This window comes from Streptomyces sp. NPDC058663 (genome assembly GCF_042716745.1).
Lineage (GTDB): Bacteria > Actinomycetota > Actinomycetes > Streptomycetales > Streptomycetaceae > Streptomyces.
The window spans coordinates 1-42,773 of the sequence record NZ_JBHXRV010000066.1 but is presented as its reverse complement, the minus strand read 5'-3'; the positions used below and the strand labels follow the sequence as shown (position 1 = coordinate 42,773).

General features: G+C 70.4%; 40 protein-coding genes and 1 riboswitch. Of the genes, 23 read left to right on the top strand and 17 right to left on the bottom strand.

Going from position 1 to position 42,773, the window contains the following annotated elements; genetic code table 11:
• Positions 1-58 precede the first annotated feature (58 nt).
• The gene (locus tag ACFWVV_RS34060) at positions 59-1,264 is read right to left on the bottom strand and encodes an NADP-dependent malic enzyme (RefSeq protein WP_384356954.1); all 1,206 of its coding nucleotides are present in this window, start codon (positions 1,262-1,264) and stop codon (positions 59-61) included.
• Between the two features lie 664 nt (positions 1,265-1,928).
• On the opposite strand from ACFWVV_RS34060, the gene ACFWVV_RS34055 reads away from it, so the two are divergent.
• The 3 genes from ACFWVV_RS34055 (at position 1,929) to ACFWVV_RS34045 (ending at position 4,841) form a co-directional block, all read left to right on the top strand.
• Positions 1,929-2,894 (top strand): ABC transporter substrate-binding protein, encoded by a 966-nt coding sequence (locus ACFWVV_RS34055; protein WP_384356956.1) that lies wholly within the window; start codon positions 1,929-1,931, stop codon positions 2,892-2,894.
• Positions 2,895-3,018: 124 nt separating this feature from the next.
• On the top strand, positions 3,019-4,083 hold the full coding sequence (locus ACFWVV_RS34050) for an amino acid ABC transporter permease (protein WP_384356958.1): 1,065 nt from the start codon (positions 3,019-3,021) through the stop codon (positions 4,081-4,083).
• Complete coding sequence (locus ACFWVV_RS34045) at positions 4,080-4,841, top strand: amino acid ABC transporter ATP-binding protein (protein ID WP_384356961.1); 762 nt, start codon at positions 4,080-4,082, stop codon at positions 4,839-4,841. The genes ACFWVV_RS34050 and ACFWVV_RS34045 overlap by 4 nt, the downstream gene beginning before the upstream one ends.
• Before the next feature lie 131 nt (positions 4,842-4,972).
• Here the strand turns inward: ACFWVV_RS34045 and ACFWVV_RS34040 are convergent, their stop codons facing one another.
• Entirely contained in the window at positions 4,973-5,749 is a 777-nt protein-coding gene (locus tag ACFWVV_RS34040; protein WP_384356964.1) for a class I SAM-dependent methyltransferase, read from the bottom strand.
• Positions 5,750-5,842: 93 nt separating this feature from the next.
• On the opposite strand from ACFWVV_RS34040, the gene ACFWVV_RS34035 reads away from it, so the two are divergent.
• The gene (locus ACFWVV_RS34035) at positions 5,843-6,472 is read left to right on the top strand and encodes a CGNR zinc finger domain-containing protein (protein ID WP_384356967.1); all 630 of its coding nucleotides are present in this window, start codon (positions 5,843-5,845) and stop codon (positions 6,470-6,472) included.
• Here ACFWVV_RS34035 and sodX read toward each other — a convergent pair.
• Positions 6,376-6,762: a nickel-type superoxide dismutase maturation protease gene (sodX, locus tag ACFWVV_RS34030; protein ID WP_384357048.1), complete on the bottom strand. Its 387-nt coding sequence runs from the start codon at positions 6,760-6,762 to the stop codon at positions 6,376-6,378. The two genes, ACFWVV_RS34035 and sodX, sit on opposite strands and share 97 nt — an antisense overlap.
• A gap of 298 nt (positions 6,763-7,060) precedes the next feature.
• Here sodX and sodN point away from each other — a divergent pair, with 298 nt between their 5' ends.
• The 3 genes from sodN (at position 7,061) to ACFWVV_RS34015 (ending at position 9,908) form a co-directional block, all read left to right on the top strand.
• Positions 7,061-7,456, top strand: coding sequence for a superoxide dismutase, Ni (gene sodN / locus ACFWVV_RS34025; RefSeq protein ID WP_384357051.1), 396 nt, complete (start codon positions 7,061-7,063; stop codon positions 7,454-7,456).
• Between the two features lie 318 nt (positions 7,457-7,774).
• Positions 7,775-9,334, top strand: a complete 1,560-nt coding sequence (locus tag ACFWVV_RS34020) for a DUF2079 domain-containing protein (protein ID WP_384356970.1) — start codon at positions 7,775-7,777, stop codon at positions 9,332-9,334.
• Between the two features lie 211 nt (positions 9,335-9,545).
• Positions 9,546-9,908, top strand: coding sequence for a hypothetical protein (locus ACFWVV_RS34015; protein WP_384356973.1), 363 nt, complete (start codon positions 9,546-9,548; stop codon positions 9,906-9,908).
• Positions 9,909-10,071: 163 nt separating this feature from the next.
• Here ACFWVV_RS34015 and ACFWVV_RS34010 read toward each other — a convergent pair whose 3' ends face one another.
• Positions 10,072-11,034 carry a LysR family transcriptional regulator gene (locus tag ACFWVV_RS34010; RefSeq protein WP_384356976.1) on the bottom strand — a complete coding sequence of 321 codons (963 nt, stop codon included), beginning with the start codon at positions 11,032-11,034 and terminating at the stop codon, positions 10,072-10,074.
• Positions 11,035-11,394: 360 nt separating this feature from the next.
• Between ACFWVV_RS34010 and snpA the strand changes: the two genes are divergently transcribed.
• Positions 11,395-12,048: a snapalysin gene (gene snpA, locus ACFWVV_RS34005; RefSeq protein ID WP_384356979.1), complete on the top strand. Its 654-nt coding sequence runs from the start codon at positions 11,395-11,397 to the stop codon at positions 12,046-12,048.
• Between the two features lie 179 nt (positions 12,049-12,227).
• On the opposite strand, the gene ACFWVV_RS34000 is transcribed toward snpA, so the two are convergent.
• From ACFWVV_RS34000 to ACFWVV_RS33990, 3 genes are all read right to left on the bottom strand, one after another.
• Positions 12,228-12,983 (bottom strand): DUF6304 family protein, encoded by a 756-nt coding sequence (locus tag ACFWVV_RS34000; RefSeq protein WP_384356982.1) that lies wholly within the window; start codon positions 12,981-12,983, stop codon positions 12,228-12,230.
• A gap of 87 nt (positions 12,984-13,070) precedes the next feature.
• On the bottom strand, positions 13,071-13,658 hold the full coding sequence (locus ACFWVV_RS33995; protein WP_384356985.1) for a dihydrofolate reductase family protein: 588 nt from the start codon (positions 13,656-13,658) through the stop codon (positions 13,071-13,073).
• Between the two features lie 5 nt (positions 13,659-13,663).
• Positions 13,664-14,257 (bottom strand): dihydrofolate reductase family protein, encoded by a 594-nt coding sequence (locus ACFWVV_RS33990; RefSeq protein WP_384356988.1) that lies wholly within the window; start codon positions 14,255-14,257, stop codon positions 13,664-13,666.
• Positions 14,258-14,411: 154 nt separating this feature from the next.
• Between ACFWVV_RS33990 and ACFWVV_RS33985 the strand changes: the two genes are divergently transcribed.
• Positions 14,412-14,993 carry a TetR/AcrR family transcriptional regulator gene (locus ACFWVV_RS33985; protein ID WP_384356991.1) on the top strand — a complete coding sequence of 194 codons (582 nt, stop codon included), beginning with the start codon at positions 14,412-14,414 and terminating at the stop codon, positions 14,991-14,993.
• 142 nt (positions 14,994-15,135) lie between these two features.
• Here ACFWVV_RS33985 and ACFWVV_RS33980 read toward each other — a convergent pair whose 3' ends face one another.
• The 3 genes from ACFWVV_RS33980 to ACFWVV_RS33970 form a co-directional block, all read right to left on the bottom strand.
• On the bottom strand, positions 15,136-15,729 hold the full coding sequence (locus tag ACFWVV_RS33980) for a GNAT family N-acetyltransferase (RefSeq protein ID WP_384356994.1): 594 nt from the start codon (positions 15,727-15,729) through the stop codon (positions 15,136-15,138).
• Positions 15,730-15,889: 160 nt separating this feature from the next.
• Positions 15,890-16,945, bottom strand: a complete 1,056-nt coding sequence (locus ACFWVV_RS33975; RefSeq protein ID WP_384356997.1) for a family 2 encapsulin nanocompartment cargo protein polyprenyl transferase — start codon at positions 16,943-16,945, stop codon at positions 15,890-15,892.
• A gap of 117 nt (positions 16,946-17,062) precedes the next feature.
• Positions 17,063-18,475: a family 2B encapsulin nanocompartment shell protein gene (locus tag ACFWVV_RS33970; RefSeq protein WP_384356999.1), complete on the bottom strand. Its 1,413-nt coding sequence runs from the start codon at positions 18,473-18,475 to the stop codon at positions 17,063-17,065.
• 471 nt (positions 18,476-18,946) lie between these two features.
• Here ACFWVV_RS33970 and ACFWVV_RS33965 point away from each other — a divergent pair, with 471 nt between their 5' ends.
• Together ACFWVV_RS33965 and ACFWVV_RS33960 are read left to right on the top strand one after the other, a co-directional pair.
• A complete protein-coding gene (locus ACFWVV_RS33965) occupies positions 18,947-19,537 on the top strand; it encodes an N-acetylmuramoyl-L-alanine amidase (protein WP_384357002.1) in 591 nt (196 codons plus the stop codon).
• A gap of 57 nt (positions 19,538-19,594) precedes the next feature.
• Positions 19,595-20,479 carry a 1-aminocyclopropane-1-carboxylate deaminase/D-cysteine desulfhydrase gene (locus tag ACFWVV_RS33960; RefSeq protein ID WP_384357005.1) on the top strand — a complete coding sequence of 295 codons (885 nt, stop codon included), beginning with the start codon at positions 19,595-19,597 and terminating at the stop codon, positions 20,477-20,479.
• Positions 20,480-20,510: 31 nt separating this feature from the next.
• On the opposite strand, the gene ACFWVV_RS33955 is transcribed toward ACFWVV_RS33960, so the two are convergent.
• Positions 20,511-22,103, bottom strand: coding sequence for a Na+/H+ antiporter (locus ACFWVV_RS33955; protein ID WP_384357008.1), 1,593 nt, complete (start codon positions 22,101-22,103; stop codon positions 20,511-20,513).
• A 102-nt stretch (positions 22,104-22,205) separates the two neighbouring features.
• Here ACFWVV_RS33955 and ACFWVV_RS33950 point away from each other — a divergent pair, with 102 nt between their 5' ends.
• The 3 genes from ACFWVV_RS33950 to ACFWVV_RS33940 all read left to right on the top strand — a co-directional run bounded on the left by ACFWVV_RS33950 (position 22,206) and on the right by ACFWVV_RS33940 (position 24,176).
• Positions 22,206-22,466: a UBP-type zinc finger domain-containing protein gene (locus tag ACFWVV_RS33950; RefSeq protein ID WP_384357011.1), complete on the top strand. Its 261-nt coding sequence runs from the start codon at positions 22,206-22,208 to the stop codon at positions 22,464-22,466.
• Between the two features lie 271 nt (positions 22,467-22,737).
• Positions 22,738-23,151 carry an anti-sigma regulatory factor gene (locus ACFWVV_RS33945; RefSeq protein WP_185032869.1) on the top strand — a complete coding sequence of 138 codons (414 nt, stop codon included), beginning with the start codon at positions 22,738-22,740 and terminating at the stop codon, positions 23,149-23,151.
• Between the two features lie 14 nt (positions 23,152-23,165).
• Positions 23,166-24,176, top strand: a complete 1,011-nt coding sequence (locus ACFWVV_RS33940; protein WP_384357054.1) for an RNA polymerase sigma factor SigF — start codon at positions 23,166-23,168, stop codon at positions 24,174-24,176.
• A gap of 32 nt (positions 24,177-24,208) precedes the next feature.
• Here ACFWVV_RS33940 and ACFWVV_RS33935 read toward each other — a convergent pair whose 3' ends face one another.
• Positions 24,209-24,652: a hypothetical protein gene (locus tag ACFWVV_RS33935; RefSeq protein WP_384357014.1), complete on the bottom strand. Its 444-nt coding sequence runs from the start codon at positions 24,650-24,652 to the stop codon at positions 24,209-24,211.
• A 101-nt stretch (positions 24,653-24,753) separates the two neighbouring features.
• On the opposite strand from ACFWVV_RS33935, the gene ACFWVV_RS33930 reads away from it, so the two are divergent.
• The gene (locus ACFWVV_RS33930; RefSeq protein WP_384357016.1) at positions 24,754-25,722 is read left to right on the top strand and encodes a diacylglycerol/lipid kinase family protein; all 969 of its coding nucleotides are present in this window, start codon (positions 24,754-24,756) and stop codon (positions 25,720-25,722) included.
• Positions 25,723-26,040: 318 nt separating this feature from the next.
• Positions 26,041-26,298 (top strand): WhiB family transcriptional regulator, encoded by a 258-nt coding sequence (locus ACFWVV_RS33925; RefSeq protein ID WP_004937597.1) that lies wholly within the window; start codon positions 26,041-26,043, stop codon positions 26,296-26,298.
• A 237-nt stretch (positions 26,299-26,535) separates the two neighbouring features.
• On the opposite strand, the gene ACFWVV_RS33920 is transcribed toward ACFWVV_RS33925, so the two are convergent.
• Entirely contained in the window at positions 26,536-28,002 is a 1,467-nt protein-coding gene (locus ACFWVV_RS33920; protein WP_384357019.1) for a sensor histidine kinase, read from the bottom strand.
• A 719-nt stretch (positions 28,003-28,721) separates the two neighbouring features.
• On the opposite strand from ACFWVV_RS33920, the gene nagB reads away from it, so the two are divergent.
• Complete coding sequence (gene nagB, locus ACFWVV_RS33915) at positions 28,722-29,507, top strand: glucosamine-6-phosphate deaminase (RefSeq protein ID WP_384357021.1); 786 nt, start codon at positions 28,722-28,724, stop codon at positions 29,505-29,507.
• A 177-nt stretch (positions 29,508-29,684) separates the two neighbouring features.
• On the opposite strand, the gene ACFWVV_RS33910 is transcribed toward nagB, so the two are convergent.
• From ACFWVV_RS33910 to ACFWVV_RS33895, 4 genes are all read right to left on the bottom strand, one after another.
• A complete protein-coding gene (locus tag ACFWVV_RS33910) occupies positions 29,685-31,220 on the bottom strand; it encodes a glycoside hydrolase family 3 protein (protein ID WP_384357024.1) in 1,536 nt (511 codons plus the stop codon).
• Positions 31,221-31,227: 7 nt separating this feature from the next.
• Positions 31,228-32,058 (bottom strand): carbohydrate ABC transporter permease, encoded by an 831-nt coding sequence (locus ACFWVV_RS33905; protein ID WP_384357027.1) that lies wholly within the window; start codon positions 32,056-32,058, stop codon positions 31,228-31,230.
• Entirely contained in the window at positions 32,055-33,035 is a 981-nt protein-coding gene (locus ACFWVV_RS33900) for a carbohydrate ABC transporter permease (RefSeq protein WP_384357030.1), read from the bottom strand. Before ACFWVV_RS33900 ends, ACFWVV_RS33905 begins: the two co-directional genes overlap by 4 nt.
• Positions 33,036-33,179: 144 nt before the next feature.
• On the bottom strand, positions 33,180-34,460 hold the full coding sequence (locus tag ACFWVV_RS33895) for an extracellular solute-binding protein (RefSeq protein ID WP_384357033.1): 1,281 nt from the start codon (positions 34,458-34,460) through the stop codon (positions 33,180-33,182).
• A 370-nt stretch (positions 34,461-34,830) separates the two neighbouring features.
• On the opposite strand from ACFWVV_RS33895, the gene ACFWVV_RS33890 reads away from it, so the two are divergent.
• The 6 genes from ACFWVV_RS33890 (at position 34,831) to ACFWVV_RS33865 (ending at position 42,682) form a co-directional block, all read left to right on the top strand.
• On the top strand, positions 34,831-35,625 hold the full coding sequence (locus tag ACFWVV_RS33890) for a GntR family transcriptional regulator (protein WP_384357057.1): 795 nt from the start codon (positions 34,831-34,833) through the stop codon (positions 35,623-35,625).
• A gap of 302 nt (positions 35,626-35,927) precedes the next feature.
• Positions 35,928-38,087, top strand: a complete 2,160-nt coding sequence (locus tag ACFWVV_RS33885; RefSeq protein WP_384357060.1) for a carbon starvation CstA family protein — start codon at positions 35,928-35,930, stop codon at positions 38,085-38,087.
• On the top strand, positions 38,084-38,287 hold the full coding sequence (locus ACFWVV_RS33880; RefSeq protein ID WP_384357036.1) for a YbdD/YjiX family protein: 204 nt from the start codon (positions 38,084-38,086) through the stop codon (positions 38,285-38,287). The genes ACFWVV_RS33885 and ACFWVV_RS33880 overlap by 4 nt, the downstream gene beginning before the upstream one ends.
• Positions 38,288-38,374: 87 nt before the next feature.
• Positions 38,375-38,944, top strand: coding sequence for a GNAT family N-acetyltransferase (locus ACFWVV_RS33875; RefSeq protein ID WP_384357039.1), 570 nt, complete (start codon positions 38,375-38,377; stop codon positions 38,942-38,944).
• A gap of 19 nt (positions 38,945-38,963) precedes the next feature.
• A riboswitch (cobalamin riboswitch) is annotated at positions 38,964-39,105 on the top strand.
• Between the two features lie 140 nt (positions 39,106-39,245).
• Positions 39,246-41,666 carry a ribonucleoside-diphosphate reductase subunit alpha gene (locus ACFWVV_RS33870; protein ID WP_384357042.1) on the top strand — a complete coding sequence of 807 codons (2,421 nt, stop codon included), beginning with the start codon at positions 39,246-39,248 and terminating at the stop codon, positions 41,664-41,666.
• Positions 41,666-42,682, top strand: a complete 1,017-nt coding sequence (locus ACFWVV_RS33865) for a ribonucleotide-diphosphate reductase subunit beta (RefSeq protein WP_384357045.1) — start codon at positions 41,666-41,668, stop codon at positions 42,680-42,682. Before ACFWVV_RS33870 ends, ACFWVV_RS33865 begins: the two co-directional genes overlap by 1 nt.
• The last annotated feature ends 91 nt before the right edge of the window (positions 42,683-42,773 follow it).

Here is a 42,773-nt window from a genome sequence, read left to right as displayed (position 1 = left end):
CCCCCGCACCGGGGGCACGGGCGCGGCCCGTACACGTAGAACAGCGGCAGCGCGGCGACTAGCGCCGCGCCACGCCCTCCGCCCGCGCGGCGGTGGCCACCGCGGCGGTGACCGCCGGGGCGACGCGCTCGTCGAACGGGGAGGGGATGACGTAGTCGGGGGCGAGCTCGTTGCCCACGACGTCCGCCAGCGCGTTCGCGGCGGCGATCTTCATGCCCTCGGTGATCCGGGTGGCGCGCACCTGGAGGGCGCCCGCGAAGATGCCGGGGAAGGCGAGGACGTTGTTGATCTGGTTCGGGTAGTCCGAGCGGCCCGTGGCGACGACCGCCGCGTACTTGTGGGCGACGTCCGGGTGCACCTCGGGGTTCGGGTTGGCCATGGCGAACACGAACGCGTTCGGGGCCATCGAGGCGACCGCGGACTCCGGGACGGTACCGCCGGAGACTCCGATGAAGACGTCGGCGCCGGCCAGGGCCGACTCCAGGGAGCCGGAGAGGCCCGCCTTGTTCGTCAGCTCGGCCAGCTCGCGCTTGACCGGCGTCAGGTCGTCGCGGTCCGTGCTCACGATGCCCTTGCGGTCGGCCACGGCGACGTCGCCGAGTCCGGCCTCCAGGAGGAACTTGGCGATGGCGACGCCCGCGGCGCCCGCGCCGGAGATGACGCCGCGCAGGTCGCCCAGGTCGCGCTTGGTCAGCCGGGCGGCGTTGCGCAGGGCGGCCAGGGTGACCACGGCCGTGCCGTGCTGGTCGTCGTGGAAGACCGGAATGTCCAGGGCATCCTGGAGGCGGCGCTCGATCTCGAAGCAGCGCGGCGCCGAGATGTCCTCCAGGTTGATCCCGCCGAAGGAGGGGGCCAGCCGGACGACGGTCTCCACGATCTCGTCGGTGTTGGTGGTCGCGAGAGCGATCGGCACGGCATCCACGCCGCCGAACTGCTTGAAGAGGATCGCCTTCCCCTCCATGACCGGGAGGGAGGCCTCCGGGCCGATGTCACCGAGACCGAGGACCGCCGTACCGTCCGTGACGACGGCGACGACGTTCGACTTCCAGGTGTAGTCGTTGACCAGCTCGGGCTGCTCGGCGATGGCGGTGCACACTTTGGCGACACCGGGTGTGTAAGCGAGGGACAGGTCGTCCTTGTCGCGCACGGGGACGGTGGCCTGGATGGCCATCTTGCCGCCCCGGTGGAGCGCGAAGGCCGGGTCGAAGGGCTCATCCAGCCCAGCGCCCGTACCGGTTTCGGGATTGACGATCTCCGCTGCCATGTTCTTTTACCCCTTAATTCTTCATCAGTTGAGGGTGGCCACTCCTGGTTGAGGAGGGGTGGGCGGGTCCGCGTCCGCGCCCTGCCCTGGACGGGTTGGCCCGCCCTGGCAGGGGGAGGTACGAACGCGCGGGCGCGCCGCACACGCGCCCTGGGCCCCGGATGAGGGGTGTAAGGGTCCTTCTTACCGGACCAGGCACTTCGACGACGAGTCCGTATCGGTGCCGTGACCGATTACGGGCAGCTCGCCGAGGCGATGTGGGATGACTCATGGCCCGATGTCGGAAAACGTACCCACAAGTCGTGGCCTTGTCCCCTTTCGCGGCTTGTGAGGTATCCACATCGCGAGATGGGCCGCAGATTCTCCGGTCCCTGAGCCAACTTCCCGCAGAAGGTCCGGCCTTGATGTACCGGCCCGAAGAGGCACGGGGATCACCCGTTATCTGATTTTGACATGAGTGACGCCCTTATTGACCGGGTCCGAATGGCAAGATGCCGTCATCACACCTGGTCGCACCCCGGTCGTCCCACCCAGAGCCGCGTGCTCGACCACCGCGCCCTGCCCGGAACCACCGGGCGAAATGCCTGGAGCAACCGGGCGAAATGCTCGGAAACAGTGCCCCGGGCACCCCGTACGTCACACCCTCATCTGCCGGAGGACCCCCATGACCGCACGCACCCCCCGCCGCAAGGCCGCTCGTTCCCGCATAGCAGCGGTCGGCGCGCTCGCGGTCGCCGGAGCCCTGGTGCTCACCGGCTGCGGCGACCAGACCGGCGCCGGCGACGGCGAGAAGAGCGGCGGCGGCGACAAGGCCGCCAATGGCAACGCGCTGTTCGCCAAGCTCCCCGAGGCAATCCAGAAGAAGGGCACGCTGGAGATCGGCACCAACGCCGAGTACGCCCCGATGGAGTCCAAGGAGGGCGGCCAGATCGTCGGCGTCGACCCCGACATCGCCACCGAGATCGGCAAGAAGCTGGGCGTCAAGGTCAAGTTCACCGACGCCAAGTTCGACACCCTGGTCACCGGCGTGAACGCGGGCCGCTACGACGCCGCGATGTCCTCCATCACGGACACCAAGGCCCGCCAGGAGGGCCTGGACGACAAGGGCAAGAAGCTGGGCGCGGGCGTCGACTTCGTCGACTACTTCGTCGCCGGCACCGCCGTGTACGTCAAGAAGGGCAACGCCGCGGGCATCAAGTCCTTCGACGACCTGTGCGGCAAGCCGGTCGGCGTGCAGATGGGCACCACGTACGAGACGGCCCTGAAGACGCTGTCGAAGAAGTGCACGGACGGCGGCAACAAGGCCGTCGAAATCAAGTCCTTCGAGAACGACACCGAGGCCCAGACCCGGGTGCGGGCGGGCGGCGTGGTGGCCGGCGTCAACGACTACCCGGTGGCGGTCGACCTGGCCCGCAAGGCCGGCGGCGGCAACACCTTCGAGGTCGTCGGCGAGCAGTTCGAGGCGGGCCCGTTCGGCATCGCCGTGGACAAGAAGAACACCAAGCTGCGCGACGTGCTCAAGGAAGCGGTCGACGCGATCATCAAGGACGGCACGTACAAGAAGGTGCTGGAGAAGTGGGGCGCCCAGACCGGCGCGATCGAGGCCGCGGCCATCAACAGCGGCAAGTAGTCCCGACTCGTCCCGGCCGGCGCACACCGCCGGCGCGCACCCCGCACTCCGCGGGCGTGCCCCGCGCGTGCGGTGCCCGCGCCGGCCGCGCCGTACCTCTGAGCACCACTGAAGGGCAGTCGTCATGACTGAGAAGTTCAGCAAGGAGCCCGCCGACGCACCCCCCGGCGGGTCCGCCGCCCCGGCGTCCACGGACAGCGGATCCTCGGCCCCGGCGGCCAAGGACAGCGGATCTTCCGCCCCGGCGGCCAAGGACGGCGGGTCATCCGCCCCGGCGGCCACGGCGGTCATCGCGTCCTCGCCCCCGGGCGAGATCATCAAGGCCATCCCCGTGCGCCACTACGGGCGCTGGGTCAGCGGCGTGATCGTCATCGCGCTGCTGCTCCTGATCGGGTACTCGTTCTCCCAGGGCGACATCCAGTGGAGCGCGGTCGGCGACAAGCTCTTCGACGACACCGTCGTCGCGGGCGCCGGACGCACGCTGCTGATCAGCGTGCTCGCCATGGTGATGGGCGTGGTGCTCGGCATCGTGCTGGCCGTGATGCGGCTCTCCAAGAACCCGGTGACCAGCGGTGTCGCCTGGCTCTACATCTGGTTCTTCCGCGGCACGCCGGTCTACCTCCAGCTGCTGCTGTGGTTCAACCTGGCGCTGATCTTCCCCGTCCTCAATCTCGGTCCGCTGTACAAGGACGAGATGACGGACGTGATGACCCCGTTCCTGTGCGCGCTGCTGGGCCTCGGCCTGAACGAGGCGGCGTACATGGCGGAGATCTGCCGGGCCGGCCTGCTGGCCGTCGACGAGGGCCAGACCGAGGCCTCGCAGGCGCTCGGCATGAGCCAGGCCAAGACGCTGCGCCGGATCGTGATCCCGCAGGCGATGCGGGTGATCGTGCCGCCGACCGGCAACGAGTTCATCAACATGCTGAAGACCTCGGCGCTGGTGTACGCGGTGACGTACAACGAGTTGCTGCGCTCGACGTCGGCGATCGGCTCGACGTCGTACGCCGTGATGGAGATGTTCTTCGTCGCGGCCATCTGGTACCTGGTGATGACGAGCGTCTTCAGCGTCTTCCAGTTCTACCTCGAGCGGCGTTACGCCCGGGGCTCGCTGCGCTCGCTGCCGGCCACCCCGCTCCAGAAGATCAAGGCAAACATGCTGAGCCTCAGCGGCAGGGGTGGAGTCCGATGAGCACCATGGTGAAGGCCGAGAACGTCCACAAGTCGTACGGCCACGTCGAGGTCCTCAAGGGGATCGACCTGGAGGTCGCCACCGGTGAGGTGTTCTGCCTGGTGGGCCCCTCGGGCTCCGGCAAGTCCACCTTCCTGCGGTGCATCAACCACCTGGAGAAGGTCAACGCGGGCCGGCTCTCGGTCGACGGCCAGCTGGTCGGCTACCGGCAGAAGGGCGACAAGCTGTACGAGCTGAAGGACAGCGAGGTCGCCCGTCAGCGCCGGGACATCGGCATGGTCTTCCAGCGCTTCAACCTCTTCCCGCACATGACGGCGCTGGAGAACGTCATGGAGGCGCCGGTCCAGGTCAAGGGCGAGACCAAGTCCGTCGCCCGCGAGCGGGCCGTGCGGCTCCTGGACCGGGTCGGCCTCGGCGACAAGGCGGGCAACTACCCCGCCCAGCTCTCCGGCGGCCAGCAGCAGCGGGTGGCCATCGCGCGCGCACTGGCGATGGAGCCGAAGCTGATGCTCTTCGACGAGCCGACCTCGGCGCTCGACCCCGAGCTGGTGGGCGACGTCCTGGACGTGATGCGCTCGCTGGCGGAGGAGGGCATGACGATGATCGTCGTGACGCACGAGATGGGCTTCGCCCGGGAGGTCGGGGACTCCCTGGTCTTCATGGACGAGGGCGTCGTCGTCGAGGCGGGACACCCGCGCGAGGTGCTGACGAATCCGCAGCACGACCGGACGAAGTCGTTCCTGTCGAAGGTGCTGTAGGGCTCGGGCGAGCCCCGGGGTGGTGCTCCTGTGGGGGCGGTACGGATCTCCGTACCGCCCCCACAGCCGTGCCCGGCCAACACCCCGCCGCCGCGCCTGGCCCACGCCCCCACCGCGTCTCCCGGCAGTCCCTACTTCACCGCGAGCACCAGGGAGTCCGAGGGCGAGGCCCACACCGCGCGGGCCTCCGCGAACCCGGCGGCGCGCAGGGTCGCCGCGTGCCAGTCCAGTGAGGGGGTCTCACCGTCCGCGTGCTCCCCGAAGATCGCGAACCGCTCGGCGGTCGGGCCGGCCAGCAGCTGGTCGGCGGCGGCCAGTTGCCACCACTGGGCCCAGTCCTTGACGCCGTCCGCCTTCGTCCGTTCCATCGCCGCGTGCCGCAGCGCGCGCTCGGCGGCGTTGATGCGGGGTGTGGAGGTGTCCTTCATCCGGTCCGCGTTCATGAACACCCCGCCCTCGCGCACGAGTTCACCGAGCTGCGAGTAGAGGGTGGCGAGCGGCCCCAGCTTCAGCCAGTGCAGGGCGGTGGCGGTAAGTACCGCGTCGTACGTCTCGTACGGGAGCTTGGCGCGCCACTGGGGGTCCATCAGGTCGGCCGTCACGAACTGCACCCGTGCGTCCCCCTCGAAGGTGCCGCGCGCGATGGTCAGCAGTGCGGGATCGAGATCGACACCCGTGCTGGTCGCCTCGGGGAACCGCCGGAGCAGCCTGTCCGTGATACTTCCCGTACCGCACGCGAGGTCGAGCACCCGGGCCCTCGGCCCGACGCACGCCTCCACCATGTCGAGCATCACCCTGAACCGCTCCTCGCGGTCGGGCATGTACCACTCCTGCTGCCGGTCCCAGCCCGTCTGCCAGGCCTGCCAGTCAGCGCCACCGTCCGCCGCACCGCTCACGGCACCCGACATGGAAACCACCCACTCTCGTAATACCCTCGACCTCGAACCGCCTATTACTTAGACGCTCGCGCCGAGACTAGACCGCCCCAGTAAGGACTACAAGTGGAACTGGCCTATTACGCGGACTACGCCGTACGCCTGGTGAACAGCGAGGAGCCGGCCCGCAACAAGGACGCCCTGACCACCGTGGAGGCCGTACGCGACCTGTTCGGTGCCAACCAGCAGGCGGCGCGGCGCGCGACCGACGCGGACGTCACCCGCTTCCGGTCGGTACGGGCCCGGCTGCGCGCCGTCTTCGAGGCGGCCGACACCGACGACGAGACCCTCTCCGTCGACCTCCTGAACTCGCTCCTGCTCGAATTCCCGGTGAGCCCGCAGATCTCGGGGCACCAGACCCGCAAGGACGACGGCCGCCCCGACTGGCACATGCACCTCGCCGACCACCCCTCGAACGCGACCGCGGGCTACGCGGCGATCGCGACGATGGGCCTGGCCTTCCACCTCACCGAGCACGGCGCGGACCGGCTCGGCCTGTGCCGGGCACTGCCGTGCCGCAACGCCTACCTGGACACCTCGACCAACCGCTCCCGCCGCTACTGCTCCGACCGCTGCGCGACCCGCGCGAACGTCGCCGCCTACCGGGCCCGCAAGCGCCTGGAGACGGAACGGTCCGCCAGCACCGGCCGCACCGCCGACACCAGCCACGAGACCACCGTCCCCACCGACCGCTGACGCCCCGCCTGCACCGGCCGGTACCTGCCGCGCACCCGCCCCAGCACCAGCGAGGGCGGCACGGGCCCGAAGGCCCGTGAGTCGACCACCTCGGCGTCCGGGTTGTCCCCGAGCACCCACCACCCTCCCTCCCTGCGCTCGACGACCCGCTTCACGACCAGCAGGTCCTGCTGCAACGGGTGCCGCATGATCACCACGTCACCCGGCCGGACCTGCGTGCCGTAGTGCACCAGCGCCCGGTCCCGGTGCAACAGCGTGGGCACCATCGAGTGCCCCGTCACCTCGGCGATTCCGAACGGCGCCCCTGCCTCCTGCCCCGGGGGCGGCGGCTCCCGGAACTCCGTCCCCGAGGCCGGCGGCTCGCGCTGCTCCAGCCCCGAGGCCGGCGACTCGCACCGCTCCAGCCCGTCCCGCGCCCGCCCGCTCTCCGTCATCTGCGGCACCTCCCGGTTCCTGTTCCCACCGCCCCCTGGTCCCATAGTGACCCGGGACTTTTGACGTAAGCCCATGGGGGCACTCGCGAAAAGCCCTTCCTCACGGAGTAATCTCCCCCTTGAGAAGACGATCACGAGGAAGGATGCGATGCACATGCTCTCCCGCCTGTTCGCCCCCAAGATCAAGGTCAGCGCCCACTGCGACCTCCCCTGCGGTGTGTACGACCCCGCCCAGGCCCGTATCGAGGCGGAGTCGGTCAAGGCCGTCCAGGAAAAGATGGCCGCCAACGACGACGCGCACTTCCAGGCGCGCGCCGTCGTCATCAAGGAGCAGCGCGCGGAGCTCGCCAAGCACCACGTCTCGGTGCTGTGGAGCGACTACTTCAAGCCGCCGCACTTCGAGAAGTACCCGCAGCTGCACCAGCTGGTGAACGACACCCTGAAGGCCCTCTCGGCCGCCAAGGCGTCCACGGACCCGAAGACCGGCGAGAAGGCCCTTGAGCTCATCGCCGAGATCGACCGCATCTTCTGGGAGACCAAGAAGGCCTGACGCCTCCTCCGTCCCGGCCGGGCCCCACGCCCTGCCGCGCTCGGTGACCGCACCCGGTCTGACCGCACCCGGTCCGCAGTCCGCCCCTCGGGGCGTTCCTGGCGGGCCGGGTGCGGTCTTTGGCGGGCCGGGCGGGCTGCTCCGGGCGGGCCTCACGCGCCCTGGCGCCCGGGGGCACCCGCGGCCGGACTTGGAAACCTTTTGGTGCTCGCCGTACGTTGACGCCCGGGCGGGGGCGCGGTGGATCACGGCGCTCCGGGATGCCTGCGGCGCGAAGGGCGCACGGCACGGGACGGCGAGACGCAGATGGAGACCACGGTGGCAGCGACGGTGCGGGACAGCGGTGCGGCGGCCACGCGGACACCGTCGTGGGCGGCGGCCGGGCGAATACCGTACGACCGGGTGTCCGTACTGCGGCGCCGGCTGCCCGGGCCCAGGGCTGTCGCCTGGTCGGTGACCGGTCTGTTCTTCGTGCTGTACGCCACGGTCGCCGTTCTGCGCAACAACCGCATGCTCAACGCCGGTTTCGACCTCGGCATCTTCGAGCAGGCCATCGCCGCCTACGCGCGCGGGCAGGCTCCGATCGTCGAGCTGAAGGGGCCGGGGTTCAACCTCCTCGGCGACCACTTCCACCCGATCCTGGTGCTCGTCGCGCCCGTCTACCGGCTCTTCCCGAGCGGGGTCACCCTGCTCGTCGTGCAGTCGGCGCTGCTCGCGCTGGCCTGTTTTCCGCTGACCCGGTGGGCGCACCGCGCGGTCGGGCCCGTCGCCGCGCTGGTGGTGGGGTGCGGTGTCGGGGCGTCCTGGGGGGTCGTGTCGGCGGCGGCGAAGGACTTCCACGAGATCGCGTTCGCGGTGCCTCTGCTGGCGTTCAGCGCGGTCGCGCTGGGGCAGCGGAGGTGGTGGGCGGGGGCGCTGTGGGCGACGCCGCTGCTGCTGGTCAAGGAGGACCTCGGGCTCACCCTCGCCGCCGTCGGCGCGTACATCGGCTGGCAGGCGCTGCGGGAGCGGCGGGCCGCGCGGCCCGCGACACCGCCCGCCGGTACCCGTTCCCGTCTTCTGCTGGGAGCGGGGGTGGTGGTTCTCGGAGTGGCGGGCACCGCGGTGGAGATGCTGGTGCTGCTTCCCGCGATGAATCCCAGTGGCGCGTTCGCCTACTGGAACCAGATACCGGGCGACGGGGCCTCCCCGTCGGGGAACGTGCTCCAGCTCGCCCTGGGTGTCCTGTGGCCGCCGATGAAGTGGCTGCTGCTGCTCATGCTGGCGGCGCCGGTCGCCTTCGTCGGCGTGCGTTCGCCGTTGCTGCTGCTCTGCGTGCCGACGCTCGCGTGGCGGTTCGTGGCGGGCAACGAGCACTACTGGCAGCCCGGTTTCCACTACAGCGCGATCCTGATGCCGGTGCTCTTCGCGGGTTTCGTGGACGTACTGAGCCGTCGCAAGGACCTGCTCAGCGGTCCGCGGCGCCGCCGGGCACTCGCCTTCTCGGCCGCCTTCACCGCGGTGACCGCGGCTGTCTACCCGCTGCACGACCTGGTCCTCCCGTCCTCCTGGCAGACCCCCCGCCATGTCACCGTGGCCCGCGAAATCCTCGATCTCATCCCGGACGGCGACACGGTGGCGTCCTCCAACCGCCTTGCCCCGATGCTCACTTCACGCACCACGGTGAGCCTGGTCTGCTACGGGACGGGACCCGACCCCGCCCACCCGACAGCCCTTCCGGCCGATCCGCCGCGCTGGGTGGTCTCGGACCGCACGGACCCGACGGTCAAGGTGCCCTGCCCGACCGCCCGTACGGAACAGATGCTCCGGCTCTACCGCGAGCACGGCTACGTCGAGGTGACGGAGCGGGACGGCATCACCCTCCTGCGCAGGCCGTAGCCCGCAACGGCGTCCCGCACCCCGGCCGCACCGGCGTCCCGCACCCCGGCCGCACCGGCGTCCCGCGCCCCGGCAGCCGCACCGGCGTCCCGCGCCCCCGGCCGCAACGGCTACCCGCCCCCGCCACCCCTGCGTCACAGCCCCGCCACAGCCTCGTCATGGCTGGTCAACCGGGGTGTACAGGCCTCCGCCCCACGGCAGAATCGGAGCCATGCGCATGCCACGTACCGCCGCCGCGGCCCTCTTCCTGGCCGTCCTGGCCACCCTGACCACCGCCTGCTCGGCCGAGCCCCACGACGGCCCGCCGCCCAGCCGCCCCACCGGCGCCGCCACCCCGGTGGCCACTCCCACGCTCAAGGCCAAGAGCCCCGCGGCCCGCGCCTGCGCCAAAGCACTCGGCGACAAGCTGACCGACCGGGCCGACCCCAAGCGGGACATCGTCAAGCCGCCCGTCTGCGACGGGCTGTCGAAGGGCGAGTACGGCCAGGAGTACGCGGACGCCGTACGCAAGGCCAACTCGGTGGCCGACATCCTCCAGGACGGCAAGGTGCCAGGAGAGGGCGCGAAGCAGTAGCCCGGCGGCGGGTGACGACCGCCGCCGGAGAGAGAAGTTCCGGGTGCGCCACGCATGACCCCCTTACCCCGGGGCACGCGTCCGTACGAGGGCCCTGCCACGTTCCCCCGTCGTGGCGGGGCCCTCCTGTGTGTGCCTCAGCTCCGGCCCACGCGCCGGGGGGTTACGCCGGCGCCGCCTCCAGCAACGGGCTCCCCGCCCTGCGCAGCCACTCCCGGTATCCCTCCGCGCGCAGTGCCGCGTCGCGGTAGGCCGTTTCCAGGTCCTCGTACAGCAGGGGGAACTCCGGCAGGCCCGGCCTGGCGGCCAGGAGCAGGCGTACGCCCAGGGGGTCGTCGCGCAGGGGGCGGATGGCCATGTCGTCGCGGGGGCCCGAGGTGGGCTGGCAGGGGGCGACCGCCTCGCCGATCACGATGAGGGACGAAGCGGTCAGGTAGTCGCCGTGCAGTAACGGGGGGTTGAGACCGGCGGCGGCCAGGACGCGGCGCAGACCGTCGCGTTCACCGTCGACGCTGGGGTCGACCATCCAGCGGTCGGCGGCCAGATCGGCGAGGTCGACCACGGGAGCGGCGGCGGCCGGGTGGTCGACGGCGAGGGAGACGAACTGGGGCTCCCGGTCGAGGAGTACGCGGATCTCCAGGCCGGGCGGCAGCCGCAGCGGGCACCCCTCCACCTCGTGCACGAACGCCACGTCCAGCGAGCCCGCCGCCACCATCCGCAGCAGCGTGTTGGCGGAGACGTCGACGTGGAGGGTGGTGTCGGTGTCCGGGAGGCGCAGCCGGAGTCCGCGCAGCCAGCCGGCGACGACCCGGCTGGCCGTGGAGCCGATGCGCAGAGTGGGCCCGCCCTGCGTGCTGAGGGCGGCTTCGGCGCGGGTCTCCGCGATGAGCGCGCTCATGCCGTCGACCAGGGGGCGGGCCCTGCTGAGCAGGGTCTGGCCGAGCGGGGTGGGGCGGCAGCCGGTGCGGCGGCGGGAGAAGAGCTCGGCGCCAAGCGAGTTCTCGATGCGGCGCAGCTGGGTGGTCAGGGAGGGCTGACTCATGCCCAGCACGCGGGCTGCCTTGTGCAGGCTGCCCGCGTCGGCGATCGCGCACAGCGCACGAAGGTGTCTCACTTCGAGCTCCATGGGCCAGAGAGTAGGACGGGCCATGCGGCGGCACCAGATGCCTCCGGAAAGCGGAGCCGGCAGGTGGCTTGATCTGTACGGGGGTTGGCGGACGGGCCGGGGGCGTGGGGTGGTGGACGGGCCGGGCGTGAGGTGGCGGGCGGACCGGGGCCTGAGGTGGCGGACGGACCGGGGCGTGGTCGGCTCCCGTGTTGGCGGGCCCGTTGAGCGGAGTTCACCGGGGGGATGTCACCGGGCTATCACCGTTTGACATCATCCCCGGCTGCCCGCGGCTCCTCCACACTCTCCCCAGTCCCACTCGCAAGTCCCCATCCCCAGCCCGGACCCCACCGGGCACGGACCAGCAGGGAGACCCCCCACATGAGATTCCCCCGCACCCTTCTCGCCACCGCCGCCGGTCTCGGCCTCGCCGCGGTCGGCGCGGCCCCCGTCGCCAACGCAGCTCCCGCGGGCCAGGCTTCGGCGCCGGCCGCCGCGTACTCCGCGTACGAGCAGTCCAAGGAGAACGCGGCCGCGACCAAGGCGTTCCAGCAGGCCGTCTGGAAGGAGGTGGCCAAGCAGCGGGCCGCGAACCCGGGCATCCAGGTCGTCACGGTGCGCTACAACGCGTCGAGCGCGCCGTCCTTCCGTACCCAGATAGCCCGTTCCACCCAGATCTGGAACAGCTCGGTCACCAACGTGAAGCTCCAGGAGAGCACGTCCGGCGCCAGCTTCAGCTACCGCGAGGGCAATGACCCGCGCGGCTCGTACGCCAGCACCGACGGGCACGGCCGCGGCTACATCTTCCTGGACTACCGGCAGAACCAGCAGTACAACTCCACCCGCGTCACCTCCCACGAGACCGGTCACGTCCTCGGTCTCCCCGACCGCTACTCCGGCCCGTGCAGCGAGCTGATGTCCGGCGGCGGCCCCGGCCCCTCCTGCCAGAACGCCACCCCGAACGCGCAGGAGCGCGCCCGGGTCAACCAGCTGTGGGCCAACGGTCTCGCCGCCGCGATGAACTCCGCACGGTGACGGAAGAGCGCTGCCACGCACGCTGACGCGCGCAGGGTGACACGCACGCTGACGCGCGCACGGTGACAGACGCACGCTGAGCCACCCCACGGGCACCCCTCCGCCGCCGGCCGAAGCGGCGGAGGGGTGCCCGTGCGTGTGCGGGGCGGCATGCGCGCAGGGGGCGCGGAGCTATGTGGTCAGCCCGTCGGGGCCACCGGCTGCGGTGGCCTGAAGTCGCCCTGCACGTGGATGAGCGCGGCGGCCGGCGGCGGGAAGGGGCCGCGGTGGCCTGTGCCCGTCGCGCCGTCCGGACGGCGCTCGAAGTCCGGGCAGCGGTGGGTCTCCTGCACGGAGCCCGCGCGCCGGTCCCACAGCAGGGCGACGCCCTCCGCGCCCTCGGCCGCGCGGTAGGCGTCCTTGGCGTCGCGGAAGCAGCCGAGTCCGCCGAAGAGCGGGGTCGCGGTGGCCGGGGAGTAGTCGGAGAAGGCGCACGAGAGACAGGACTTGAGGTAGGAGCCCGGCGACAGCTGCCGTTGGATGTCGGCGAGGGCGGCGGCGAATCCGCTCGCGGCGAGCCCGGACTCGTACTGCGCTCCGTCGAAGTACAGGGCGAGCCCGAGGTGCAGACGGTCCGGTCCCGGGCCGCCGGCCGGGTCGGGGCGGCCGAGGGTGAGCAGGCAGCGCAGGGCGGCCCGGTGGACCGTTCCGGCGTCGTACACCGGCATCGGTATGTCCCACTCCAGTACGCAGCCGCACAGCGCGCCCTCGGCGCTCAGGGTGAAGCCGGCCTCGTCCGGGGGCGGTTCGGCCGTCGGCAGCAGCGCGTCGAAGCTGGTGCCGGTGAACTCGACGTCCCTGATGCGGGCACGCAGAAGGTGCCCGTCGGTGCTGATGGCGAGGGCTTGGGTACCGGTGCGATCGCGGTACCAGCCGACCCATGACTCTCCTGTCATGGGCGGGACTTTAGTGCTTCGGCGAGGGCCGCCGATCAAGGACGGCCACCGCGGCGCACTGCCGGCGGCGGCCGCCCCGGCCCGGGGTCACCGGACCTTGCGGTACGTCGAGACGATCGCACCGTTGTCGAAGGTCCGGCAATCCGCCAACTCGTAGCGGCGCGGGGCGAATCCGGCGGACGCCATGGGCACGCCGGAGCCGACGAGGAGCGGGTACGTCTTGATGATCAGCTCGTCGATCTCGTCGATCAGCCGGCCGGCGATCTCGCCGCCGCCGCAGAGGTAGATGCCGAGTCCGCCTTCCTCGGCCTTCAGCTCGCGCACCTTGCCGACCAGGTCTTCCCGGATCAGCTCGACGGCCGGGTCCGGGTACGCGGTGAGGGTGCGGGAGGCGACGTACTGCCGCAGGTGCGCGTACGGGCTGGTGACGCCCTGGTCGTACGCGACCTGGTTGCTCCTGCGGCCCTGGATGACGGTGTCGAACCGGGTCAGCGGCCTGTCATGGATGCCGAAGTGCTTGCGGGCGAGGGTGGGCAGGGTGTCGGCGAACTCGTCGCACATGAAGCGGTGGTACTCACCGCTCGCCAGTTGCTCGAAGAACGCGCCGTCGCCGGTGTCCGGGTGGCCGATGAAGCCGTCGAGGGACGTGGCGATGTAGTAGGTGAGCTTGCGCAAGCGGGTCAGCCCTTCAGCCGGGAGTAGGTGAGCACGGTGGTGCCGTTGGCGAACGTCCTGGTGGAGTCGAGTGCGAAGGAACGCACGTCGAACCCGGCGGTGAAGAGCCGGACTCCGTCGCCCAGGACGACCGGGTAGAGCTTGAGGACGATCTCGTCGATCTCGTCGAGGAGCTGGCCCGCGAGGTGGCCGCCGCCCGCGAGGTAGATGCCGAGTCCACCTTCCTCGGCCTTCAGCTCCCGTACCTTCGCGGCGACGTCGCCGGACACGAGCTCGACGTCGGGCGACGGGGAGGGGCCGGCCTCGGCGAGGCTGCGGGACACCACGTACTGGCGCAGGTGCGCGTACGGGCTGGGAAGGTCGATGTCCAGGGCGGCCTGGTAGGTGGTACGGCCCTGGAGCATGGTGTCGAAGTGCGTGTTGGGCCGGTCGTCGGCCCCGAAGTGCCGGCGGATGTGGGTCGGAATGCACTCCGGGTACTCGCCGATGAGGAAGTCCTTGAGGAACTCCTCACTGACCGGGTACGCGTCGATGCTGAGGTCGGGGGCGGCGATGAAGCCGTCGATGGACATACCGACGAAGTACGAGAGCTTGCGCAAGCGAGATCCTTTTCACGGGGAATCCGGGAGTGTGGCAGGCGTCCGCCCGAACCACGACAGCTATAGTGCTTCAGGTGTAGTGGTTGTGCAAGCCTTTTCCGCGGGAAGATCGGAAGGCTCCGGTGAGACTCAAGTCAGGAAGTGGAAACCGCCCATGGCCAGGAACCCCGAACGCAGGACCGCACTGCTGGACGCCGCCATCGAGATGCTCGCGGCGGAGGGGGCGCGTGGGCTGACCTTCCGCGCGGTGGACGCCCGCGCGGGCGTGCCCACCGGCACCGCGTCCAACTACTTCGCCGACCGGGACGCGCTGTTCGGGCAGATCGCGGGCCGGGTGCACGAGCGGATGACGCCCGACTCCGCCGCGTTCGCCGGTCTGCTGGCCCGCGAGCCGTCCCGGGAGCTGGTCAAGGACTTCATGCACGAGCTGGTGCGCCGGATCAGCGCGGAACGCTCCGGCTATCTGGCGCTGCTGGAGCTGCGGCTGGAGGCCACCCGGCGGCCGGCTCTGCGCGAGGCGCTGACCCGGACGCTGGGCGGCGACTTCCAGGGGAACGTGCAATTCCACCAGGAGAGGGGGCTGCCGGGCGACGCCGAGGACATGCAGGTGCTGTTCCTGGCGATGACCGGGCTGCTGCTCGAACACTTCACGCTGCCCGACGTCATGACCGGCTCCCCGGAGGTGCTCGACGCGCTGGTGGAGCGGGTGGTGGAGCGCATCATCCCGGAGAAGTAGCGGTCCCCTCGGCGGCCCCGAGGTGGCGTCCGCGACGTGGCGTCGCCGAAGCGCTGCCCCCGAAGCGATGCCCCCGACGTGGCCCCCGAAGCGGTGTCCCCGACCTGGCGTCCCCCCGCCGGACCGGAGAAGCACGGACCGCTCAGCCCCGCGGGGCCCGCCACATCGGGTACATCAGCGGCCCGCCGTCCGGCAGCCGCAGCGGCGTCGCGTGGTCGTCAAAGCCCAGGCGCCGGTACAGCTCGCGGCTGCGGGCGGTGCTCGCCTCCAGGTACGCGGCCCGCCCCTCGCGGTCGCAGCGCTCCAGCACCGGGTCCAGCAGCGCCGAGCCCAGGCCCTCGCCCTGCCGGTCCGGGTCCACGCCGATCATCCACAGATAGGCGTGCGCCTCGTGGTGCGGGTGGAGCTTCGCGGGGAGATGGGCGATCAGCTCGATGCGTTCGTTGTCCGGGTCGACGGCGGCGCGCAGCCGGGCGGCACCGTCGTCGGCCTCGGGCTCCCCCGCCGGGATGTCCAGCCACAGGGCCGCGGCCGCACCCTCGTCCGCCAGGTCCACCCGCCCCTCGGCGAGCACGAGGTCGACGAAGGTCCCCATCATCAGCGGGTGCGCCCGTTCGCGCTGCTCGGGCCCGGGGAAGATCCAGGAGCTGACCGGGTCTTCCCGGAACGCCCTGTGCAGCAGGTCCCGCACCACGTCCCGGTCCGCCTCGCCGGCCTGCCGTATTCGTACGCCCATGCCCGTCTCCGTCTCCGTAACCCGCAACTGTCGTCACTGATCTTAGAGTTGACGGCACGGAACGGCCGGGGCTTGCGGTAAGGCGGCAGCGGTACGAGGGCGGGCCCGGCGGGAGTGTCCCGCCGGGCCCGCACCATGAACCCGTACCGCGACTACGGCCTCAGCGCGTGCGCCGGGTGACGAACTCCGCGAGCGCCAGCAGTTCGTCCGCCGCCCCCAGGTCCGGCACCGCCCGCGACAGGTGCTGCACCGCCCTGGCCATCCGGTCCGCGGCCTGGCTCTGCGCCCAGTCCCGGCCCCCGGCCCGCTCCACGGCGTCGGCGGCCCTGCGCACCGCGGCGGCGTCCATGGCGGGGCCCCGGTAGAGCTCCGCCAGTTCCTCGGCGGCCGGTGAGCCCGAGGCCATCGCCGCCACCACGGGCAGCGACTTCTTGTGGGCGGCCAGGTCGGCCCCGGCGGGCTTGCCGGTGTGCGCCGGGTCGCCCCAGATACCGATCAGGTCGTCGATCAATTGGAAGGCGAGGCCCGCCTCCCTGCCGAACGCGTCCAGTGCCTCGACCTCCTCCTCCCCGGCCCCCGCGTACAGCCCGCCGAGCGCGCACGCACAGCCCAGCAGGGCGCCCGTCTTGGCCTCGGCCATGGTCAGGCACTCGTCGATGGTGACGTCCTGCGGCGCCCTGTTCTCGAACGCGCAGTCCGACTGCTGGCCCGCGCACAGCTCGATGACGCAGGCGGCGAGCCGGGCGGCGGCCTTGGCGGAGGCCGGGTGCGGGTCCTCGGCGAGCAGTTGCAGCGACAGGGCGCACAGGGCGTCCCCCGTGATGATCGCGTCGGGTATGCCGAAGACCGTCCAGACGGTGGGCCGGTTCCTGCGGGTCGGGTCCTCGTCGATCACGTCGTCGTGCATCAGGGTGAAGTTGTGCGCCAACTCCACCGCCGCTGCGGCCCGTACGGCCTGCTGCGGGTCGCCGCCGAGCGCCTGGGCGGCGGCCAGGACGAGGGCGGGCCTGATCGCCTTGCCCGTCGTCCCGTCGTCCGGGGTGCCGTCCGCCTGCTCCCAGCCGAAGTGGTAGCGGGCGATCCGGCGGACCTGTCCGGGCAGCGACTCGACCGTTGCCCGGAGGCGGGGGTCGACGGCCGCCCGGGTACGGGCGAGGAGATCCGCCGCCCCTTCCGCGCCGCCTCCCTGGCTGCCCGTCGCGTGGATCGTGGTCATGGTCAAAGCCAACTCCTCCCGTCCCGGGGGTGCGGTGCACCTCGCACCGCACCCCCGCACACCCCGAACCCCCCTTTGCCCCCTCGGGCCGTCCCCTCCTGTTCCGCCCGAAGGGGCTCAGCTCCACCGTCCGATCTCGACGTTCTCCAGGACGCCGAGGGCGTCGGGCACCAGCACGGCTGCCGAGTAGTACGCGGTCACCAGGTACGAGATGAGGGCCTGCTCGTCGATGCCCATGAAGCGCACCGAGAGGCTCGGTTCGATCTCGTCCGGGATGCCGGCCTGCTGGAGTCCGATGACGCCCTGCTCCTCCAGCCCCGTACGCATGCAGATGATCGACGTCGTGCGGGCGTCGCTGATCGGGATCTTGTTGCAGGGGAAGATCGGCACCCCGCGCCAGGACGGGATCCGGTTGCCGGAGATGTCGACGGAGTCCGGGTTGAGGCCCCGCTTGTTGAACTCGCGGCCGATCGCGGCGATCGCCTTCGGGTGTGCCAGGAAGAACTTGTTGCCGCGCCGCCGCGAGAGCAGCTCGTCCAGGTCATCGGGGCTGGGCACGCCGTCGTGCGGCTGGAGGCGCTGCCCGTAGTCGCAGTTGGCGAGGAGGCCGAACTCCTTGTTGTTGACCAGCTCGTCCTCCTGGCGCTCGCGGAGCGCCTCGACGGTGAGCCTGAGCTGCTGCTCGGTCTGGTTCATCGGGGTGTTGTAGAGGTCCGCCACCCGGGTGTGGACCTTCAGCACGGTCTGCGCGACGGAGAGTTCGTACTCGCGCGGCGCCGCGTCGTAGTCCACGAAGGTGTGCGGTACGACGGCTTCGCCGACATGGCCGGCGGAGAGGTCGATGCACGCCTCGCCGTACTTGTTGGTGCGCTGGCGCGGCAGCTCCCGCACCGCCGCCAGGTGGTCGCGCAGCGAGTGCGCCCGGTCGGCGAGGGTACGTACGTCGTTCCTGCTCAGGGCGAGCACGGTGCACGCGGTCGCGGCCTTCGCGGTGTACCCCCAGCTGGCGTCGTCCTCGACGAGCGCCTGGTCGCCGAAGTACGCGCCGTCCGCGAGGACGCCGAGCACCTGCTCCTCGTCGTAGGGCCCGGCGCCGATCTTCTCCACCCGGCCGTGCGCCAGCAGGTAGACGGTGTCCGCCGCCTCACCCTGGGTGGCGATGACCTCCCCCGCCGCGAACTCCCGCTGCTCGCAGCGCTGGGCCAGCTCCCGGAGCACCTCGCTGTCGCCGTACGTCCGCAGTGCGGGCAGCTCGCCCAGCTCCCCCGGGACGACGGACACGCTGCTGCCGGTCTGGATGAAGGTGACGCGTCCGTCGCCGACCGCGAAGCTGAGCCTGCGGTTGACCCGGTACGCACCGCCCTGGACCTGCACCCACGGCAGCATCCGCAGCAGCCAGCGGGAGGTGATCTCCTGCATCTGCGGGGCGGACTTGGTGGTGGTCGCCAAGTTCCGCGCGGCGGCCGTACCGAGACTCTGCTGCGGCGGCTGCTGCTGTTCGCGGATTTCGGAACCTGCCTCGACCGACATCTGTCTCCCTTTCGATACTGCTCTCGATCATGCGCTGACCTGCGCAAGTAGCCTTTCATCACCGGGAGTTGATGCGCCATTACACAAAAGAGTGTGACTAGATCACCGGTGAAGGGGGAAGAGCGCGCGACGGGATTGACCCGCCGAGGGTGCGCGTGCGGGTTTTCGGCTACGCGCCGTAGCGACCGAACGGCACCGGAGTCCCTCCGTCCGCACCCCGGCGAACTCCGGTCGGCTGTTTCCGGCCGCTTCCTCACGGCGGGCCTCCGCTGCGCGACGGCCGGGCCCCGCCCCTGACCGGCCACCGGCCGAGCCGCCGCCGCACCGGCCGGCGCACGGGGCCCAGGAGCCCTGTCCGGATCGGCTCGCACACTGTGCGAGCGAGGTGTAGCGGAATCCCCGTCTCCGGTACAAGCAGTACAGACAGTCACGGGCTTCTCGCCGTGACCGGCCTCCGGACGAGGAGTCAGCATGGCCAAACCGCTCTCCGCCAACGCCTTCCTGACCAGCCTGCGGATGGAGGGGGTGACCGTCGTCGAAGTCGGCGACTGGCGCAACCACAACCGCGCGGGACACGGCCCCTGGGGCCCGGTGCACGGGGTGATGATCCACCACACCGTCACCCGGGGCACCGCGGCCACCGTCCGCATCTGCCGCGACGGCTACCAGGGCCTGCCGGGCCCCCTCTGCCACGGCGTGATCGCCAAGGACGGGCGGGTCCACCTCGTCGGGTACGGGCGGGCCAACCACGCCGGACGCGGCGACGACGACGTACTGCGCGCGGTCATCGCCGAGAAGCGCCTCCCGCCGGACAACGAGGCCAACACCGACGGCAACCGCCACTTCTACGGCTTCGAGTGCGAGAACCTCGGCGACGGCGAGGACCCCTGGCCCGAGGCCCAGCTCAAGGCCATCGAGCGCGTCTCGGCGGCCATCTGCCGCTCACACTCCTGGAGCGAGCGCTCGGTCATCGGCCACCGGGAGTGGCAGCCGGGCAAGGTCGACCCGCGCGGCTTCACCATGGACTGGATGCGCGGCCGGATCCGCGACCGGCTGAAGTAGCAGGTCACCGGGGTCAGGGGTGGTGGCCGGGCCGCCGTGCACCGGCACAATGGGCGGGTGCCGTCCGACGAGTTGCGCCCGCTGCTGCCCTCCCCCCTCACCGAGGTGGCGGACGAGCGGTTCGGCCGCCACGGGGTCCGGCTGTTCCTCAAGCGCGACGACCTGATCCACCCGGACCTGCCCGGCAACAAGTACCGCAAACTGGTGCCCAACCTGCGGGCCGCCGCCGGGCGCCCGCTGCTCACCTTCGGCGGCGCCTACTCCAACCATCTGCGGGCCACCGCGGCGGCGGGCCGGCTGTTCGGGTTCCCCACCGTCGGCGTGGTCCGCGGCGACGAGCTGGCCGGCCGCCCGCTCAACGCCTCCCTGGCCCGGTGCGCGGCCGACGGCATGCACCTGCGCTTCCTCTCCCGCTCGGACTACCGCCGCCGCGCCGATCCGGGCTTCCTTGCCCGGCTGCTGCCCGGCACCCCGTTCCCGGAGGCGTACGTCGTCCCCGAGGGCGGCAGCAACGCGCTCGCCGCCCGGGGCTGCACCGCGCTCGGCCAGGAGCTGCGCGGGGTGGCCGACGTGGCGGCGGTGGCCTGCGGGACCGGCGGCACGCTCGCCGGCCTGGCCGCCGGACTCGGCCCCGGACAGCGCGCGATCGGCGTTCCGGTGCTCAAGGGCGGCTTCCTGGAGGCGGAGGTACGCGCGCTCCAGCTCGCGGCGTTCGGCGGGCCGGCGGGCTCCTGGTCCCTCGCGGACGGATTCCACTTCGGCGGGTACGCACGCACCCCGCCGGAGCTCGTCGACTTCGCGGACGACTTCGGGGAGCGGCACGGGCTGCCGGTGGAGCGGCTCTATGTGGCGAAGCTGCTGTACGCCCTGACGGAGCTGACCGCCCAGGGTGCGTTCCCGCGCGGCACCCGGCTGGCCGCGGTGATCACGGGCCGCCCCTGATCACGCTGCGTAACCGTCGGCGGGGGATGCCCTACTCCGCCTCGCGCCACCCCGCCGCCTCCTCCAGGTCGAGGCGGCGCAGCAGCACCCGCATCATCTCGTCGTCGATCCGGCGGGTGTCGCGCAGCTCCACGAAGACCGCCCGCTCCGCGTCGATCATTTCGCGCGAAAGACGCCGGTAGGTGGCGTCGGCGGACTCGCCCGTCACCTCGTTGACCGCGCCAAGGCGCTCCCACACCGCGTTGCGCCGCCGCTCCAGCACCGTGCGCAGCCGGTCGGCGAGCGGTCCCGGCAGCGTGTTCCTCTCGTCCGCGAGCAGGGCGTCCAGCCGTGCCTCGGCCGCCGTCGACGCCTCGCTCTGCGCCTGGGCCTCCGCGAGGGTGGTCGCGTACGCGTCGCGCCCCGGCAGCTTCAGCGCCCGGATCAGCGGGGTCAGGGTCAGCCCCTGCACACCCAGCGTGCCGATCACGGTCGTGAACGTCAGGAAGAGGATCAGGTTCCGTCCGGGGAACTCCTCCCCGGCCACCGTGAGCGGGATCGAGAAGGCGATGGCGAGCGACACCACCCCGCGCATCCCGGCCCAGCCGACGATCAGCGGGGCCCTCCAGTCGGTGTCCGGCTCCCGGGTCCTGATCCGCCGCGAGAGTCCGCGCGGCAGGTACGTCGCGGGGAACACCCAGACGAACCGCACCGCCACCACCAGCAGGAACACCACGACTGCGGACCAGAAGACCTGCCATCCCCCGTAGGGTCCGAGCCCGGCGAGCACCACTGGCAGCTGGAGTCCGATCAGCGCGAAGACGGTGGATTCGAGGATGAAGGAGACCATCTTCCACACCGCCTCCTCCTGGAGCCTGGTCGCGAAGTCGACCTTCCAGGACTTGTGCCCGAGGTGCAGCGCGACCACCACGACGGCGAGCACCCCGGAGGCGTGCACGTACTCCGCCGTCGCATAAGCAACAAACGGAATCAGCAGCGACAGCGTGTTCTGCAGCATCGGCTCGGCCAGCCGCATCCGCACCCAGTGGATCGGCACCATCAGCAGCAGCCCGACGGCCACCCCGCCGACCGAGGCCACCAGGAACTCCCGTACCCCTTCGCCCCAGCTCGCCCCCGCCCCCACGGCCGCCGCGAGGGCCACCTTGTACGCGGTGATGGCGGTGGCGTCGTTGACCAGGGACTCGCCCTGGAGGATCGCGGTGATCCTGGGCGGCAGCCCGAGCCGGCGGGCGATGGCGGTGGCCGCCACGGCGTCCGGCGGCGCGATCACGGCGCCGAGCACCAGCGCGGAGGCCAGCGGCAGCCCGGGCACCAGCAGGTGCACCAGGTAGCCGACCACCACGGTCGCGAACAGCACGTACCCCACGGACAGCAGGGCGACCGGCCGCAGATTGGCCCGCAGATCGAGGTACGAGCTCTCCAGCGCGGCCGTGTAGAGCAGGGGCGGCAGAAGCAGCGGCAGCACGATGTGCGGGTCGAGCGTGAAGTCCGGCATGCCGGGCACGAACGAGGCCGCGATCCCCACCGCGACGAGCAGCAGTGGCGCGGGGACGGGGGTCCTGCGCGCCAGTCCGGCGACGGCCGCGCTGGCCGCGATCAGGGCCAGCAGTGGAGTGGCGTCCATCGGTTCCCGTTCCTGGTGTGCGGGCCGCCGGGGCCCGGTCGAGGGGAGCGGCGTCGTACCGCCGCACGTTCATGATCAGCTCTTTCGTGAACAATGGACAGCATGAGCGAATGCCCGCACGTCGAGAAGCTGCCCCAGCCGCAGCCGGCCCCGCTGAGCGACACCTGCCTCGAATGCCTGGCCGCCGGCACGCATCCGGTGCAGCTGCGGATCTGTCTGGAGTGCGGGCACGTAGGCTGCTGCGACTCCTCGCCGGGCCGGCACGCGACTCGGCACTTCCACGACACCGGCCATGCGGTGATGCGCAGTTTCGAACCCGGGGAGAGCTGGCGCTGGTGCTTCGTGGACGGTGCGATCGTCTGATCGCGGTCATGGCCGTGCGGCCGGCTGCCCCGGCGGCGCGGTTGCCCCCGCACAATGCGGTTCGGGCGCCCGGCCCCGGGGTACGTCAACCCCTCGTCGGCGCCGTCCAATTGGGCTCCGCACAGCTCTAGCCACTGTGCGTGCACATGTGCCTACCATGAGTGACAGTTCGCCGGGCAGGGGGCCTGGCGACACGGACCGGCGGATCACGGTAGCGTCACCGGCGAAAAGACGTATCAGACGTACCGCTTGTGCCACCTTGGAGGTGAGGGTGTCCCCTATCGCAGGCGAGCCCGGGAACCAGGACTTCGTGGAGGTCCGGCTGCCCGCTGCGGGTGCCTACCTGTCGGTGCTGCGTACGGCCACGGCCGGCCTCGCAGCGCGTTTGGACTTCACCCTCGACGAGATCGAGGACTTGCGCATCGCGGTCGACGAGGCCTGCGCGATCCTGCTTCAGCAGGCCGTGCCGGGCTCCGTCCTCAGCTGTGTGTTCCGGCTGGTGGACGACTCGCTGGAAGTGACGGTCACGGCCCCCACCACGGACGGCCGCGCCCCGGAGCGCGACACCTTCGCCTGGACGGTGCTCTCCGCACTGGCCGGCAAGGTCGACGCGACCGTGGCCGACGACCGTACGGTCAGCATCAGCCTGTACAAACAGCGCGGCGCGGGACCCGGTCCGGCGTGAACGGGAACGGGCCGGTGCGCGACGACGAGCGCAGCGGGCAGGCACTGGACGGGATTCCCGGGCAGCACGCCCGCCCGCACCCGGTGGACGGCGGCGGCGCGGCGTACGAGGCTGCGCAGAAGGCCGGTGAAGCCCCCGCGGACAAGGCGGGCGACGCGGACACGGCGGCAGAGGCTCAGACGCGGCAGGCAGCGGAGCGGGCGGCGAACCAGATGAGCGACGAGCACAGCAACGTGCACACGGAGCGTGTGGAGCAGCTCCCGCACAACCCACGGGACCGCAGCGGCGCGCGGGCTCTGTTCATCGAGCTGCGCGAGCTGCCCGACGGCTCCCCCGAGAAGGCGGAGCTGCGCAACCGGCTGGTGCGGATGCACCTGCCGCTGGTCGAGCACCTGGCGCGGCGCTTCCGCAACCGGGGGGAGCCGCTGGACGACCTCACCCAGGTCGCCACGATCGGCCTGATCAAGTCGGTCGACCGGTTCGACCCGGAGCGCGGCGTCGAGTTCTCCACGTACGCGACCCCGACGGTGGTCGGCGAGATCAAGCGGCACTTCCGCGACAAGGGCTGGGCGGTGCGGGTGCCGCGCCGGCTCCAGGAACTGCGGCTCTCGCTCACCTCGGCGACCGCCGAGCTCTCCCAGCAGCACGGCCGCTCGCCGACCGTGCACGAACTGGCCGAGCGGCTGGCGATCTCCGAGGAGGAGGTCCTGGAGGGGCTGGAGTCGGCCAACGCGTACTCCACGCTGTCCCTGGACGTCCCCGACACGGACGACGAGTCCCCGGCGGTGGCGGACACCCTGGGGTCCGAGGACGTGGCGCTGGAGGGAGTGGAGTACCGCGAGTCGCTCAAGCCGCTCCTTGAGGACCTGCCGCCGCGCGAGAAGCGGATCCTGCTGCTGCGCTTCTTCGGGAACATGACCCAGTCGCAGATCGCCCAGGAGGTCGGCATCTCCCAGATGCACGTCTCCCGGCTGCTGGCGCGCACGCTGGCGCAGCTCCGCGAGAAGCTGCTGGTCGAGGAGTAGGGGCCAGGCGTACGGGGCCCGGGCCGCGCCGCTCAGGCGCCGCGCGGGCCCCTCTTGATGCCGAGCGCGTCGACGGCGGCCGGGTTCAGGAGCAGCACCAGCGAGACGACGGCGATCGCGGCGAGGACGATGCCGGACGGGATCGACCAGGCGGCGTCGGTGGTCAGCAGGGTGTACGCGACCGGCAGCGCCATCAGCTGGGTGATCACCGCGGGCCCCCGGCTCCAGCTTCGCCGCAGGCGCAGCCCGTTCGCGGCGAGCAGCGGCAGCACGGCGAGCGCGATCAGGGTGAGTCCGCCCATCTCGGCCTGCTCCGGCCGGTCGGGGCTGCCGAAGAGCCCCATCACGAGCATGGAGAGTCCGACGACGACCAGCGCCAGCCCCTCCAGCGCGACCAGTGCGGCGGCGGCGCCGAGGCGGGCCGGGCGGGGCTCGGCCGGATGCGGAACGGACGTCTGACTCGGCTCATTACTCACCCTTGCAGGGTAACGGCCGGCCCCCGTCACCCGGCCGGCCCACCGGCGCTCACTCGTACCGGAGGACGACCCGCGCACTGGCGGCCGGTAATCTGCTGCGCATGCGCGCACTTCTCGTGGTCAATCCGGCAGCAACCACCACCAGTGCCCGCACCCGGGACGTACTGATCCACGCCCTGGCCAGCGAGATGAAGCTGGAGACGGTCACCACCGAGTACCGCGGGCACGCCCGCGACCTGGGCCGCAGGGCCGCGGACAGCGAGGACGTCGAGCTGGTCGTCGCCCTCGGCGGCGACGGCACGGTCAACGAAGTCGTCAACGGCCTTCTGCACCGCGGCCCCGACCTCGAACGGCTGCCCGGATTCGCGGTTGTCCCCGGCGGCTCCACGAATGTGTTCGCCCGCGCACTGGGTCTCCCCAATGACGCCGTAGAAGCGACCGGCGCCCTATTGGACGCGTTGCGTACCGGAAGCGAACGCACAGTGAGCCTCGGCCTCACAAAGGGCGTACCGGGAACGGAGGACGCAGCCGTTCCGGAACGCTGGTTCACTTTCTGCGCCGGGCTCGGATTCGACGCCGGAGTCATCGGCCGGGTCGAGCAGCAGCGCGAGCGCGGAAAGCGCTCGACGCACGCCCTCTATCTGCGCCAGGTGGTACGGCAGTTCCTGGACGAGCCGCACCGCAGGCACGGGGTGATCACCCTGGAGCGCCCGGGCCACGACCCGGTGACCGACCTGGTCCTGTCCATAGTCTGCAACACCTCTCCCTGGACCTACCTGGGCAATCGTCCGCTGTACGCCTCCCCCGACGCGTCCTTCGAAACCGCCCTGGACGTGCTCGGACTGAGCCGGCTCTCCACTCCCGCAGTCACCCGGTACGCGACCCAGTTGCTCACCTCCACACCCGAGCGCGGTCCACACGGTAAGCACGCAGTAACACTGCATGACCTCACGGACTTCACCTTGCATTCGAAGGTTCCGCTACCCCTTCAAATGGACGGCGACCACCTGGGACTGCGTACGAGCGTCGCGTTCACAGGCGTTCGCCGTGCACTGCGTGTGATTGTGTGAGTGGAAGAGCCTAAAGTCCTTTATCTCGAACGTACGGACTGGCATCCACCCTCTAGAAGTACGGCTGTGACCTAGTCGACACCGAGGAATCAAAAAAAACTTCTCGGAAGGGGTTGTATCCGCCGTCGAGGTTTGCGAGTCTCTTCATGGCGATCGGGACGGCCCGCAACACCGGCCTCCCTGAGAAACCAGAATCCCTCCTCACGCTCAGGACCACAACCAGTGTTCGCTGGAAGTCGGGCCTTCCCTCGTGAGGGGATTCGTGAAAGCGTTCACATTCACAAGCAAACATGTTTGACACAAGGAGAGGTAGCAGCCATGGACTGGCGTCACAACGCCGTTTGTCGTGAGGAAGACCCGGAGCTGTTCTTCCCCATCGGCAACACCGGTCCTGCGCTGCTGCAGATCGAGGAAGCCAAGGCCGTCTGCCGCCGCTGCCCCGTCATGGAGCAGTGCCTGCAGTGGGCCCTCGAGTCCGGCCAGGACTCGGGTGTCTGGGGTGGCCTCAGCGAGGACGAGCGCCGTGCGATGAAGCGCCGCGCCGCTCGCAACCGGGCACGCAACGCGACCGCCTGACCCACCCCTGCTTCGAGCCTTTGCTCGGCGGCGCATACAGCGCGTATGCAGTCACCGCCCCCGAATCGCAGCGCGCAGTACCCCCCAATGCGCAGTAAAGCGTGAGCAGTTGAGCCCCGGACCGTCACCTCGGTCCGGGGCTCTCCGCTGTTGCGGTGTGTTCTTGTACGACGCTGTTCCGGTGCGTCTTGTACGACCGCGCCGGAGGATTCCCCCCGGCGGATTTCGCCCCCGCGGTTACTTCTGCGGGCGTACCGGTATGTCCAGCACCACGCGGGTGCCCCGCTCCGGTCCTGGGAGCATGTCGAAGGTGCCGCCCAACTCGCCCTCCACCAGTGTCCGGACGATCTGGAGGCCGAGGTTCCCGGCCCGCTGCGGGTCGAAGCCCTCGGGCAGGCCGCGGCCGTCGTCGAGCACGGTGATCAGCAGCCGGGCCTCGGCGGAGGTGCCGCCGCGCAGGGCGGAGACCTCGACCGTGCCCTGCTCACCCTGGGAGAAGCCGTGCTCCAGGGCGTTCTGCAGGATCTCGGTGAGCACCATGGACAGCGGAGTGGCGACCTCCGCGTCCAGTATCCCGAAGCGCCCTGTGCGCCGGCAGGTCACCTTGCCCGGGGAGATCTCCGCCACCATCGCGAGCACCCGGTCGGCGATCTCGTCGAACTCGACGCGCTCGTCCAGGTTCTGGGACAGCGTCTCGTGGACGATGGCGATGGAACCGACCCGGCGCACCGCCTCGTTGAGCGCCTCGCGGCCCTGCTCGGAGTCCATCCTGCGGGACTGGAGTCTCAACAGGGCGGCCACCGTCTGGAGGTTGTTCTTCACCCGGTGGTGGATCTCCCGGATGGTGGCGTCCTTGGTAATCAACTCCCGCTCCCGGCGGCGGAGTTCGGTGACGTCCCGGCACAGCACCAGGGAACCGATCCGGGTGCCCTTGGGCTTGAGCGGGATGGCGCGCAGCTGGATCACTCCCCCGCTGCCCTCCACCTCGGTCTCCCGCGGGGCGTAGCCGCTGGCCAGCTTGACCAGGGCCTCGTCCACCGGACCCCGGGACGGGGCGAGTTCCGCGGTGGCCCGGCCGAGGTGGTGGCCGACCAGGTCGGAGGCGAGGCCGAGGCGGTGGTACGCGGAGAGGGCGTTGGGGCTGGCGTACTGCACGATCCCTTCGGCGTCCAGCCGGATCAGCCCGTCGCCGACGCGCGGCGAGGCATCCATGTCGACCTGCTGGCCGGGGAAGGGGAAGGAGCCGGCCGCGATCATCTGTGCCAGGTCGGAGGCGCTCTGGAGGTACGTCAGTTCCAGCCGGCTGGGCGTGCGGACGGTGAGGAGGTTGGTGTTGCGCCCGATGACCCCGAGCACCCGGCCCTCGCGGCGCACCGGGATCGACTCGACCCGTACCGGCACCTCCTCGCGCCATTCCGGGTCGCCCTCGCGCACGATGCGGCCCTCGTCCAGGGCGGCGTCGAGGAGCGGGCGGCGGCCGCGCGGCACGAGATGTCCCACCATGTCGTCGTGGTACGAGGTGGGCCCGGTGTTGGGCCGCATCTGCGCGACCGACACGTAACGGGTGCCGTCGAGGGTCGGCACCCACAGCACGAGGTCGGCGAAGGACAGGTCGGAGAGCAGTTGCCACTCCGAGACCAGCAAGTGGAGCCACTCGAGGTCGGACTCGCTGAGGGCGGTGTGCTGGCGTACGAGATCGTTCATGGAGGGCACGATGACGAACATACCCGTAACCTGAGGGACAACCGGTGGTGCGCATCCCATAGACAGGGGTGAGTGGTCTAGTCCACAATGGCCGGGTAAAAGAACTTCATCCTCCCCGCACAGGAGGGTGAAACCGGGGGACGCGGCGCTCTCTGCCCTGACTGCGCCCGCCCCTGAACACGGCCGGAGGCACCGCACACCGTCGGCCGATGCAACTCCGGGCTGCGGTGCCGGGCGGGCTGAGGGTCCCGCCGGGCGCCGTGGCCCGCGGGTGTTTCCGGGCCCTGCGTGGATCGCGTGGGCGTGCGCGCCGCGGGCGGTGGATGCGCGTCGGCCCTCCATGTGCGCGGACCCCTCATACGCGTGGCCCCCCATGTGCGCGGGCCCTTCCTACGCGCCGGCCTTCATGCGTGCGGACCCGGGATGTGCGCGAGCCCTGGATGTGCGCGAGCGCTGCGTACGGGCGGACGCTGGATGTGCGCGAGCCCTGTGTGTGGGCGGACCCTGGATGTGCGGACCGCGGACCCGGGATGTGCGGACCCGGGATGTGCGCGAGCCCTGGATGTGCGCGAGCCCTGGATGTGCGGCTCCTGCACCTGCGTGCCCCTTGGGCGTGAGCCCTGCGGGAGTGGGACCCCTCTGCTAGATTGGTCTATACCACAGATCGTTTTCGGCCTCTGCTCTCCCGAGACCCCTCTTCCAGATAGGCAGGCATCAGCGTGGAAGTTGTCATCGTTCCGGACGCCAAGGCGGGCGGCGAGCTCATCGCGCAGAGCATCGTGAACCTGCTGGGCCGCAAGCCCGACGCCCTGCTCGGTGTGGCCACAGGGTCGTCCCCGCTGCCCATCTACCAGGCGCTGACCGCCAAGGTGCGGGCGGGCGAGGTGGACGCCTCCCGCGCCCGCATCTGCCAGCTGGACGAGTACGTGGGCCTGCCCGCCGGGCACCCGGAGTCCTACCGGGCGACCGTGCTGCGCGAGGTCGTGGAGCCGCTCGGGCTGACCGAGGCGTCGTTCTTCGGCCCCGACGGCTCCGCCGACGACGTCCAGGCGGCCTGCGAGGCGTACGACAAGGCGCTCGGCCAGGCGGGCGGGGTGGACCTCCAGCTGCTCGGCATCGGCACCGACGGGCACATCGGCTTCAACGAGCCGTGCTCCTCGCTCGCCTCCCGTACCCGCATCAAGACGCTGACCCAGCAGACCATCGACGACAACGCGCGCTTCTTCGGCGGCGACACCGCCCAGGTCCCGCGCCACGTCATCACCCAGGGCATCGGCACCATCCTGGACGCCCGCCACCTGGTGCTGCTGGCCACCGGGGAGGGCAAGGCCGAGGCCGTCGCGCAGACCGTGGAGGGTCCGCTCTCCGCGCTCGTACCGGCGTCCGCGCTCCAGCTGCACCCGCACGCGACGGTGGTCGTGGACGAGGGCGCCGCGTCCAAGTTGAAGCTGGCGGACTACTTCCGTCACACGTACGTGAACAAGCCGGTGTGGCAGGGGCTGTAGAGCCTCCGCGCACCCGCCGCCGCGGGTGGCACGGGCTGTAGGGCCTCCGCGCACCCGCCGCCGCGAGGCCGGCGCACCCACCGCCGCATGCCGCGGCACACGAAAGGCCGGGCAACCCCCCCACGGGTGCCCGGCCTTTCGCGCCGTGCGACCGTGTGCCGGTCGCGCGGCAGCCCCTCAGCGGCCGACGGCCGCCTCCGCGGCGGCCTGTCCGCAGACCCTGGCCGCGCCGTGCGTCGCGATGTGCAGCGCCCCGCGCGCGGCCGACTGGGGCACGCCCATCTCGACCACGACGGTGTCCGGGCGGGCGGTCAGCAGCGCGTCGAGCGCGGCGGACATCCACGGGTGCCGGTGCTCGTCGCGTACGACGGCGACGATGCGGCGCCCCCCGGCGGCGGCCAGCACGGCCGCCGCGGTTCCCGTCGAGGCGTCGAAGGCGCCGGTCTCGGTGCCGGGCAGCAGCCGCGCCAGATCGGCGGCGATGCCCCACGGGGTCTCGTCACCGACCGCGATGTTCGCGACGGGGGTGAACGCGGCGACGTACGGAGCGGCGGCGAGGGCCGTCGCGCCCGGGGCACGGGTGACGCGCACGGCACGGCGGGCGGCGGTCAGGCCCACTGCGCGGTCCGGGTGGTGGCCGGTCTCGTTGCCGGGCGCGGTCCCCTCCTGCACTTCCGCGCCCGGCCCCGATGTCCGGGCCTGCCGGGTCCACGCGGCGAGGGCGCGCACCCGCGCCGCCGCGTCGGCCAGCCGCTCCTCCGGCAGTTCGCCGGAACGGACCGCCGTGACCAGCGCGTCGCGCAGCCGCAGGACGGTCTCCTCGTCGGCGAGGCCGCCGCCGACGCAGATCGCGTCGGCGCCCGCGGCGATCGCCAGGACGGAGCCGCGCTCGATTCCGTACGTCGCGGAGATGGCCTGCATCTCCATGCCGTCCGTGATGATCAGCCCCTGGTAGCCCAGCTCCTCGCGCAGCAGGCCGGTGAGGATCTGCGGGCTGAGAGTGGCCGGACGGGTGGGGTCGAGCGCAGGGAGAAGAATATGCGCACTCATGACCGATTTGGAACCCGCGGCGATCGCGGCCCGGAAAGGCACCAGTTCACGGGCGTGCAGTGTGTCCAGGCCCACATCGATCCGGGGCATGTCGTGGTGCGAGTCGACGGCGGTGTCGCCGTGGCCCGGGAAGTGCTTGGTGCACGCGGCGACGCCGGAGGCCTGGAGGCCCTCGACGTACGCGGCGGTGTGCCGGGCGACCAGCAGCGGGTCGGCGCCGAAGGACCGTACGCCGATGACCGGGTTGCCCGGGTCGGAGTTGACGTCCGCGGACGGCGCCCAGTTGAGGTTGACGCCGCACTCGGCGAGCCGGCGGCCCAGTTCGCGGGCGACGTCGCGGGTGAGCGCGGTGTCGTCGACGGCGCCGAGGGCGAGGTTGCCGGGGAAGGAGGAGCCGCCGCGCACTTCGAGGCGGGTGACGTCGCCGCCCTCCTCGTCGATGGCGACCAGGACGTCGTCCCGCTCGGCCCGCAACTGCGCGGTGAGGGCGGCGAGCTGCTCGGGCGAGGCGATGTTGCGGCCGAACAGTCCCACGGAGGACAGGCCTTCACCGACGCTGCGCAGCAGCCAGTCGGGGGCGGCGGTGCCGTGGAAGCCGGGCTGGAGGACGGCGAGGGCGTCACGCGTCAACGTGTCGGTGGAACCGCTTACGAGGGTCGTCATGGCGGCGTTATCCCTTCACTGCGCCGTCGGTCAGACCACTGACCGCCTTGCGCTGGAGGAAGACGAAGAGGATCAGGATCGGGATCGCGAAGAGTGAGGACGCCGCCATCGTGGCGCCCCAGTCGTCACCGAACTGGGTCTGGAACTGGGACAGCCACAGCGGCAGGGTCTGGGACTCGGCCTGCTTGTTCAGGACGAGGACCATGGGGACCTCGTTCCACGCGGTGATGAACCCGAAGAGTGAGGTCGACATCAGGCCGGGGGCCAGCAGCGGCAGGATCACCTTGACGAAGGCCTGCCGGCGGGTGCAGCCGTCGACCATGGCCGACTCCTCCAGCTCCTTGGGCACGGCGGCGACGAAGCCGCGCAGTGTCAGGAGGGTGAAGGGCAGCACCATGACCATGTAGAAGAGTGTCAGCGGGATCAGGCTGTTGAGCATGTCGGCGTCACGCACGATGAAGTAGATCGCGATGACCATGACTTCCCAGGGAGCCATCTGCGCCACCATGAAGCCGATGATGAAGCCGCGCCGCCCCTTGAACCGCATCCGGGCGAGCGCGAAGGAGCCGGCCAGGGCGAGGATCAGCGAGAGGACCACTGCGAGGATCGTGACGGTGAGCGAGTTGCGCACCATCGTGCCGAAGTTCTCGGCGTCGATCGCGGTCTTGAAGTGTTCGAAGGTGATGTCGGTGGGGAACCACACCGGGTCGTCGGCGACGATGTCCGGTGTCTTCTTGAACGCCGTGGCGAACATCCAGTAGACGGGGAAGACGAAACCGATGACGAGCAGTACTGCCGTCGCGTTGGGCCAGATGCGGCCGGCCAGGGAGCGCTTCATCGCTCGTCCTCCTCTTGCTTCAGAACGATCCGCAGGTAGTACGCCGTGAGCAGCAGCAGGATGACGATGGTCAGGACGGAGATCGCCGAGCCCATGCCGAAGTGCTGGTTGCCCATGCCCTCGATGTACGCGTACACGGGCAGGATCTCGGTGAGCCGGTCGGGACCGCCCGCGTTGATCGCGTAGACCTGGACGAACGCCTTGAAGACCCAGATGACTTCGAGGAACGTCGTCGCGTACAGGAACGGCTTCAGGAAGGGCGCCGTGACCTGCGTGAAGCTCTTCCAGGCTCCCGCGCCGTCCAGCGAGGCAGCCTCGTACAGCTCCTTGGGAATGGTCGTGCTCGCCGCGTACAGGTTGAGCGCCACGAAGGGGATCGACTGCCAGACGATCAGGACCATGATCACGAAGAAGGTGGAGAGCTGGCTGCCGGTCCAGTTGTACTCGGCCATCGAGTGGAAGCCGATTTTGTCCAGCACCCAGTTGACGACACCAAAACGCTGGGCGAAGAGCCACTGGTAGACGGTGGTCGCCGCGATGACGGGCATCGCCCAGGCGAGCACCAGGCCGACCATCAGGACGATCCGCATGCGTTTGCCGAGGCGCACCAGCAGCAGGCCGATCAGGGTGCCGAGCACCATGATCAGTACGACGTTGGCGGCCGTGAAGACGAGCGAGCGCCCGGTGACGTTCCAGAAGTCCTCGCTGCTGAGGACCTCGCCGTAGTTGTCGAGGCCGTTCCACTCGGTGAGGTGCTGGATCAGCTGCCTCATGTTGAGGTTCTGGAACGAGATCAGCAGGTTCTTGGCCAGCGGCCAGCCCAGGAAGACCAGCACGGCGGCCACGGGGGGCAACAGCAGCAGGTAGGGAGTCAGGGAACCGGCTCTGCGCTGTTTCCCCGGCTCGGCCGGTGCTGTGCCGGCCCCCTTGAGGGTCTCCGTCGGACCGGAGGGCGGCCGTTCGGTCTGCACGGTCATGCTCGCCATCTCTTCCTAGGCGCACTACAGGGGCGCAGCTGTGACACTGCGGGGCACGGCCGGCTGCGGGTCACAGCCGACTGCCGGGCCCCGGCCCCCTTCTCGCGGCTGTTCGCGGCGGGGGACGGGGCCCGGCAGGACGGGTTACTGCTTCTGCGCGAGGCGCTTGTTGAGCTCGGGCTCGACCTGCTTGGCGGCTTCCGCCGGGGTCTTGCCGTTCAGGACCGCCGTCAGGAAGGTCTTGATCGGGTTCGGGTTGTTCTCCACCGCGGCCCACTCGGCGATCAGCGGGGTGGTGCCACCGAACTTGGCGGACGGCGCGGCGGCCTCGGCGACCGGGTTGCCGACCAGGTGGGAGTTGAGCGACTCCTTGTTGGGGATGACGCCGGACTCCTTGGCGAGCGCGCCCTCGAACTTGTCGGAGAGGGCCAGCTTCAGGAACTCCTTGGCGAGCGCCTGCTTCTTGCTGCCTTCGGCGACGGCGAAGTTCGAGCCACCGAGGAAGACGCCCTCGGGCTTGTCGGCGGTCTCACCCGGGATGGTGAAGTAGCCGATGTCCTTCTCCAGGGCCGGGTTGGCCTTGACGGCCGTGCCGGCCTCCCAGCCCATGCCGATGAACGCGCCGGTCTTGCCCTTGGCGAAGACGTCGGCCTGCTGCGGGGTGGCCTCGTCCTTGTCCTTGGGGGCCTTGGAGTAGGACTGGTACTTCTTGTACAGCTCGGCGGCCTCGGCGATCTTCGGGTCGTCCAGGTTGGACACCCACTTGTCGCCTTCCTTCTTGACCAGGTCAGCACCCTTGCCGATGGTGAGGCCGTCGAAGAAGTACCAGTTCTGGCCGGGCAGGTAGATGGGCTCGGCCTTGCCCTTGGCCTTGATCTTGTCGAGCGCCTTGAAGAAGTCGGCACGGGTCTTGGGGACCTCGGTGACACCGGCATCCTTGAAGACCGTCTTGTTGTAGACGACCACGCGGTTGGCGAACCACCACGGGGCGGCGTACTGCTTGCCGTCGACGACCGCGGCCTCGTTGAGGTTCTCGGCCCAGCCGGAGCCGATCTCCTTCTTGAGGTCGCTCAGGTCCGCGAGGCCGCCGGTCTTGGCGTACGCCGCGGTCTGGGTGTTGCCGATCTCGAAGACGTCGGGAGGGTTCTCCTCGGAGAGGGCGGTCGTCAGCTTCTGCTGGATGCCCTCCCACTTCTGGACCTCGAACTTCAGCTTCGCGCCGGTCTGCTTCTCGAACGCGGCCGTGAGGTCCTTGGTCCAGACGGGCGGGGTCGAGCCGTCCATTGCCCAGACGGTGAGGGTCTGGCCCTTGAAGCCGTCGGCCCCGGCCTTCTTGCCGTCGTCCTTGCTGTCCGTGCCGCCACACGCCGCGACGCTGACCAACATGCCGGCGACGCCAATCGCCGCGATGAGCTTGCGCTTCATTACGCCACTCTCCTGCTCAGGGATGCCTGCAACCCCCTGCCCACCGCGAGGTCAACGCACGAAGTACGGCCTGTGGGACTGGGACCTGGTCTTTAATGGTTTAGACCAGTAGCTGGAGCTTGGCCTAGACCTTTTGGGGTGTCAAGGGTGAGTAAGACGCCGCGATGCGTCCGTTATCGGACCGACACCTCGGTGCGCACAGGAGCACCCACAGGCCCCTGCGGCCACCGCGTTCACAGGCGACGCGGTGTATAAGAAGGAATCGCGCGGAGCCCGAGCCCCGCGCGGCGGACCGTGCCACCATCCATGTGAGCCGCGACAGACGGAGGAGCCGGTGACGGCAGCAGCACAGGAACCGGAAGGGCGGACCATGATCACCGACGGGGGAAGCACCGCGGGCACGGACACCGAGCAGGGCTCCGTGACGGGCTCCGGCACGCCGGCCACCCGCACCGCCCGCGTGCCCAAGTACTACCGGCTCAAGCGCCACTTGCTCGACATGACCGAGACCCTCCCGCCCGGCACCCCGGTGCCGCCGGAGCGCACCCTGGCCGCCGAGTTCGACACCTCCCGCACCACCGTCCGCCAGGCCCTCCAGGAGCTGGTCGTCGAAGGCCGGCTGGAACGCATCCAGGGCAAGGGCACCTTCGTCGCCAAGCCGAAGGTCTCGCAGTCCCTGCAACTGACCTCGTACACCGAGGACATGCGCGCCCAGGGCCTCGAACCCACCTCGCAGCTGCTTGACATCGGCTACGTCACCGCCGACGACACCCTGGCCGGCCTCCTCGACATCACCACCGGCGGACGCGTCCTGCGCATCGAGCGGCTTCGCCTGGCCAGCGGCGAGCCGATGGCCATCGAGACGACCCACCTCTCGGCCAAGCGCTTTCCGGCTCTGCGCCGCTCGCTGGTGAAGTACACCTCGCTCTACACGGCGCTCGCCGAGGTCTACGACGTACGCCTCTCGGAGGCGGAGGAGACCATCGAGACCTCGCTCGCCACGCCGCGCGAGGCAGGCCTGCTGGGCACCGACGTCGGCCTGCCGATGCTGATGCTCTCCCGGCACTCCCTGGACAAGGACGGTGAGCCGGTGGAATGGGTGCGCTCGGTCTACCGGGGCGACCGCTACAAGTTCGTGGCCCGGCTCCAGCGCCCGCAGGACTGACGCCCGGCGCGAAGCTGCGGCTCCCGCGCCCGCAGGACTGACGCCCCCGCCTCGCGCTTGCCCTGTGCACACCGCTGTCGCCCCGGAGTCTGCTGCCTCTGGTACGCCTCTGACCTGCGGTGGTCGCCCCGTGTCCGTACCGATATGCGGACAGGGGGTTACACAGCACGGTCCCAGCCCCTAGATTTCGCGCACGTTACGAGGATGATCGCGCGAGGGGACGGACCGTCATGGCAGAGCCGAGACCGACAGCCGAGACCGAGCAGAGCGAGGGCTCCCCCGGACCGGGCACCTCCCGCAGGCTGTCGCCCAAGTCGATCGTGATCTGGTCCCTGGTGGCGATCGTCGGCGCGGCCGGCTGGGCGGTGCTCGCCCTCTCGCGCGGCGAGGAGGTGTCGGCCGTCTGGATGCTGGCGGCAGCCCTCGGCTCGTACGCCATCGCCTACCGCTTCTACTCGAAGTTCATCGCCCACCGCGTCCTGAAGGTCGACAAGAACCGCGCCACCCCCGCCGAGCGGCTCAACGACGGTGTGGACTTCCACCCGACCGACCGCCGGGTCCTCTTCGGCCACCACTTCGCGGCCGTCGCCGGCGCGGGCCCGCTGGTCGGCCCCGTCCTCGCGGCCCAGATGGGCTACCTGCCGGGCACGATCTGGATCGTCGCCGGTGTGATCTTCGCCGGAGCCGTCCAGGACATGGTCGTGCTCTTCTTCTCCACCCGGCGCAACGGCCGCTCGCTGGGGCAGATCGCCCGCGACGAGATCGGCCCGGTCGGCGGCGCCGCCGCGCTGATCGCCGTCTTCGCCATCATGATCATCCTGCTCGCGGTGCTGGCCCTGGTCATCGTGAACGCGCTCGCCGAATCCCCCTGGGGCGTCTTCTCCATCGGCATGACCATCCCGATCGCCCTGTTCATGGGCCTGTACCTGCGCATCCTGCGGCCGGGCCGGGTCAGCGAGGTCTCCCTCATCGGCGTCGCGCTGCTGCTGCTGGCGATCGTCGCGGGCGGCTGGGTCGCCGAGTCCTCGTGGGCGAGCACCTTCACCCTGGAACCGGGCACGCTGGTCATCTGGATGGTGGTCTACGGATTCCTGGCGTCCGTACTGCCCGTGTGGCTGCTGCTGGCCCCGCGCGACTACCTGTCGACCTTCATGAAGATCGGCACCGTCACCCTCCTCGCGGTCGGCGTGCTCATCGCGCTGCCGAACCTCAAGATGGACGGCATCACCCAGTTCGCCACCAGCGGCACGGGCCCGGTCTTCGCCGGTTCGCTCTTCCCGTTCGTCTTCATCACCATCGCGTGCGGCGCGCTCTCCGGCTTCCACGCGCTGATCTCCTCGGGCACCACCCCGAAGATGATCCAGAAGGAGACGCAGATCCGCACGATCGGCTACGGCTCCATGCTGGTCGAGTCGTTCGTGGCGATCATGGCGCTGATCGCGGCCTGCATCATCGAGCCCGGCCTGTACTTCGCGGTGAACTCGCCGCTCGGCGTGGTCGGCGACACCGTCCAGGCGGCCTCCACTGCCGTCGGCAACCTCGGATTCTCCATCACCCCCGAGCAGTTGGCGCAGGCCGCCAAGGACGTCGAGGAACAGAGCCTGCTGCACCGCACCGGTGGCGCGCCGACCTTCGCGCTCGGCATGGCGGAGATCTTCTCGGCGGCCTTCGGCGGCGCCGCGATGAAGGCCTTCTGGTACCACTTCGCGATCATGTTCGAGGCGCTGTTCATCCTGACGACGCTCGACGCAGGCACCCGCGTCGGCCGGTTCATGCTCCAGGACATGCTCGGCAACGTCTACAAGCCGTTCAAGAACGTCAGCTGGAAGCCCGGCGTCTGGATCGCCAGCGCCATCGTCGTCCTCGCCTGGGGCTACTTCCTGTGGGTCGGCGTGCACGACCCGCTCGGCGGCATCAACCAGCTCTTCCCCCTTTTCGGCATCGCGAACCAGCTGCTCGCCGCCGTCGCCCTCGCCGTCTGTACCACGCTGCTCATCAAGTCCGGCCGCCTCAAGTGGGCCTGGGTGACCGGCGTTCCGCTCCTGTGGGACGTCGCCGTCACCCTCACCGCGAGCTGGCAGAAGATCTTCTCCGCCGACCCGAGGGTGGGCTTCTTCACCCAGCGCGCCGAGTACCAGGAGGCACTCGACAAGGGGCTGCAGAAGTTCAAGCTCGCCAAGAACCCCGAGCAGATGGAGACCATCGTCACCAACTCCACCGTGGACGGCGTCCTCTCGATCATGTTCGCCGTCCTCATCGTGGTCGTCCTCTTCGAGTCCGCCCGCGCCTGCCTCAAGGCGGTCCGGCACCCGGAGAACGTCAAGGTCAGCGAGACCCCGTACGTGGAGTCCACGTTCGTCGCCCCCGCCTCCCTCATCGCCACCAAGGAGGAGAAGGCGGAGCTCGCGGCCGCCGGCGTCGGCCCGGAGGGCGGCCCGCGCAGGACCGGGGAGCACGTGTGAACGGCGCGGCACTGCGCCACCGGCTCTCCCGGCTGCGCTGGTACGTCAGGGAACTGACCGGCGAGGCGGCGTACGACCACTACGTCGCCCACGTGCGCACGCGCGACCCGCACGCACCGGTGCTGACCCGCCGCGACTTCGAACGCCGCCGCACGGACGCCCGGGAGGGCGATCCGAGGCAGGGCTTCCGCTGCTGCTGAACCCTGCCGGGGACGGTCGTACGGCCCGGTGTCCCGCCCCTCGGAAAGGGGTGGGACACCGGGCCGCCGTCGTTGCACACTGCGCGCATGACTGCGACCACCCACGAAGACATCCTGATCCGGCCCGCCCAACTCCACGAACACTCCGAGGTGGGAGACCTCACCGCCCTCGCCTACCTCACCGACGGCCATCTGACCTTCGGTGAGGAGGACCCCTACCTGTCCGTGCTGCGCGACGCCCGCTCCCGTGCCGAGGGCGCCGAACTGCTGGTGGCCGCCGACACCGCGGGCACACTCCTGGGGACCGTGACGTACGCCCCGCACGGCAGCCCGCTCCAGGACATCGGCGTGCCGGGCGAGGCCGAATTCCGCATGCTGGCGGTCTCGCCACGGGCCCGGGGCCGCGGGGTGGGGATGCGTCTCGTACGGGCCTGCATCGCCCGCGCGCAGGCGGAGGAGGGGGTCGTACGGGTGGTGATGTCCACGTCGCCGACGATGCTCGGGGCCCACCGGATCTACCGCAGGCTGGGCTTCGTACGGACCCCGCAGCGGGACTGGGATCCGGTGCCCGGACTGACCCTGTTGACCTACAAACTGGAGCTCCAGACCACTTCTGACCCCCTTCCACTTGTGAAGGATCGACACACACGACACTAGATGTGGGGGGTGCTTCAACGAGGACCCACCACATGTATGCTCGTGCTCGCTGTCGCCGCAGGGGAATCCGGTGAGAATCCGGAACTGTCCCGCAACGGTGTGTCATGTGCGCTTTTGCGCACCGCCAAGTCCGAGGACCTGCCGACAGCGAGTCCGGCTCGACCGAACCGGACACCGATACGTCCGGGCCTCGCGGTTGGGCCGGTGGACGCCAGGCGACGTGTGCCCCTTTCCGGGGTGACGTGCGCCCGCGCGCCCCTTCCCCCCGCAGGCCCAGCGCCGAGCGAGGGAGAGCCCCCACGTGACCATCGCGCCAGTCGATCCGGCCACCGAAGCGGTACAGGGCAACGAAGGACCTCAGGACGCCCCCGGGACCGCGCTGCTGCGCACCCTGACCGACCTGACCGCCGACCTGCCCGACACCGACCCCGGCCGGGTCGCCGCCGCCGCTCTGCGCGGACGCAACGCGCGCTCGGACGCCGCCGAACTGCGGGAGCTCGCCACCGAGGGCGCCGCAGGGCTCATCTCCGAGGACCCCTCGTACTCCCGCCTGGCCGCCCGCCTGCTCGCCCGTACGATCCGGGACGAGGCCGCCACCCAGGGCGTGGGCTGCTTCTCCGAGTCCGTCGCCGTCGGTCACCGCGAAGGGCTCATCGCGGACCGTACGGCCGACTTCGTCGCACGGCACGCGGCGGCGCTGGACGCACTGATCGACCTCGAAGGCGACGACCGCTTCGAGTACTTCGGTCTGCGCACGGTCTACAGCCGCTACCTGCTCCGCCACCCGATCACCCGCCAGGTCATCGAGACCCCGCAGCACTTCATGCTGCGCGTGGCATGCGGCCTGGCCGATGACACTGTGCCTATCGAAACGACTGACGAGCGGGCTCTCGCCGAGGTCGCCTCCCTCTACCGCCTGATGAGCCGCCTGGACTACCTGCCGTCCTCGCCGACGCTCTTCAACTCCGGCACCCGCCACCCCCAGATGTCGTCCTGCTACCTCCTCGACTCCCCCATGGACGAGCTGGACTCGATCTACGACCGCTACCACCAGGTCGCGCGCCTCTCCAAGCACGCCGGCGGCATCGGCCTCTCGTACTCCCGCATCCGCGCCCGCGGCTCCCTGATCCGCGGCACCAACGGGCACTCGAACGGCATCGTCCCGTTCCTGAAGACCCTGGACGCCTCGGTCGCGGCCGTGAACCAGGGCGGCCGGCGCAAGGGTGCCGCCGCCGTGTACCTGGAGACCTGGCACGCGGACATCGAGGAGTTCCTGGAGCTCCGCGACAACACGGGTGAGGACGCGCGCCGCACCCACAACCTGAACCTCGCCCACTGGATCCCGGACGAGTTCATGCGCCGGGTCGACCAGGACGGCCAGTGGTCCCTCTTCTCCCCCGCCGACGTCCCCGAGCTGGTGGACCTGTGGGGTGCGGAGTTCGACGCCGCGTACCGCAGCGCGGAGGCCGCGGGCCTCGCCAAGAAGTCCATGTCCGCCCGTGAGCTGTACGGCCGGATGATGCGCACCCTCGCGCAGACCGGCAACGGCTGGATGACCTTCAAGGACGCGTCCAACCGCACCGCCAACCAGACGGCGGAGCCGGGCAACACGGTCCACTCCTCCAACCTCTGCACCGAGATCCTCGAAGTCACCAACGACGGCGAGACGGCCGTCTGCAACCTCGGCTCGGTCAACATGGGCGCGTTCGTCCTGGACAGCGGCGAGATCGACTGGGACCGCCTCGACGAGACCGTCCGCACCGCCGTCACCTTCCTCGACCGCGTGGTGGACATCAACTTCTACCCGACCGAGCAGGCCGGGAACTCCAACTCGCGCTGGCGCCCGGTCGGCCTGGGCGCCATGGGCCTCCAGGACGTCTTCTTCAAGCTGAAGCTGCCGTTCGACTCGGCGGAGGCCGCCGCGCTCTCCACGAAGATCGCCGAGCGGATCATGCTCGCCGCGTACGAGGCGTCCTGCGACCTCGCCGAGCGTTCGGGCCCGCTGCCCGCCTGGGACAAGACCCGCACCGCCCGCGGCGTCCTGCACCCCGACCACTACGGCGTCGAGTTCACCTGGCCGGAGCGCTGGGAAGCACTGCGCGCCCGCGTCGCCAAGACGGGAATGCGCAACTCGCTCCTCCTGGCCATCGCGCCCACCGCCACCATCGCCTCCATCGCCGGTGTGTACGAGTGCATCGAGCCGCAGGTCTCCAACCTCTTCAAGCGCGAGACGCTTTCCGGCGAGTTCCTCCAGGTCAACTCCTACCTGGTCCGCGACCTCAAGGCGCTCGGCGTCTGGGACGCCCAGACCCGCGAGGCCCTGCGCGAGTCCTCGGGCTCGGTCCAGGGCTTCACCTGGATCCCGGCCGAGGTCCGCGACCTGTACCGCACCGCGTGGGAGATCCCGCAGCGCGGCCTGATCGACATGGCCGCCGCCCGCACCCCGTACCTGGACCAGTCGCAGTCCCTCAACCTCTTCCTGGAAACGCCCACCATCGGCAAGCTCAGCTCGATGTACGCGTACGCCTGGAAGAAGGGCCTGAAGACGACGTACTACCTGCGCTCGCGCCCCGCCACCCGCATCGCGCGCGCCGCCGGCTCGCAGGCGTCCGCCTCGGCCCCGGCCCCCACCACCACCACTCTCCCCGCCCAGCAGGCGACGGACGCCGACGCGCTCGCCTGCTCCCTTGAGAACCCCGAGTCCTGCGAGGCCTGCCAGTAATGTCCGACAACTCCCAGAAGAACCTTCTCGACCCGGGCTTCGAACTCACCCTCCGCCCCATGCGCTACCCGGACTTCTACGAGCGCTACCGGGACGCGATCAAGAACACCTGGACCGTCGAGGAGGTCGACCTCCACTCGGACGTCGCCGACCTGGCGAAGCTGACGCCGGGCGAGCAGCACATGATCGGCCGCCTGGTCGCCTTCTTCGCGACGGGTGACTCGATCGTCTCCAACAACCTGGTCCTGACGCTCTACAAGCACATCAACTCCCCCGAAGCGCGGCTCTATCTCTCGCGCCAGCTCTTCGAGGAAGCCGTGCACGTCCAGTTCTATCTGACCCTCCTGGACACCTACCTGCCCGACCCGGACGACCGCGCGGCGGCCTTCGACGCGGTCGAGGAGATCCCCTCGATCCGCGAGAAGGCTCAGTTCTGCTTCAAGTGGATGGATTCGGTCGAGAAGATCGACCGCCTGGAGTCGAAGGCTGACCGCCGCCGCTTCCTGCTGAACCTGATCTGCTTCGCGGCGTGCATCGAGGGCCTGTTCTTCTACGGGGCCTTCGCGTACGTGTACTGGTTCCGCTCGCGGGGTCTGCTGCACGGCCTGGCAACGGGGACGAACTGGGTTTTCCGGGACGAAACCATGCACATGAACTTCGCGTTCGAGGTCGTGGACACCGTCCGCAAGGAGGAGCCCGAGCTCTTCGACGACGCACTCCAGCAGCAGGTCACCGACATGCTGAAGGAGGCGGTCACCGCCGAGCTCCAGTTCGGCCGTGACCTGTGCGGCGAGGGCCTGCCGGGCATGAACACGGAGTCCATGCGCCAGTACCTGGAGTGCGTCGCCGACCAGCGCCTGGAGCGCCTCGGCTTCCCGAAGGTGTACGGCTCCTCCAACCCGTTCTCCTTCATGGAGCTCCAGGGCGTCCAGGAACTGACGAACTTCTTCGAGCGCCGCCCGTCGGCGTACCAGGTGGCGGTGGAGGGAACCGTCGGGTTCGACGACGACTTCTAGTCTTCTGAGTCAGGAATTCTGTTCAGATGTTTAGACTTGGTCTGTGGCACGTACTGGACGGCCGAAGGCCGAGTTAGTTCTGTCGGACGAG

What these genes read in the sequence shown, in the direction of transcription:
- ACFWVV_RS34045 (WP_384356961.1), top strand. Translation starts at nt 4,080, where the DNA reads ATGAGCACCATGGTGAAGGCCGAGAACGTCCACAAGTCGTACGGCCAC.
- ACFWVV_RS34000 (WP_384356982.1), bottom strand. Translation starts at nt 12,983, where the DNA reads ATGACAGGAGAGTCATGGGTCGGCTGGTACCGCGATCGCACCGGTACC.
- ACFWVV_RS33930 (WP_384357016.1), top strand. Translation starts at nt 24,754, where the DNA reads ATGCGCGCACTTCTCGTGGTCAATCCGGCAGCAACCACCACCAGTGCC.
- ACFWVV_RS33890 (WP_384357057.1), top strand. Translation starts at nt 34,831, where the DNA reads ATGATCACCGACGGGGGAAGCACCGCGGGCACGGACACCGAGCAGGGC.
- ACFWVV_RS34050 (WP_384356958.1), top strand. Translation starts at nt 3,019, where the DNA reads ATGACTGAGAAGTTCAGCAAGGAGCCCGCCGACGCACCCCCCGGCGGG.
- ACFWVV_RS33865 (WP_384357045.1), top strand. Translation starts at nt 41,666, where the DNA reads ATGTCCGACAACTCCCAGAAGAACCTTCTCGACCCGGGCTTCGAACTC.
- ACFWVV_RS33925 (WP_004937597.1), top strand. Translation starts at nt 26,041, where the DNA reads ATGGACTGGCGTCACAACGCCGTTTGTCGTGAGGAAGACCCGGAGCTG.
- ACFWVV_RS33900 (WP_384357030.1), bottom strand. Translation starts at nt 33,035, where the DNA reads ATGACCGTGCAGACCGAACGGCCGCCCTCCGGTCCGACGGAGACCCTC.
- snpA (WP_384356979.1), top strand. Translation starts at nt 11,395, where the DNA reads ATGAGATTCCCCCGCACCCTTCTCGCCACCGCCGCCGGTCTCGGCCTC.
- ACFWVV_RS33895 (WP_384357033.1), bottom strand. Translation starts at nt 34,460, where the DNA reads ATGAAGCGCAAGCTCATCGCGGCGATTGGCGTCGCCGGCATGTTGGTC.
- ACFWVV_RS34010 (WP_384356976.1), bottom strand. Translation starts at nt 11,034, where the DNA reads ATGGAGCTCGAAGTGAGACACCTTCGTGCGCTGTGCGCGATCGCCGAC.
- ACFWVV_RS33910 (WP_384357024.1), bottom strand. Translation starts at nt 31,220, where the DNA reads ATGACGACCCTCGTAAGCGGTTCCACCGACACGTTGACGCGTGACGCC.
- ACFWVV_RS33985 (WP_384356991.1), top strand. Translation starts at nt 14,412, where the DNA reads ATGGCCAGGAACCCCGAACGCAGGACCGCACTGCTGGACGCCGCCATC.
- ACFWVV_RS33975 (WP_384356997.1), bottom strand. Translation starts at nt 16,945, where the DNA reads ATGACCACGATCCACGCGACGGGCAGCCAGGGAGGCGGCGCGGAAGGG.
- ACFWVV_RS33980 (WP_384356994.1), bottom strand. Translation starts at nt 15,729, where the DNA reads ATGGGCGTACGAATACGGCAGGCCGGCGAGGCGGACCGGGACGTGGTG.
- ACFWVV_RS33950 (WP_384357011.1), top strand. Translation starts at nt 22,206, where the DNA reads ATGAGCGAATGCCCGCACGTCGAGAAGCTGCCCCAGCCGCAGCCGGCC.
- ACFWVV_RS34040 (WP_384356964.1), bottom strand. Translation starts at nt 5,749, where the DNA reads ATGTCGGGTGCCGTGAGCGGTGCGGCGGACGGTGGCGCTGACTGGCAG.
- ACFWVV_RS34055 (WP_384356956.1), top strand. Translation starts at nt 1,929, where the DNA reads ATGACCGCACGCACCCCCCGCCGCAAGGCCGCTCGTTCCCGCATAGCA.
- ACFWVV_RS34060 (WP_384356954.1), bottom strand. Translation starts at nt 1,264, where the DNA reads ATGGCAGCGGAGATCGTCAATCCCGAAACCGGTACGGGCGCTGGGCTG.
- ACFWVV_RS33920 (WP_384357019.1), bottom strand. Translation starts at nt 28,002, where the DNA reads ATGAACGATCTCGTACGCCAGCACACCGCCCTCAGCGAGTCCGACCTC.
- ACFWVV_RS33970 (WP_384356999.1), bottom strand. Translation starts at nt 18,475, where the DNA reads ATGTCGGTCGAGGCAGGTTCCGAAATCCGCGAACAGCAGCAGCCGCCG.
- ACFWVV_RS34015 (WP_384356973.1), top strand. Translation starts at nt 9,546, where the DNA reads ATGCGCATGCCACGTACCGCCGCCGCGGCCCTCTTCCTGGCCGTCCTG.
- ACFWVV_RS33955 (WP_384357008.1), bottom strand. Translation starts at nt 22,103, where the DNA reads ATGGACGCCACTCCACTGCTGGCCCTGATCGCGGCCAGCGCGGCCGTC.
- ACFWVV_RS33905 (WP_384357027.1), bottom strand. Translation starts at nt 32,058, where the DNA reads ATGAAGCGCTCCCTGGCCGGCCGCATCTGGCCCAACGCGACGGCAGTA.
- ACFWVV_RS33875 (WP_384357039.1), top strand. Translation starts at nt 38,375, where the DNA reads ATGACTGCGACCACCCACGAAGACATCCTGATCCGGCCCGCCCAACTC.
- sodN (WP_384357051.1), top strand. Translation starts at nt 7,061, where the DNA reads ATGCTCTCCCGCCTGTTCGCCCCCAAGATCAAGGTCAGCGCCCACTGC.
- ACFWVV_RS33965 (WP_384357002.1), top strand. Translation starts at nt 18,947, where the DNA reads ATGGCCAAACCGCTCTCCGCCAACGCCTTCCTGACCAGCCTGCGGATG.